We start from the raw sequence: 57,414 nt of genomic DNA on the forward strand, positions 1-57,414 counted from the left end.
GCCTGGCAGATTGCAGCGTTGCTGGCTATCGCCTCTCCCGCAAGCGGGAGAGGATGCCCGGAGGGCAGGTGAGGGCGCTCTTCGCGGTGAAGCCGAAAAGCTCCCCTCATCCGGCACTGCGCGCCACCTTCGCCTGCAGGCGGGAGAAGGGCTTGCATCGCAGCTCGCGGTGAACTGTGCCTGGCCTGGCAGATTGCAGCGTTGCTGGCTATCGCCTCTCCCGCAAGCGGGAGAGGATGCCCGGAGGGCAGGTGAGGGCGCTCTTCGCGGTGAAGCCGAAAAGCTCCCCTCATCTGGCACTGCGCGCCACCTTCGCCCGCAGGCGGGAGACGGAATGGCAACACGGCTTTCGGCCAGCTCTGCATGCGCTTCAATCAGGCCTTGTCAGTCACATCAACACCCGGCAACTGCACACCCAAGCCAGCCGTCAACGCAGCAGCGCGCACCAATGCAGTCGCAGCAACCATGTCCGGGTGGAAGTAACGGTCGTCCACCAAGGTCGGTACCTGCGCGCGCAAGGTCGAACGCACCCGCTCCAACGCCGGACTCGAACGCAGCGGCGCATGGAAATCACAGCCCTGGCCTGCGGCAAGCAGTTCGATACCAATGACGTTGGCGGCGTTCTCGGCCATGGCGATCAAACGACGCGCACCATGCGCCGCCATCGATACATGATCTTCCTGGTTGGCCGAGGTCGGGATCGAGTCGACACTGGCCGGGTAGGCGCGCTGCTTGTTCTCCGAGACCAATGCTGCCGCGGTCACCTGCGGGATCATGAAGCCCGAGTTCAGGCCCGGCTTCGGGGTCAGGAAGGCCGGCAGGCCGGACAGTGCCGGGTCCACCAGCATGGCGGTGCGACGTTCGCTGATCGAGCCGATCTCGCAGATCGCCATCGCCAGCATGTCCGCTGCGAATGCCACTGGCTCGGCGTGGAAGTTGCCGCCGCTCAGTGCTTCACCGGTGTCGGTGAACACCAGCGGGTTGTCGGAGACACCATTGGCCTCGATTTCCAGGGTGGCTGCCGCCTGGCGCATCACGTCCAACGCCGCGCCCATTACCTGCGGCTGGCAGCGCAGGCAGTAAGGGTCCTGCACGCGCACGTCGTTGTCGCGATGCGATTCACGGATCGCCGAACCTTGCATCAACTCGCGCAAAACCGCGGCAGTGGCGATCTGGCCGCGCTGGCCACGGATGCTGTGGATGCGCGGGTCAAACGGGGTATCCGAGCCCTTGGCGGCTTCCACCGACAACGCACCGGTAACCAGCGCGGCCTGGAAAACCACTTCGATCTCGAACAGGCCGGCCAGTGCGTAAGCGGTCGAGTACTGGGTGCCATTGAGCAGCGCAAGACCTTCCTTCGCGCCAAGTACCAACGGCTGCAGACCGGCCTGCTTGAAGGCTGCCTCGGCTGACATGCGAGCACCGCCGACAAACGCTTCACCGACACCAATCATCACGCTGGCCAGATGCGACAACGGTGCCAGATCGCCAGAGGCGCCAACCGAACCCTGGCAAGGCACAACCGGCACCACGTCCTTCTGCAGCATTGCTTCCAGCAGCGCCAAGGTCTGCGGGCGGATACCCGAGGCGCCTTGCGCAAGACTGGTCAGCTTCAGCGCCATCATCAACCGCACGACATCGACCGGCATCGGCTCGCCTACACCGGCGGCGTGCGACAGCACGATATTGCGCTGCAGGGTTTCCAGGTCTTCGCGTTCGATGCGAACGCTGGCCAGCTTGCCGAAGCCGGTGTTGATGCCATACACCGGCTCGCCCTTGGCGACGATGGCGTCCACCACCTGCGCGCTGCGCAGCACTGCGGCCTGGGCGGATTCGTCCAGACGCACGTTGGCGCCGCGATAGATCTGCCGCCATTGCGCCAGCGGGACGTGGCCGGGGAGGAGGGTCAAGGTAGTGCTCATGCGTGCTCCAGCAGTGCGAGGTTCAAGGTGCGAGGTTCAGACGATCTGCCCGCGCCAGACGCGGGCATGCAAAGGATTGAAGCCGATCCGGTAAACCAGGTCGGCGGGTGCATCGATGTCCCAGATGGCGAGGTCGCAGTCCATGCCGGCGGCCAGCTTGCCGACGCGGTTGGCGCGGCCCAGTGCGCGTGCGGCTTCACGGGTGAAGCCGGCGATGCACTCGTCCACGGTCATGCGGAACAAGGTGGCGCCCATGTTCATCGTCAGCAGTGGACTGGTCAGTGGTGAGGTGCCGGGATTGCAGTCAGTTGCCAACGCCATCGGTACGCCGGCGTCACGCAGGCCCTGGATCGGCGGCAGCACCGTCTCGCGGGTGAAGTAATAGGCGCCAGGCAGCAGTACGGCAACGGTGCCTGCCGCGCGCATCGCGGCGATGCCGGCTTCGTCCAGGTGTTCGATATGGTCGGCGGACAATGCGCCGTTGTGCGCTGCCAGCTCTGCACCGTGTTGGTTGGACAGCTGCTCGGCGTGGATCTTGATTGCCAGACCGTGCTGCTTGGCCGCCTCGAACACCTGTTGTGCCTGCGCCGGCGAGAACGCGATGTTCTCGCAGAAGATATCGACCGCTTCGGCCAGACTTTCGGCGGCGATGGCCGGAATCATCACTGCGCAGACTTCGTTGATATAGGCCTGTGCCTCGTGGCCCGGCGGCACTGCATGCGCACCCAGGAAGGTCGGCACGATCTCCACCTTGCGCAGTGTTCCCAGTTCGCGCGCCACCCGCAGCTGCTTGCGTTCGTCGGCCAGGGTCAGGCCATAGCCGGATTTGATCTCGATGGTGGTGATGCCTTCGGCCAGCATTGCATCCAACCGGGGCAGGCTGGCGCTGATCAACGCCGCGTCATCTGCCTGGCGGGTGGCGCTGACCGTGGAAACGATGCCACCACCGGCCTTGGCGATCTGCGCATAGCTCACGCCCTGCAGGCGGTGCTCGAACTCACCGGCGCGGTTGCCGGCATAGACCAGGTGGGTATGGCAGTCGATCAGGCCGGGGCTGATCCAGCGGCCGTTGCAGTCGACGCGGTTATCGGCCTCAAATGCGGGTGCTTCCGCGGCAGGTCCGACATGCAGGATGCGACCATCGCGGGCGGCGACCACGCCGTCGCGGATGCTGCCCAGTCCGCCCGAGGCGTCGTCCAGGGTCATCAGGTTGGCGTTGTGCCAGAGCGTGTCGCAGCGCATTGTCCCTCTCCATGCCTATTTGTATATACAATAACGGCGACCATCGGAGAGTGTCCAGTGACAACGATCAAGCCGACCCCATCTGTCCGCTTCCATGCTGCCCAGGCCTTGTTGCCGCAGGGGTGGGCGCAGAATGTGCGCATCGACTGCAACGCTGGCCGCATCACCGCGGTGGCTGCGGGTGCGCCCTGGGATGGCCAGTCGCAACGGCTGGGCGTGGTGGTGCCGGGCCTGGGTAATCTGCACAGCCACGCGTTCCAGCGCGCGATGGCCGGGCTCACCGAGGTGGGCGGACGTTCGGGCGACAGTTTCTGGAGCTGGCGTGAGCTGATGTACCGGTTCCTGGATCGCCTGGATCCGGATACCTTCCAGGCCATCGCTGCGCAGGCCTATATGGAAATGCTGGAAAGCGGTTTCACCCGGGTCGGTGAGTTCCACTACTTGCATCACACCGAGACCGGCAGCCGCTACGCCGACCATGCCGAAATGTCGGTACGCGTTGCCGCAGCAGCCGACGACACCGGGCTGGGCCTGACCCTGCTGCCGGTGTTCTACGCACACAGCGATTTTGGCGGTGCCGCGCCGACCCCGGCACAGCGACGCTTTCTGCACGACATCGACGGCTTTGCGGACTTGCTGGATGGCTGCAAGCGGGCACTGGCAGACACGCCCGATGCGGTTCTGGGGCTGGCCCCGCACAGCCTGCGCGCCAGCACTCCGCAGCAACTGCAGGCGCTGGTTGCATTGGCGCCGGGTCCAATCCATATCCATATCGCCGAGCAGACCCGCGAGGTGGATGCCTGTCTGGCCTGGAGTGGGCAACGGCCGGTCGAATGGCTGTACGCCAACGCAGCGGTGGATGCGCGGTGGTGTCTGGTGCACGCGACCCACGTCAACAGCGATGAAGTGCGGTTGATGGCGGACAGCGGTGCGGTGGTTGGGCTGTGCCCGATCACCGAAGCCAACCTGGGCGATGGCCTGTTCCCGATGCGTGACTTCATACAGCTTGGCGGACGCTTCGGCGTTGGCTCCGACTCCAACGTGCTGATCGACGTGGCAGAAGAGCTGCGCCTGCTTGAATATGGCCAGCGCCTGCAGCTGCGCGGCCGCAACGTGCTCTCCCCCGGCGATCTGTCCAGTGGCCGCTGGCTGTACCAGCAGGCGGGCGAGGGCGGGGCGCAGGCCCTGGGCGTGCCGTTCGGACTGGAGGTGGGCGCCGCTGCCGATCTGCTGGAACTGGACGACGAGCACCCGGCCTTGCTGGGCCGCAAGGGCGACGCCTTGCTTGACAGTTGGCTGTTCGCCGCACGTAATGGCGCCCTTCGCAGCGTCTGGCGCAATGGTCGGGCCTTGGTCCGCGATGGCCGCCACGTGAACCGCGATGCGATCAGCGCGCGTTACCGTGCCGCGCTCGCACGGATACTGGGCTAAGGTCGGTTATCGGCCAGGCACCGCTTCTTTCAGGAAACCCGAGTGAAGGGCAAGAAAGCTCCCACCCTCAATCACCGCATCCGCAGTGACATCGAAGGCCGCATCCTCAGCGGCGAATGGGAGCCTGGCTTCCGTATCCCGTTCGAACACGAGCTGATGGAACAGTACGGCTGCTCGCGGATGACGGTGAACAAGGTGCTGACCGCGCTGGCCGAGAGCGGCATGATCGAACGCCGCCGACGCGCCGGCTCCTTCGTGGCGCGGCAGCCGCCCCATCTGGAACAGGTGGCGCTGGAGATCCCCGACATCGAGGTGGCGGTCACTGACCGCGGCCACGAATACGGCTTCCAGCTGCTTGAACGCGCGCACCGCAAGGCCAGGGAAAACTCGGCCGAAGAGCTGCAGCTGGTAGGTGACGGCAAGTTGCTGGCGATGCGCTGCCTGCACCTGGCCGACGGCAAGCCGCTGGCGTTGGAGCGCAGGTTGATCAATCCCGAAGCCGTGCCGGAAACCCTGAAGGTGGATTTCACCATCCACGCGCCGGGCAGCTGGCTGCTGCAGAACGTGTCATGGACACGCGGCCAGCACCGTATCAGCGCGGTGGCCGCGACCGCCGACGAAGCTGCATTGCTGAAAGTACCGGTGGGCACGGCCTGCCTGGTCATCGACCGCCAGACCTGGCGCGGCGAGCTGCCGATCACCTGGGTGCGGCAGATGTTCCTTGGCGATGCCTACGACCTGATTGCCCGCTTCGCGCCGGGCGCACGCTGATTCAATCCGTTCGATGCAATCTCCAGCCAGGTCGATGGCCTGGCTGGACGCTGCTGAACTCCAGATCTAGATGGTGCTGCACTGCCGCCAGCGTACCGGCTCGTCCACGCCTGGGCGCGGATTGAGCTGCACGCGGGTGGTGCGCAAGGCCGGGTAGCGCTGCAGCTGCTGGCAGATCAGGGGCCATACCTGGGCATCGTCGCCGCTGCGCTCAACCGACAGGGTGGAACGGGTCAGCCAGATGCCACTGACCACGCCCGCCGTACTGGCCAGGGCCTTGGACACGGATTGCTGATAACGCAGCAGCGTGGCGGCATCCGGGTCCTGCACGAGATCGCTGGGGTTGGAGGTGTTTGCCGGTGCCGGTGCTGCTGGCTTGCTGGCTTCGGCTTTTTCACTGGTGGCCGGGGTCACAGGCGCGCTGACGGGGTCGGGTGCGGTGTCGCGGGCAGCAGGGCGGGGAGCGACAGCGATGGATTCGGGCGCAGGGCTGTCGCCGCGCAGGGTCATATACCCCATGCCGACCAGCAGGCCCAGGGTGATCGCCGCCAGGCCCGCGATGCCGGTGTGGCGAACCGCTTCGCGTCGCGCGATGCCGGTCACGGTCTCGCGTGCCTCGGCCGGCATATAGGGCTTGAGCAGTGGCCACAACTGCCGCGCGTCGATGACCTCGATCGATTGCTTCTCCGCTTCGACCAGACCGTCGCGTTCAACATGGCCTTCGGTGATCAGCAGGCCACCCACGGCGCCGGTAAGGCTGATGGCCGACGCCAACTCATGGATCGCACTGGCATCGAAGCGGTAAGCGCGGCCATGCTTGCATGACACCAGCCAGCGCTGGCCGTCCCGTTGCAGCAGGAAGTCGCTGCTGGTGCCACGATCGTTCTCGTCGTCATCGGTCAGTGGATGCAGGTTGCGCTGTTCGGCCATGGCCTGGTGCACGATGCGCGAAAACTCACGCCAGCGCATGCCAGCCAGTGCGGCCAGGCCATGCTGGCGCTCGGTTTGACGGCGGGCGACCAACCACAGGTATGCCGACGCCAGGCCCCACAAGAGCAATGCAAGCAACAGGGCCAGAATCCACGAGAACATCGACATACCCGAAAGCCTAGAGAAGGGGCCCAGTCTATCTTCCCTGACGACCGTAAGAGCTGGCTGACTTCGCCTTTTTTGTACGCTGTTGCCGAATCAGTCCGTGGACCGAGGGGCCGGCCAATAATGGCTGTCGGGCACCGCGCGTGCGCCAAAGATGGCCTGGCCGACTCGAACCACGGTCGCGCCTTCCTCGATGGCGATCTCGAAGTCTCCTGACATGCCCATCGACAGCTCATCCAGGCCGATGCCGGCCGGGGCGTCCTGGCGCAGGCGTTCACGCAGTTCCCGCAGGCGGACGAAGCAGGCGCGCACCTGCTGCGGCTCGGCGGAGAACATGGCCAAGGTCATCAGGCCGCGCACGCGCAATGCGCCCGAGCGCGGCAGGGCCTGCAGGAACCCGGCAACCGCCTCGGGCAGCAATCCATACTTGCTGGCCTCATTGGACGTGTTTACCTGCACGAAGACGTCCAATGAACGGCCTTCTGCCTGCAGGCGGCGGTCCAGCGTTTCGGCCAGGCGCAGGCTGTCCAAGGCCTGGAATTCGTCGGCAAAACGGGCCACCAGTTTGGCCTTGTTGGTCTGCAGGTGGCCGATGACCGACCAGTGCAGATCGGTCAGGTCCTGCATCGCCTCCCATTTGTGATGGGCTTCCTGCACCTTGTTTTCGCCAAGCATGCGGCAGCCGGCCTGATAGGCCAGGCGGATATGGGCTTCGTCGATGGTTTTGCTGACCGGCAGCAGGCGTACGCTGTCCGCGGCCCGGCCCACGCGCTGGCAGGCCACGGCCATCCGCTCGCGGACCAAGGCAAGATTATGGCGGAAGTCATCCACGCTTTCGGCACGCGGGTAGCGGCCGTGCAGGGCGTGACGGGTCTGGGTGCCGACGGTGCTGCCGGGGGCCGTGTCGGGGCGCGGGGTTTGCATGCTTGACTCCAGCGATTGCGGCCACCGCCCGATGCTGCGCGGGCGGAGCGGTAAGCCACAGATTATCGCTTGCTGGCGGTGCCTGGCCCCGGAATCTGGCTGCCGTGACGAATCGCAGGCATGAAAAACCCGCCATCCGATGCCGTGAGGGGAGGGAGACTTACGGCGCGGTACTGCTGGCGGGTGAGTTGATTCTTGCGCAAGCAATGTTGCTTTGCAACATCACTGATCTTCAGCTTGCTGCCCGTCGTGTGCGGCGCGGCTCTCAGCCCGGGTAAGACGGCGGTTGAGGGCGTCCAGGCGGTCGTTCAGGGCCTCGATATCGGAACGCGAGGGGATGTCCATGCGTCGCAGCACGCTGTGTACGCGGTCTTCAAACGACTTTTCGACCTTGTCCCAGGTATCGGCGGCGCGCTCCCGGGCCTGCCCCAGGGTGTTCTCGACGGTGTCGCGCAGGCTTTCGCCGTTGCGCGACTGTTCGCGGGAACGGGCTTCGCTGTCCTGGCCTTCCTTGACCAGGGTGTCGAACAGTTTGCTGCCCTCGGCCTGCGCCCGCGACAGTGCGCCCAGGCCGGCCAGCCACACCTGCTGTGCCGATTCGGTCACCTTCCTGGTCAAACGCTCGGCCTGGCCTTGCGTGCCGGCGCTGTCGTCTTCGTCTTCCGGGCGTTGCTCGTAGGTGGTCATGACGATGCTCCTATGCGGGGTTGAAGAGTTCAGCCACACCGTAACGGCTTGGCGGCCTGAGTTGTGTGACGGCGCCGGCTCAGCCGAGCTTGTCAGTCAGCACGCGTTGAATTTCGGATTCCACCATGCCTTTCATTGCCGAGAGCAGGAAGCCCAGTTCGGCCTTGACCCGCACAGCACCCGGCAACAGCTCGATGGCACCGTCCACGCCGGAACGGTTGAAGTGCAGCACCGGGCCGTCCCAGCGGGTAACCACGTCGAAGCGTTCCTGCAGCTTTTCGGCGACTTCGGCAATGGCGGTGCGGGCCTTGTCGTCGGACAGGGAGTGGGCGTGCTGGATATCAATGGTGGACATGGCGTGCGGCCTGTACTGCTGTATGTGGGAAAGATGCGCCATTGTGCGGACCTGAGCGGCGTAGTCCAAGTCTCACGTACACCTTCTGCATGACCGGATGACCTGCTAGTCTGCTGCCGGTGCGCACTCTGCAAGTCCATTTCAGCAATCGTCAGCAGCCGGATCAGTCATTGATGCCGGGGGTCCAGCGCATCGTGCGCCACGCGTCGGGTCAAATCCGGCTCGGTGATGGCAGCGTCGGCCCCTTGCTGTTGGCGCAGTTCTGCACCGATCAGCGCGGCGTCTGGCTCCAGGTTGCCAGCGGTGGCCGCGGCATTCACGTCAATGGCCGGCCGGTGCGGCGGATGGCATTGCTGCGCGCCGGTGATTCGGTCTACGCCGACGGTACGGAGATGCTGCTGCGCGGGGAATGCGAGCAGGTCCCGCATCCGCCCGAGGCGCCCGGCGATGGCGGCGAAGATCTGCGGGCGCTGCTGCGCGGGGTGGGGGGGCGCCACCACGGGCGCAGCTTCACCCTGGACAAGCCGCGCCTGGTTGGTAGCGATCCGGCGAGTGACATCCTGATCGACGAGCCGGCCTTCGCCGAACGGCATGCCCGTTTCGAGCGGCATGGCGACAAGGTCCTGCTGCGCGACCTGGGGTCGGCCGAAGGTAGCCTGGTCAATGGCGTAAATGCCCGGCATTGCTGGTTGCAGGCGGGTGACCAGGTGGTTTTCGAAGGCAACCATCGCTTTGTGCTGGAAATTCCGCTGGGCCCGGTTGCCGCCAATGCGGCCATCGCAGTCGAAGATGATGAAGAGCCGGTGGCGGTCAAACCCTCCACGTTGGCGCCGGCAAAACCCCGTCTGCCCCGGCGTTGGCCCTGGCTGTTGCTCAGCGCCTTGTTGCTGGGGGCGGCGATAAGCGCGTTGTTGCTGTTCGGCGCCCGCTGACTAGCGGCACCTGTCGTACTGAAATCTCACGCATGGGCCGGGGAAGCTGCACGCGCAGAATGGGTGCAGATGCAACTTTTCCCAACTGGCCCAAGGCTGTTGCGCTGCGGCATACTAGGGATTCTGCTCAACAGGTGTGACATGACGCGCGCATTCAATTTCAGTGCCGGCCCTGCGACATTGCCGGAATCGGTCCTGCGCCAGGCGCAGGCGGAGATGTTGGAATGGAATGGCGTAGGCGCGTCCATTGTCGAGATAAGCCACCGCAGCGCCGACTTCATGGCCGTGGCCGCCGAGGCCGAAGCCGACCTGCGGCGCCTGATCGGCATTCCTGACGATTACGCGGTGCTGTTCCTGGGGGGCGGTGCCACCACCCAGCAGGCGCTGCTGCCGCTGAACTTCGCCAGCCCGGGCCAACGCGTGGACTACGTGGTCAGTGGCCACTGGGGCAAGACCGCGGTCAAGCAGGCCCAGCCCTATGTCGACGTCAACATCGCCGCCAGCGGTGAGGCCAGTGGTTATCGGGATATCCCGGCGCGTTCGCAGTGGCAGCTATCTGACGATGCGGCCTATGTGCATATCACCGCCAACGAAACCATCCACGGCATCGAGTTCCGTGATGTGCCGGATGTGGGCGAGGTGCCGCTGATCGCCGATTTCAGCTCGTCCATTGCCTCCGAGCCGATTGACGTGTCGCGCTATGGCGTGATCTACGCAGGTGCGCAGAAGAACCTTGGCCCGGTGGGCATCGCCGTTGTCATCATCCGCCGCGACCTGCTGGAACGCGCCGGCCAGCCGCGCGCGGATATCTTCGATTACCGTTCGCATGTCGCGCGCGACTCGATGTTGAACACACCGCCGACCTGGAACTGGTACCTGGCCGGGCTGATGTTCAAGTGGATGCTGGCCCAGGGCGGTGTCGAAGCCTTCGCCAGGCTCAGCGTTGCCAAGTCGTCGGCGGTCTATGAGGCCATTGACGGTTCCGGCGGCTTTTACCGCAACGAAGTAGCCGCGGCCGTACGTTCGCGGATGAACATCCCGTTCTTCCTGCCCAGCGAAGAACTCAATGCGCGTTTTGTCAGCGAGTCCAAGGCAGCCGGCTTGCTGGCGCTGAAGGGCCACAAGGCAGTCGGCGGCATCCGCGCCTCGCTGTACAACGCCATGCCGCTGGAAGGCGCACAGTCGCTGGCAGCATTCATGCGTGATTTCCAGCAGCGTAACGGTTGAACCAATCCCGCCGTGCGCGCCGCGCCGGCCAGTAACAGGTAGACGATTCCATGGCGACCAAGCCAAGCAAGACCGCCAGTAAAGCCCAACCTGCCGCCAAGAAAGCACCGACCAGGCAGGCTGCGGTGAAGAAGACTGTCGCCAGCAAGAAAGCCGCCACCGACACCCTCACCGTCGCCAAGCCGGTACTGTCGGATGTGCGCGCCAAGATCGACCAGATCGACCGCAGCATCCAGGCCTTGATTGCCGAGCGGGCCAACTTCGCCCATCAGGTCGGCAAGGCCAAGGGCAAGCTGGCGGCAGCCGTTGACTACTACCGCCCGGAGCGCGAAGCACAGGTGCTGCGCATGGTGGTGGACCGCAACGAAGGCCCGCTCAGTGACGAAGTGCTGGTGCATGTCTACCGCGAGATCATGTCGGCCTGTCTGGCCCAGCAGGAGCCGCTGAAGATCGGCTACCTCGGCCCGGAAGGCTCGTTCACCCAGCAGGCCGCACACAAGCACTTTGGTCGTTCGGCGCTGGGCTTGCCTTTGGCCAATATCGAAGAGATCTTCCAGGAAGTGGAAAACGGCAACGCCGATTTCGGCGTCGTGCCGGTGGAGAACTCCGGGCAGGGCACGATCCAGATCACCCTGGACATGTTCCTGACCTCCAACCTCAAGATCTGCGGCGAAGTCGAGCTGCGCGTGCAGCAGTACCTGCTGTCACGCACCGGCCGCATTGAAGACATCGAGCGAATCTACGCGCATCCGCAGGCCTTCATGCAGACCTCGGCATGGTTGCGCGCCAATCTGCCCAAGACCGAGAAGGTGCCGGTGTCCAGCAACTCCGAAGGCGCGCGCCGTGCTCGCAATGCGGAAGACGCGGCGGCCATCGGCGGCGAGAGTGCAGGGCACGTCTATGGCCTGAAGAAGGTGGTCACCAAGCCGATCCAGAACGACGCGGACAACACCACACGCTTCCTGGTGATCGGTCGCCAGCTGTTCCCGTCGTCGGGCCACGACCGTACCTCGGTACTGGTCTTCATCCACGACAAGCCCGGCGCGCTGTTCGACGTGCTCAGCCCGTTCGCACGCCATGGCATCAGCATGAACCGCATCGAGTCGCGACCCTCGCACCAGGCCAAGTGGGAATACGGTTTCTTCATCGATCTGGCAGGTCATATCGAAGACGAATCGATGCAGGCCGCATTGGCCGAGCTGAAGTCGCACTCGGCGCAGATCAAGGTGCTCGGTTCCTACCCGGTCGCCGTGCCGTGAGTGACAAGGCCCCTCTCCCTGCGGGAGAGGGGTTGGGGTGAGGGCAGGGCAGCCATGTGCTCCCGCACCCTCATCCGCCCTTCGGGCACCTTCTCCCGGAGGGAGAAGGGTTTGCTGACGCGCCCCTGGCGCACTGAATACTAGAGAGACCGCATGAGTTCCCAGCCCTACTGGATTGCACGCAAAGGTTCCGCCCTGCAGGGCACGCTCGCCATTCCCGGCGACAAGTCGGTATCGCACCGCTCGGTGATGTTCGCCGCGCTGGCCGATGGCGTTTCGCATATCGATGGTTTTCTGGAAGGCGAGGACACCCGCGCCACCGCCCACATTTTCGAACAGATGGGCGTGCGATTCGAAACGCCGTCAGCCTCGCAACGGATCGTCCATGGCGTGGGCGTGGATGGCCTGAAGGCACCAACCGGCGAGCTGGATTGCGGTAACGCCGGCACCGGCATGCGGCTGCTGGCCGGCCTGCTGGCCGCGCAGCCCTTCGACACTACGCTGGTTGGTGATGCGTCCTTGTCCAAGCGGCCGATGCGTCGGGTGACCGGGCCCTTGGCACAGATGGGTGCGCGCATCGATACCCAGGACGATGGCACGCCGCCGCTGCACATCCACGGCGGGCAGACACTGCACGGCATCGATTACGAATTGCCAGTGGCCAGTGCGCAGGTCAAGTCGGCGGTGCTGCTGGCTGGCCTGTATGCGCAAGGCGAGACATCAGTGGTCGAGCCGCATCCAACCCGCGATTACACCGAGCGCATGCTGCGCGCATTCGGCGTGGAGATCGAGTTCGAACCGGGCAAGGCACGCCTGCGCGGCGGCCAGCGCCTGCGTGCGACCGATATTTCGGTACCGGCGGACTTCTCGTCCTCGGCGTTCTTCATCGTTGCCGCCAGCATCATTCCCGGCTCGGAAGTGCGTTTGCGTTCGGTCGGCCTGAATCCGCGCCGCACCGGCCTGCTGGCTGCACTGCGCCTGATGGGCGCGGACATCACCGAGGAGAACCATGCCGAGCACGGTGGCGAGCAGGTCGCAGATCTGGTCGTGCGCTATGCCCAGCTCAAGGGCGCGGAGATTCCGGAAGGGCTGGTGCCTGACATGATCGACGAGTTTCCGGCGCTGTTCGTCGCCGCCGCCGCCGCCGAAGGCCAGACTGTGGTGCGCGGCGCAGCCGAGCTGAGGGTGAAGGAGTCAGACCGTCTCGCGGCGATGGCCACGGGCCTGCGTGACCTGGGCCTGCGCGTGGACGAGACCGATGATGGTGCGACCATCTTCGGTGGTCCGCTGGGCAGCGGCACCATCGAGAGCCACGGCGATCACCGTATCTCGATGGCTTTTGCCATTGCCGGCCAGCTCAGCACCGGTGAAGTACGCATCAATGATGTCGCCAACGTGGCGACATCGTTCCCGGGCTTTGACAGCCTGGCCAGTGGCGCCGGCTTCGGGCTCAGCGTCCGGTCCTGAACTCCACAGGGACCTGCACGACGCTGTTGATGGCGCGGCCATCCCGCATCGCGGGCTGGAAGCGCCATTGCTGTAGCGCGGCAATGGCGGCCTGATCCAGGGCGGGGTCAATGCCGCCTTCATGTCCGATCACGGTGGCTTGGCTGACCCGGCCGTCGGCATCCACCTGCAGACGTACGATCACATCGCCTTCGATGTCGGCACTGAGCGCGGCGGCCGGATAATCCGGGGTCGGATTGTTGGCCAGCGGTTCGGCATCACGATTGCCCGCGATGCTGACCACCGAAGTGGTATCGGCAGTGGTGATGGAAACCGGGCTGGCAGCCACTGGAGTCTGCAGGTGGCGGTACCCGAGCACGGCAAAGACAGTCACCACCAGCAGCGCCAGCAGGCCCCACAGCCATGCCACAGCAATGCCGTGCGGGCGTGCCGGTGTATGAGGGTGGCTCGTGCTGTGTTGATGGGGGATGCTGGACATCGACATGTGGGCTCTGCGTAGCGACTACGCAACAAGTCTGGTCCCGCACTCCCAAACGGCGAATGACTTTGGGCGGAAACCGGCCCCCTTGGGGAGCCGGGGTTCAGCTTACGGCGCCGGTTTGAAATCGAAGGGGATTTCCAGGCTGCCCTGCATTGGCTGGCCATTGCTCTGTGCCGGCTGGAAACGCCAGTTGCGCACGGCTTCCTGGGCAGCCCGGTCAAGGTCGCGAGAGCCACTGCGCTGGATCACGCGGACATCCAGGGGCACGCCATTGGCGTCCACGTCCACGTGAACAATTACCGTACCGCTTTCGCCGCGGCGCAGGGCTGCCGGCGGATAGTCCGGCGCCGGGCTTTGGCCAGGCAGTGGCACTGGCTGGTCACTGGGTGCGGGCGCGACCGGCGCGGCGGGTGCCGGATCGACCGGCGCAGTCTCAGCGATGGGCTGCGGTGGTGGGGCGGGCGCGGCCTCGACCAGCTCCGGGGTTTCCTCCACCGTTTCCGGGCGCGCATCGGGCATGTCGCTGGCGCCGGCACCTGCGGGCAAGGGTGCCGGCAAGGGCGCCAACACGGCGTTGCTGGCCTGTGGCTGGGCCGGATCGGCGCGATAGAACTCGTTGTGGCGACGGGCATTGAGCCAGACCACCAGGAACAGCAGAACACCGACGCCAAAGGCGATGCCAGCGATCTTCAGGCTGCTGCGGGGCAGGTGAAACGTGAAGTTCTGGTCGGAGCGGGAGCTTGGAGCGGACATGGCCTTGACCGTATGGAACCCGCCGATTCTTGCACAGGAAAGGTGAATCGCGCGGCAGAAAGCTGCAGTTCGCGCGATAATCCAATATCCACACCCGTACACAGTGCCCAGCCATGCTTGATCCAGCCCTTCTTCGCCAGCAGCCCGCCGAACTTGCCGAACGCCTGCGCAGTACGCGCGGTTACGTTCTGGATGTGGCCGCCTTCGAGTCGCTGGAGGCTGACCGCAAGCGCATCCAGGTGCGCACCCAGGAACTGCAGAGCCTGCGCAACAGCCGTTCCAAGTCGATTGGCCATGCCAAGGCCAAGGGCGAGGACGTGTCGGCGATCATGGCCGAAGTGGCTGCCTTCGCCGATGAGCTGAAGAGCTCCGAGGCCCAGCTCGATGTACTGCGCGAGCAGATCGAAACCCTGTCGATGGGCATCCCGAACCTGCCTGCCGCCGATGTTCCGGCCGGCAAGGACGAGAATGACAATGTCGAGCAACTGCGCTGGGGTACCCCGCGCGAATTCGACTTCCCGGTGCTCGACCACGTGGAGCTGGGGGCCCGCAACAATGGCCTGGACGCGGAAACCGCCGCCAAGCTGTCCGGCGCACGTTTCACCGTGTTGCGCGGCTCGATCGCGCGTCTGCACCGTGCCCTGGGCCAGTTCATGCTCAATCTGCACAGCAACGAGCACGGTTACGAGGAAACCAATGTGCCGGTGCTGGTCAACGCCGACTCGCTGCGCGGCACCGGTCAGTTGCCCAAGTTCGAGGAAGACCTGTTCAAGACCGCGTTGGGCGAATCCACCCGCTATCTGATCCCGACTTCGGAAGTGCCGCTGACCAATATCGTCCGCGACGAGATCATCGACGCCGAGCGTCTGCCGCTGCGCATGACCGCGCATTCGATGTGCTTCCGCTCCGAGGCCGGCAGCGGTGGCCGCGACGTGCGCGGCATGATTCGCCAGCATCAGTTCGAGAAGGTTGAGCTGGTCAGCGTGTGTGCTGCCGAGGACAGCGCTGCCGAGCATGAGCGCATGACCGCGTGCGCCGAAGCCGTGCTGCAGAAGCTGGGCCTGCCTTACCGCAAGGTGCTGCTGTGCACCGGCGACATGGGCTTTTCGGCGATCAAGACCTATGACCTGGAGGTATGGCTGCCGTCGCAGCAGACCTACCGCGAGATCTCGTCCTGCTCGAATTGCGGTGATTTCCAGGCGCGTCGGATGCAGGCGCGCTGGCGCAATCCCGCCGGCAAGCCGGAGCTGGTGCACACCCTCAATGGTTCGGGCGTGGCGGTAGGCCGGGCGATGATCGCGGTGATGGAGAACTACCAGAACGCCGATGGCTCGATCACGATCCCGGAAGTACTGCGCCCCTACATGGGCGGTGCCGAAACCATTGCCTGACCCCAGACGGTAGTGCCGAGCCATGCTCGGCAGCGGCCTGCCCGATAACGCTTCGGCGCCCGTGCCCGCACGGTCTTTGATCGGTGTGGGAGCGGTGTAAACCGCGAAGCCGGGTTCGTTGAATTTGCAAAACGGTCGGCAATCGCAACGATTGTGAGCTTCGCGGCGGACGCCGCTCCCACAAAAACAAGCGGCCCCGAATTTGGTAGTGCCGAGCCATGCTCGGCAGATGCCTGTCCGACAACGCTTCGGCGCCGGCTCGCACAAAGTCTTTGATCCTTGTGTGAGCTGTGTAAACCGCGAAGCTCGATAGGCCGGAATTGCAGAAATGCCCGCGATCGCAAGGATTCCGGGCTTTGCCGCGCAAGCCGCTCCCACAAAGGCAGGCAGCCTGGCATTGGGTAGTGCCGAGCCATGCTCGGCAGATGCCTGCCCGATAACGCTTCAGCGGCCGTGCCGACAGGGTTTTTAGGTCCTTGTGGGAGCGGTGTAAACCGCAAAGCCGGGAACACTTGAATGGCGAGGCATATCCGGGCCGCAAGGCTTGCCAGCTTCGCGGCTGACGCCGCTCCTACAAAAGCGCGCCGTTCCTTGACGCTGCGCCCTCTAAACATGAATGGGCGTCTGCAGTGCTTCGCCCCCGGCATGCTGAAACCTCAATCAGGACTGTTTGGGGTCTGATTTGTAAATACAGGACAAAGGTGATTAAATTTAGCGGTTCGTTCCAATAGTGGGCTCAATCCATGCAGGACCTCAACGACCTCTACTACTTCGCCATGGTGGTCGACCACGGCGGTTTTGCTGCTGCCGAGCGTGCGCTGGGCATACCGAAATCACGTCTCAGCCGGCGCATCAGCCAGCTTGAGACAGACCTCGGTGTGCGCCTGCTGCAGCGCTCGACGCGCCGTTTCGCGGTCACCGACGTGGGCATGAGCGTGCATCGGCATGCGCAGACGATGTTGGCCGAGGCCCAGGCCGCGCGCGAAGTGGTGGACCGGCTCAGTGCCGAGCCGCGTGGGCTGGTGCGCGCCAGCGTGCCGGTGTCGCTGGCACAGATGCAGCTACCCAAGCTGTTGCCGAAGTTCCTCGAGCAGTACCCGAAAGTGCGGCTGCAGCTGAACATCAGCAACCGTCGCGTGGACATCATCAACGAAGGCTATGACGTGGCCTTGCGGGTACGTTCGCGCCTGGATGATGACGGCAGCCTGGTCATGCGCAGCTTTGGCCAGGTACAGGAGTTGCTGGTGGCCAGCCCCGCGTATCTGGATCGGGCAGGGCGCCCGGCCTCGCCGGAAGACCTGGGCAATCACGTCACCCTGAGCATCAGCGAGGACGAGGCCCGCCAGCGCTGGGAGCTGCATGGGCCGGGCGGGGAAGTGCGCCGGGTCGAACTGCAGCCGCGAGTGGCCGGGTTTGACTTCCCGCTGCTGCAGGCGATGGTCAAGGACGGCTTCGGTATCACGATGCTGCCGGAAACCGTCTGCGCAGAGGCCGTACGCAACGGTGAACTGGAAGTGGTGCTGCCGGACTGGTCACTGCCGCAAGGCATCTGCCACGCGGTGTTTGCCTCGCGGCGCGGATTGTTGCCGGCGGTGCGGGTATTCATCGACTTCCTTGCAGAGCACCTGCCGACCGAACTGGAGGCCTCGCGCCTGCATTGTGGGGGCGCCTGCGAGCGGGCCAAGGAGAAGATCCGCGCTTCGATGGCGGGATCGTTGGCAATCGAAGCCGGTTGAACAAAAAAGCACGCAAGCATGCGAGAATGCCCGCCCCGGAACGCTATCCGGGGTGGTTGCACGTTACGGGCAGATGGCCGAGCGGTTTAAGGCACCGGTCTTGAAAACCGGCGAAGGGTCAAACCTTCCGTGGGTTCGAATCCCACTTTGCCCGCCAGACATATGGAGAAGCCGCTGGAAACAGCGGCTTCTCTGCGTTTATGAGGGGCGGATACGGCGCGGGCATCCGCGTTGCAATGACACCGGTGGCGGACATCCAGGACAGTTCCGCTGGTAAAATGGACACTGCTTGGGGGAGCTGCGCGCCCGGGCATGCATGGGCTTGTCGCGGCACTACCTTCCAGCGTCCGCGTCTAGATCCATGGATTTACGAAAACTCATTCTGGTGCTCACCTTGATCGGAGCACTGGTGCCGTTCGCCAATACGTTCTATGCCAGCTATACGGTGCAGCGCCAGCAATTGGTGGACACCACCCTGGATGGCAACTATGCCTACGCCAACAAGCTGGCCAAGAGCACGGAAGACTTCCTGCAGGCGTCGCAGTTGCAGCTGGCCTATACCGCGCAACTGCTCGCGCTGAAAATGGACGATGTATCCAAGCTGGAGGAGGAAGCCGCGCGCCTGCGCATGATGAGCAAGAGCTTCAACTCCATCACCATCTTCGACGCAGGTGGCAAGGTATTGGCAACCTCGCCCGAAACCCTGGGGCTGCAGGGTCGGGTATTGGGCAGCGAAGCGGTGAAGACTGCATTGCGCGAGAAGCGGCCGCTGATCAGCGCGCCCTACCAATCGGCAACCGGCAACTTCATCGTTTTCATCAACCACCCGATAATTTCCGCATCGGGCCGCTATCTCGGCGCGGTGGGCGGCGCGATCTACCTGCAGAAGGAAAACATCCTCGACCGCCTGCTCGGCCAGCATTTCTATGTTGATGGCTCCTACCTGTTCGTGGTCGACCAGCAGAAGCGCATCATCTATCACCCGAATCCGGACCGGATCGGTGACTTCGTGGAGAAGAACGTCGTCGTCGACCGCGTCGCCACTGGCGTGGCGGGGAAGGGGCCCACGGTCAATTCGCAAGGCGTGAAAATGCTGGCCGGCTACGCGCCGGTTGCATCGACGGGGTGGGGCATCGTTGCCCAACGTCCCGAGGCGGCCACGCTTGCGCCGTTGACCCAGCTGATGCAGGGCACCTTGTACCGTGCGTTGCCGGCAACGATCCTGACCTTGGTCCTGATACTGTGGAGTGCGCGGTTGATCTCGCGCCCGCTGCGCTTGCTGGCCGATGGCGCCCGCAAGATGGAGGATCCGTCTTCGGCCAAGGACATCCGCTCGGTCAAATCCTGGTACTTCGAGTCGCGTGAACTCAAGAAGGCCCTGTTGATCGGCATTGACGCGATCCACAAGAGCTTCAGCAAGCTGCGCGAGGACACCACCACGGACCCCTTGACCAAGCTGGGCAACCGGCGCCGACTGGATGAGGCGTTGGCGAACTTCGAGAGCCAGGCCAGCACGTTCTCGGTCATCTCGATCGATATTGATCACTTCAAGTTGATCAACGACACCCATGGCCATGATGCAGGCGACGTCGTGTTGCAGCAGCTCGCCCAGCGCATGCGCGAAGCCTGTCGCGCCTACGACGTGCCGTTGCGCGTCGGTGGCGAGGAGTTCCTGATCCTGCTGCCATCCACCACGCTGGCAACGGCAGCGCAGGTGGCCGAACGGCTGCGTGTGGCGGTTGCGGAAATGCAGATCGCCAGGGTGGGTACGATCACGATCTCACTGGGTGTGGCCAACTGGCCACAGAGCAGTTTCGAAATCGAAGCGGTGCTCAAGGCGGCCGATGAGATGCTGTATGCATCCAAGCGTGGCGGCAGGAATCGGGTCTCGGTGCATCAGCGCGAGGCGGGTGCCCGCTTCCACGTCTGACCCGGCGGGCGCGGTCTGCGTCATCTGCGACTCGACGCAGATGGCGTCAAGGCTGCCGGTAGGTGTTTACCTACATACAAGCAAGAGAACTGCTTGCATGATTGCAGACCCGCTGCGAGAGCAGCAGCTTCGTACAGGACGTACCGCATGCAAAGGTCTTTTCTTGGTTTGATCGTAGCCGGCATTTTCTCGCTGCTGCTGGCTGGCTGTGACCAGGAGGGAAATCTGTCACTCACCGGCAAGGCGGCAGAGCTGGAGGCCAGCAGCAAGTTCCAGGTGAGTACGCGGCCGATGCTGAGCAGTACCCAGGCGCTGTCGACCCTGCTGCAGGGCACGGGCTTTGCCGCCGAAGGCCAGGCTTCGCTGCCGGGCTACAGCGACATCGAGTTCTTTCCTATTGCAAGCGCGGATGCAGTCGAGGCGATGCGCGCGTATCCAGCAGGACGCAGGGATGAAGCGCCGATTGATCTGTCCGGCATCGATTTCAGCAAGAGCTTCGCCTTCCTCGTGGCGCACCCGAGCTCCAGTTCGTATGGGGCGATAACCTCTGGCCAGCACGCGACGTTTTTCAGTTCGGTACTGCCGTCCTATGAAAAGGACAAGGTGGTGTTGCGCATCGATGCCAGCAGGCTGGGGGAGATCGACCCCATGACCGCCCTGGGCGGCAACTGGGAGGGCAGCATCTATGCGGTCGAGCGGCGCGGGCGTGACAAGCTGGAAGTACGGCTTTATGACGAAAGTTATGTCTACTCGCTTGCCGCGGATGCGGCCACCGGCATGCCCGAGGGAGCTGCGGCAACCGCGCAGTAAGGCGCGGGAGACCCCGTTCCCTATCAGGGTGCGGGCGGCTGCAGGACGTGGCGAGCGTGGCTTGACGTAAAATGACCGGGTCGGGCTTGGCCCTGGTTGTCGGAGTTGTATCCATGTTTTCTGAGGCGTGCAGCGTGTCTGCTGCGGTACAGGTGCTGGCCCAGGCTTGTCCCGGGCGCGGGTGGGTTGTCTCCGGTAGCCGGCAATGACGGAAGGTCCCGCCAACGCAGATACCGAAGCGGCAGTCGACACGCATTGGATGCGGCACGCCTTGGCCTTGGCTGACCGCGCGCAGCGCGAGTTCGATGAGATTCCGGTGGGTGCGGTTCTGGTTGGTGCCGATGGCGCGCTGCTGGGTGAGGGCTGGAACCTCAATATCGCCCACCATGATCCCAGCGCCCATGCCGAGATCGTGGCCATGCGCCAGGCCGGCAAGGCCCTGGGAAACCATCGGCTGGTCGGCAGCACCTTGTACGTGACGCTGGAGCCCTGCGCGATGTGCGCGATGGCGCTGGTGCACGCACGCATCGCGCGGGTGGTGTATGCCGCCACCGATCCCAAGACCGGTGCCTGTGGCAGTGTGTTCGATCTGCTTACCGATCCGCGCCATAACCACCGCGTGCAGGTGCAGGGTGGGGTGCTGGCACAGGAGGCCAGCCTGCGACTGAGCAATTACTTCCGGGCCAAGCGTGGACGCCCGTTGCTGACACCCGACGACCTTTGACGCAACCCCTACCTTGGGCAGGGGTATCATGTGCGCTTCGATATTCCGGCCGTTCGGCGATTGACCGTCGGCCCCAAGCATGAGGCAGCACATGGCGGACAACAGCGCAGGCAACGATCGGTTGATCTGGATTGACCTGGAAATGACCGGTCTGGATACGGACAACGATTCCATCATCGAGATCGCCACCGTCGTCACCGATGGTCAACTCAATGTGCTGGCCGAGGGCCCGGAGTTCGCCATCAACCATTCCCTGGCCACGCTGGAAGCGATGGATGAGTGGAACCGCAACCAGCACCAGCGTTCAGGCTTGTGGCAGCGGGTGCTGGACAGTAGCACCAGCATGGGCCAGGCCGAAGCCAGGACCATTGCCTTCCTGCAGGACTGGATCAAGGCCGGTGCCTCGCCGATGTGTGGCAACTCGATCTGCCAGGATCGCCGCTTCCTGCACCGGCAGATGCCGCGGTTGGAGAAGTATTTCCATTACCGCAACCTGGACGTGTCCACGATCAAGGAGCTGGCCAAGCGCTGGTCGCCGGCCGTAGCCGCAGGGGTGAGCAAGACTTCCAGCCATACCGCGCTCAGTGATGTGCAGGACTCCATCGCCGAGCTGCGCCATTACCGGCAGTTCATGGGCGTACTGGCGGGCTTGCCGGAAGCAGGCTGAATCAGATGACCGGGCTTGCTCTGCGTCTGCAAGACAACGCGCAGGATCTGGCCGATCTGGAACGTGCCGTGGGCTTGCTGGAGTCGCCCACGCTCACCGCCAGGATGGCCAACCTGATTGGTGGACCACTGGAATTTGCCGTGCGCAAGCTGCCGACAGCGGTGTCCTCGCGGATCCAGGGCGTCACCGAGGCGGCCCTGTACAAGGCTGCGCAGACGGCGTTGTGGACCATGGACAACAAGCAGCCCGGCAAGCCGGCCTCGCCGCGCCTGCACAAGCTGGCGGCGGCTGCGTCCGGTGCGCTGGGCGGGGCAGGTGGGCTGCCCGCGCTGGCGATCGAACTGCCGCTGTCGACCACCATCATCATGCGCGCGGTCGCCGATGTTGCCCGCAGTGAAGGTTTTGATCTGAGCGAGATGGCGACCCGCCAGGCCTGTCTGGAAGTGTTCGCGTTGGGTGGCAACTCCGGCCAGGACGATGCCAGCGAGACCGGCTATTACCTGGCACGCGGCTTCACCACCGAGGTGATGCGTCATCTTTCGGCGGAGTTGGCTGGTACCGCGATCAGTGGCAGTCACGGTGTACTGCTGGGCCTGGGCCCGAAGGAGGCCGGCAAGTGGCTGGCCAGGATCGTGGAGAAGATCGCCGCCCGCTTCGGTGTGGTGGTCTCGGAGAAATTTGTTGCCCAAGCAGTGCCGGTGATCGGCGCGGTGGCTGGTGCCACCTTGAACACCATGTTCACTGCTTACTACCAGGACATGGCCCGCGGACATTTCATCATCAAGCGGCTGGAGTCGAAGTATGGTTTCGATACCGTGAGGCTGGCCTACGGCGGGATTACCGGCCGCCTGCGTCTTTGATGCTGCCTTCCCTGCGCGGGTAGTCTGTCAGGGCGTTGCCTTCACCTGTTGCGAAGCCCATTCTGGCTAGCCTGTGTCCTTCCTACGGAGCGAGGTGGTCATGAGCCAGTACAAGATCGCGGTTTTCGTCGGCAGTCTGCGCAAGGAATCCATCAATCGGCGGCTGGCACTTGCGTTGGAGAAGCTGGCCGGCGACCGCGTCAAGTTCGACTACATACAGATCGGTGACATACCGCTGTACAACCAGGATCACGATAGCCAGTTCCCGGCGCAGGGTACGCGCATGAAGAATCAGGTGCGTGCCGCCGATGCGGTGCTGTTCGTCACTCCTGAATACAACCGTTCGATTCCCGGCGTGCTGAAGAACGCCATCGATACTGCCTCGCGCCCGTACGGTGACAACGCCTTTGCCGGCAAACCGGCGGCGGTGGTCGGCGCCTCCATTGGTGCCATCGGCAGTGCGCTGGCCCAGCAGCATCTGCGCAATGTGCTGGTATTCGTCGACCTGGCGGTGATGCCGCAGCCGGAGGCTTTCCTGCACTTCAAGGAAGGTTTGATCGAGGCCGATGGCAGCATCAGCAACGACGGCACCCGCCAGTTCCTGCAGGGCTTTGTCGACAAGTTCCTGGCCTGGATCGAGCGCCAACGCCAGGCCTGAGGCCCCGCGAGGCGGGTGCCACACATGCGATAATCCGCATCCGGTGCTGCAACGGCGCCGGGTGCCTGTTTCTGTATGCCAGCCGAACCCTGAGCTCCCATGGACTTGGGTTGTGGACAGGTTATCCACAGACTTGTACGTATCCCGGTGGGCAATGCCCACCTACCATGGCCACACGGCCTTATTGCAGGAATAACGCTTTTCATGTCCGCCCGTACTGGTTTCCGTTCCGACCGCGACCGCGGTGACCGCAATGACCGCTCCGATCGCAGCGAGCAGCGCATCGACGCCTTGCGCGTGCCCCCTCATTCAGTAGAAGCCGAGCAGGCCGTGCTGGGTGGCCTGATGCTGGCACCCGAGGCCTATGACCGGGTCAACGAGGCACTGACTGACAAGGATTTCTACCGGCGCGATCACCAGTTGATCTACCGCGCGATCCGCGAGTTGTCCGAGCGCGATCGCCCGTTCGATGCGGTGACCCTGGGCGAATGGTTCGAATCACAGGGCAAGCTGGACATGGTGGGCGACGGCGCCTATCTGATCGAACTGGCCAGTACCACGCCGTCGGCCGCCAATATCGGCGCCTACGCCGAGATCGTGCGCGACAAGGCGGTGTTGCGGCAGCTGATCCAGGTCGGTACCGACATCGTCAATGACGGCTTCCAGCCGGAAGGGCGTGACAGCTCGGAGCTGCTGCAGACCGCCGAGAAATCGGTCTTCGCAATCGCCGAACAAGGCGCGCGCGGGCGCACCGACTTCGTGGCGATGCCGGGCGCACTGAAGGACGCCTTCGAAGAACTGCGCAACCGCTTCGAGAACGGCGGCAACATCACCGGCCTACCGACCGGTTACAACGATTTCGATGCGATGACGGCCGGCCTGCAGCCGACCGATCTGATCATCCTGGCCGCGCGTCCGGCCATGGGCAAGACCACCTTCGCCTTGAACATCGCCGAATACGCGGCGATCAAGTCGAAGAAGGGTGTGGCGGTGTTCTCGATGGAAATGTCCGCATCGCAGCTGGCGATGCGCCTGATCTCGTCCAACGGCCGCATCAATGCGCAGCGCCTGCGTACCGGTCAGCTTGAGGACGAAGACTGGAGCCGCGTGACCGGCGCCATCCGCATGCTGAAGGAAACCAAGATATTCATCGACGATACGCCTGGCGTGTCGCCCGAAGTGCTGCGTTCCAAGTGCCGCCGGCTCAAGCGCGAGCACGATCTTGGTCTGATCGTGATCGACTACCTGCAGCTGATGAGCGTGCCGGGCAACAGTGAGAACCGCGCGACCGAAATCTCGGAAATCTCGCGTTCGCTCAAGGGGCTGGCCAAGGAACTGCACGTGCCAGTGATCGCGCTGTCGCAGCTCAACCGCTCCCTGGAAACCCGTACCGACAAGCGCCCGGTGATGGCTGACCTTCGCGAATCCGGCGCTATCGAGCAGGATGCGGACATGATCGTCTTCATCTACCGCGATGATTACTACAACAAGGAAAATTCGCCGGACAAAGGCCTGGCCGAGATCATCATCGGCAAGCACCGTGGTGGTCCCACCGGTTCATGCAAGCTGAAATTCTTCGGTGAGTACACCCGCTTTGACAACCTGAGCCACGATTCGGTGGGTTCGTTCGAATAAGCGGGAGCAGCTGCATGTCCACCGCCATTGTCTGGTTCCGCCGCGACCTGCGACTGCGTGACAACCCGGCGTTGCAGGCCGCGATTGAAGCGGGCCACGATGTCATCCCGGTCTACATCCATGCGCCGCACGAGGAGGGCGCATGGGCACCAGGCGCAGCCTCCGACACCTGGTTGCATCATTCGCTGCAGCAGCTCGATGCACAGCTGCGCGCGATTGGTTCGGGCTTGCTGCTGCGCAGCGGCGACAGCATGGCGCAGCTGCAGGCATTGATAGCTGAAAGCGGCGCCGAGGCGGTTTATTGGAACCGCAAGTACGAACCGGCCACGCAGCCGCGTGACGCGGCGATCAAGCGAGGTCTGCGTGAGCAGGGTCTGCAGGTGGAGAGCCATAACGGCTATCTGCTGTTCGAACCTTGGGAACTGGCAACGCTGCAAGGCGGCCCGTACAAGGTGTTCACCCCGTTCTGGCGCAATGCGCTGACCCGCTGGCGGCTGGCCGAACTGTCCGAAGCACCACGCACGTTGAGCACGCCGGCGTTGTCGGGCCTGCCCTTGCAGGCGCTGGGCCTGAAACCGCGTCTGGGCTGGGATGCGGGTTTCTGGGAGCATTGGCAACCGGGTGAGGCGGGCGCACAGGAAGCGCTGGAGGTTTTTGCCGAGGGTGCGCTCAATGGCTACCGCGAGCAGCGCGACCTGCCGGATCGCACCGGCACTTCGTTGCTGTCACCGCACCTGCATTTCGGCGAGATCGCACCGTGGCGCATCGCCCGTACCCTGGAAGGGATGCGTAGCGCCGGCCGCGATGCGGACATCGATGGCTACATCCGGCAACTGGGGTGGCGTGAGTTTTCCTGGCATCTGCTGCATCACTTCCCACAGACCAGTGACGTCAACCTCAATCCGCGCTTCGAGCGCTTCGCCTGGGCGCCGGCGCAGCCGGAAATGCTGGCAGCCTGGCAGCAGGGGCGTACCGGGATTCCCATCATCGATGCCGGCATGCGCGAGCTGTGGGCGACCGGTTACATGCACAACCGGGTACGGATGCTGGTGGGCAGCTACCTGTGCAAGCACATGCGCATGCATTGGAAGGAGGGCGCACGCTGGTTCTGGGAAACCTTGGTCGATGCCGACCTGGCCAACAACAGCATGGGGTGGCAGTGGATCGGCGGAACCGGGGCGGATGCAGCGCCGTATTTCCGTATCTTCAATCCGGTGACGCAGGCGCAGAAATTCGATCCGCAGGCACGCTATATCAGCCGTTGGCTGCCCGAGCTGGCCGCGCTGCCACTCAAGGCACGGTTCGCCCCGTGGCAGTTCCCGCAACTGCTGGCCGAACACGCGCCGGGCTATCCGACGCAGCCGTTGGTGGATCTGGCGCAGGGCCGCGACGCGGCGTTGGCGGCCTACCAGCGCTGTCGCTGACACGGGCTTAACGCTGAAGACAGTTAGATGAATGGATACCCTTGAGCAAGGTATGGGCTCACGCAGGTAATGCTTCGCGGTGTTTATGCTTGCCCGGCAAATCCACGCTGGCCAGTCCGGCCTATCAGGAGACTCAGATGACCACCCTTACTGTTGTTCGCAATCTTTCCATTGGCTTGGTGGCGGCAGCCGTCCTCTCGGCCTGTGCTACCGGTGGCTCGTATGTGCAGCAGGACCAGTACGGTAATCAGACCCAGCAGCAGAACAAGACCGGCAAGGGCGCGCTGATCGGTACGGCCATTGGCGTGGCGGCAGGTCTGCTCAGCGGTGGTGATGCCACCGAGCGTCGCCAGCGTGCAATGGTCGGTGCCGGCATCGGCGCGCTTGGCGGTGCAGCGATCGGCAACTACCAGGACCGTCAGGAGCGCGCACTGCGTGAGCGTACTGCCAATACCGGTATCGACGTGCAGCGCGAGGGCGACAACATCACCTTGAACCTGCCGGACGGCATTACCTTCGATTTCAACAAGACCACGCTGAAGCCGCAGTTCTATGGTGCGCTCAACGGTGTTGCCAGCACCTTGAGCGAGTACAACCAGACCATGATCGAGGTGGTCGGCCACACCGACAGCATCGGTACCGATGCGGTGAACAACCGTATTTCCAAGGAGCGCGCCGATGCAGTGGCCGCTTATCTTGCCGCACAGGGTGTGCAGCGTGAGCGTATTGAAACCCTTGGTGCAGGCAAGGCTTACCCGATTGCCGACAACAGCACCGACGCTGGCCGCGCGCAGAATCGCCGCGTCGAGATCCGGGTGATCCCGCTGCGTTCGTGATCGCAGCAATCACTTGATGATGTAAACGAAGGGCCGCGCAAGCGGCCCTTTTTACTCCCTCCCTTGCGCCGCAGGCGTAGGGGAGGGCGGGGGAAGGGTAGTTTTGGCTGTTGTTTTGGCTGTTGCTATTGCTCCGGCTGTTGCTCCAGCTGTTGCCTTAGTTTTGGCTGTCGCTTTGACTTTCATCTTGGCTGCTGCGGCTGCTGCGGCTGCTGCGGCTGTTGTTGCTTTGGCTTTGGCTTTGCCGTGGCTTTGGCTTTGGCTTTGGCTTTGCTTTGGCTTTGCTTTGGCTTTGCTGTGGCTTTGCTGTGGCTTTGCGCTTGCTCTGGCTGCTGCCTTTATTCCCTTCTCCCGCTTGCGGGAGAAGGTGGTGCGCAGCACCGGATGAGGGGGCTTTTGCTTTTGCTTTTGCTGTGGCTTTGGCTCGCGGAAAGTCCAGTGCGCGCACTGCGGAAGCAAGGGCAAAAGCAAAGCGAAAGCTACCCCTCCCCAACCCTCCCCTACGCCTGCGGCGCAAGGGAGGGGGCTGAGCCAAAGCCAAAGCTCAAGCTAAAGCCAAAGCTAAAGCCAAAGCTAAAACCAAAGCTAAAACCAAAACCAAAGCCAAAGCCAAAGCCAAAGCCAAAGCCAAAGCTACTCCGCCACTACCACGCTGTTGCGTCCCTTGCCCTTGGCCTCATACAGCGCGGCATCGGCGCGCGCGAACCAGTCCTGCCAACGCTGCTCGCCGGCATACATTGCTGCCCCTACCGAAATGGTGATGCGGCCGCCTGGTCCGCGCAGCGATTCATGGACCGCCTTGCGCAGGCGTTCGGTAAAACGGGCCAGCGCTTCGCGACTGCCGGTATCGGCAAGAACCACGAATTCCTCGCCACCAAAGCGAAATACCTGATCGTTCTCACGAAGTTCAAAGCGCAGGATTGCCGCCAGGTCGGACAGGGCGGTATCACCGGCACCGTGCCCATAGTGATCATTGACCTCTTTGAAATTGTCGATGTCGATCACCACCAGGCCCTGCCGGAAGCGCTCATTGCGTACGCCGTTGATATGCGCCTGCAATGACCTTTCCAACGCCCGCCGGTTTGGCACGCCGGTCAAAGCATCCAGCGATACCAGCATCTCCAGGCGGATGCGGTCGCCCTGCAGGCGACGGGAGAAGTGGTAGCCAAAACCGAACACCAGCACGATCACGGTCAATGCCTGCAACCGGGCCGGTTGGCCCAGCAGCACGTCCGGTATCAGCAGCAGGCCCGCGACCAGCATCAGATTGAGCGGGGTCGCAATCTGGTTGCGGACAATGAAGAAATTGGACATCAGCGTCAGGTAGGTCCAAGGCAGCGCATCGCTGCCCAGTTGCCCGGCGGACAGCAGGCTGCCGCCAACCGTGGCCAGGCACAGCAGCACACCACCGATTTCCAGCCGTGGCTTGCGCTGATGGATCCAGATGCTGGCCAGCAAGGCCAGTGCCGACAGCAGACCGCTCGCCGCCGCCGCAGGACGATGCCCGTCAAACCACAGCCAAACCCCGAAAAAGAGCAGTGCCAGGGTCGTCACCGGGGCGATGGTGCGCAGCGGCACACTGCGCAATGCCTGCGGTAAGGAGGGGGGCGGTTTCGCGGGGACATTGCGGTCCATATGGCGCGAAAGATAGCAGCGACAATGTGTTTTGCGCATTCACCTGAATAGCGGTGCTTAGCCGCTGGCGGGCTTTGTGCAGATGGAGTACAAATGTACTCCATGAGCCCACTGAGTCCCCGTCGTGCTGCCATCCTTCGCTATATCCGTGACCAGGTGAATGGGCACGGGCAGGCGCCTTCATTGGCGGAAATTGCTGCTGCCTGCGGGCTGGCGTCACGCGGCGCGGCGCGTAAACACGTGTTGGCCTTGAGCGAGGCCGGCCTGATCGAGGTGGCTGCCGGGCAGGCGCGGGGCATCCGCCCGGTGGGGCAGCTGGGGCGGGCGTCGGAAGTGTTGCAGGTGCCCATCCTTGGACGGGTCGCCGCTGGCGCGCCGATCGGTGCCGATGCCGAACTGGTCGATACCCTGGTGCTGGATGAACGCCTGTTCTCGCTCAGCCCGGATTACCTGCTGCGCGTGCAGGGCGATTCGATGATCGACGACGGTATTCTCGATGGCGATCTGGTCGGGGTCAGGCGCAGCAGCGATGCGCGCAACGGACAGACGGTGGTGGCGCGACTGGACGGTGAGCTGACCATCAAGCGGCTCTCACGCAGCGGCACCCAACTGCGGCTGCTGCCGCGTAACCCGGCCTATGCACCGATTGAAGTGCGGCACGATCAGGACTTCGCCATCGAAGGCGTGTTCTGTGGTCTGGTCCGGCGTGGCTGATGGGCGCGGTTGTTGCCCTCGACAGCCTGCTGCACGAGCGCCGGGTCTGGCGTGGTCGGCCTGCGCCGCTGCCGGCCAGCCGCCAGCCGACGGGTTATGCGCAACTGGATGATGTGCTGCCTACCGGTGGCTGGCCGGAGTCCGCGTTGAGCGAGATTCTGTTGCCGGCCGAAGGCGTGGGTGAATTGCAGCTGCTATGGCCCTCGCTGGCGCGCTTGACCCAGGCCGGCGAGCGCGTGGTGCTGGTGGCACCGCCGCATATCCCGTATGCACCGGCCTGGCAGGCAGCGGGTATCGACCTGCGTCAGTTGCAGGTGGTGCAGGCCAATGATCCGCGTGATGCGCTGTGGGCGACTGAGCAATGCCTGCGTTCGGGTAGCTGCGGTGCCGTGTTGTGCTGGCCGCAGATGGCCGAAGACAAGGCGTTGCGACGCCTGCAGGTGGCGGCCGAATCAGGGCAGACGTTGGGTTTTGCCAGCCGGCCGTTGCAGGCGGCCAGGAATCCTTCGCCAGCGGCCTTGCGTATCGCCATCGATGCGCAGCCAGCGCAGCTGCGGGTGTTGAAGTGTCGCGGCGGCATGGTGCCGCCCCGTCCGTTGCCCTTCGCCCGGGAGCGGTAAGCCATGCGTTGGGCCTGCATTCTATTGCCGCATCTGGCCATGGACGGTGTGCTGCGTGGCTGCGCCGAGCCGGAGGCTGCGCGTGTACTGATCAGCGGGCCCAGCCAGCGGCGGGTGTTGCATGCGGTCAATCCGGCGGCGGCTGCGCTGGGCCTGAAGCCAGGGCAGTCACTGGTGACGGCACAGGCACTGGCAACCGGATTTGAGATACACCCGTATGAGCCGGATGCACAGTCGGAATGGCATCGTTTCCTCGCGGCCTGGGCGTATCAATTCAGTTCGCAGGTAAGCCTGCAATATGCGCAATCGCTGATCATCGAAATCGAGCACAGCCTGGCGCTGTTCGGGCCGTGGCCGAAATTCGAGGCGCGCCTGCGGCAGGAGTTGGACGCCTTGGGCTTCCGTCACCGCATCGCATTGGCGCCCAATCCGGTAGCTGCACGCGCATTGGCCAATGCGCGCGATGGCCTGAGCGTGGATGAGGCCGGGCTGGCGGCATTGCTCGGGCAATTGCCGGTGGCGCGGGCTGGCTTTGGTGGCAGTGCCTCGGCGGCGTTCGCGCGCATGGGCATCCGCACTGTCAAGCAATTGCAGGGCTTGCCACGGGCCAGCATCAACCGGCGCTTTGCGCCGGATGTACTGCGGCAGCTGGATGCCTTGCTCGGCGAGCGGGCCTTTGTATTGCAGCCATATCAGCCGCCGGATGTGTTCGAACTGCGCATCGAGCTGGGCTATGAAGTGGAATCCTCGCAGGCCCTGCTGTTCCCGTTGCGACGCCTGACTTCGGACCTTGCCGCGTTTCTTGCCGGCCGTGACGGCAGCGTGCAGCGTTTTGCGCTGTTGCTGGAGCACGAGGACCGGCCGACCACCACACTGGAGATCGGCCTGCTCGCGGCCGAGCGTGATGCCAGCCTGTTGTTCGAGATCGCACGTAGCCGTTTGGAGCAGGCAAAGATACCGGCACCGGTGCGTCAGTTTGGCCTTCGTGCCGATCAGTTGCCGGCGTTTGTGCCAGAACACCGCGAGCTGTTCGATACCCGTCCGCAGCAGAGCATGCCGTGGGAACAATTGCGCGAACGCCTGCGCGCGCGTCTGGGCGATCAATCCGTGCACGGGCTACGCGTGCATGCCGACCATCGCCCCGAATATGCCTGGCGTGGCGAGGCGGCTCCAGCTGCAGGTTCAACAAGCAACAGCCTGCCGTCACCCGTACGTCCCGGTTGGTTGCTGCGCACGCCACAGCCTTGGCCGGGGGCAAGCCCGGAATTGCTGTCGGCGCCAGAACGGATCGAGAGTGGCTGGTGGGACGGCGATGATGTGCGTCGTGATTACTACCGGGTCAGCACCCGTTTTGGCCAGCAGGCATGGGCCTGGCGTGAGGTGGGCAGCGAGGGCGGCTTCATGCTGCAGGGCTGGTTCGCATGAATGGCGCTTATGCCGAACTGCATTGCCTGTCTGCCTTCAGCTTCCAACGCGGTGCATCGACCGCGGATGAATTGTTCGTGCGGGCCAAGGCGCATGGCTACCAGGCCTTGGCCATCACCGACGAATGCACGCTGGCCGGCATCGTGCGCGCCTGGCGCGCGTCCAGGGAAACCGGCTTGCAGCTGATTGTCGGCAGCGAAATTCAACTGGAAAACGGCGCCAAGCTGGTGTTGCTGGTGGAAGACGCCGCAGGTTACCAAGCGCTGTGCTGGCTGATAACACAGGCAAGGCGGCGGGCGGAGAAGGGCGAATACCGGCTGTTGGCCGAGGACCTGGCGTCGATTGATCGCAGCGGCCTGCTGGCCTTGTGGCTGCCTGCGGCACAACCGGAATCTGCCGAGGGCATGCAGTTGCGCGAATGGTTTCCGCAGCGCTGCTGGATTGCAGTGGAACTGCACCACGGTGCCGATGATGAGGCGCGTCTGCAGCAGTTGCAGGCATTGGGTGCGCAGCTGCAGCTGCCCTTGGTGGCCGCCGGCGATGTGCATATGCATGCGCGTGGACGCCGGGCTTTGCAGGATGTGATGACGGCCATCCGCCACCGCGTCACCGTTGCCGAGGCCGGGCAGCGGCTGTTCGCCAATGGCGAGCGGCATCTGCGTCCGCTGCAGGCGTTGCAGGCGATCTATCCCGCCGAGTTGTTGCAGCAGACGCTGTGCATCGCCGAACGCTGCGCCGGGTTTGATCTGAAAGAAGCCGTCGACTATCTGTATCCCAGCGAGGTGGTACCCGCCGGTTACACCGCGCAGCGCTGGCTGGCGGAGCTGGTGACGCGTGGTGCGGGCAAGCGTTGGCCGGACGGTACTCCGCCGCAGGCACAGGCCCTGATCGAGAAAGAACTGGGCCTGATCGCCAAGAAGAAGTACGCCTCGTATTTCCTCACCGTGCATGATCTGGTGGCCTATGCACGCAGCATCGGCATCCTCTGCCAGGGCCGCGGCTCGGCGGCCAATTCGGTGGTGTGCTTCGTGTTGGGCATCACCGAACTTGATCCTTCGCACAGCCATCTGCTGTTCGAACGCTTCATCTCCGATGACCGCGATGAGCCACCGGATATCGACGTCGACTTCGAGCATGAGCGGCGCGAGGAAGTCATCCAGTACGTGTTCTCACGCTATGGCCGTGAACGCGCTGCCTTGGCTGCCGTGGCGACACAGTACGGTGGGCGCGGCGCCCTGCGTGATGTGGCGCGCGTACTCGGCATGCCCGGCGACGTGATCACCCAGCTGACCTCCTGTGTCGGCCATTGGTCGGACAGCATTCCCGATGCCGAACGCCTGCGCGAACACGGCTTCGACCCGGACAGCCCGTTGTTGCGACGAATCCTGATACTGGCCAACGAGCTGATCGATTTCCCGCATTACCTTTCACAGCATCCAGGCGGTTTCGTCATTTCCGAGCGTGCCCTGCACAGCATGGTGCCGGTGGAAAACGCCGCGATGGAGGCGCGTACCGTCATCCAGTGGGACAAGGATGACCTGGAAGCGCTGGGGCTGATGAAGGTCGATGTATTGGCCTTGGGCATGCTCACCGCGGTGCGCCGTTGCTTCGATCTGATTCAACGCTATCGTGGTCTGCATTTCACCCTGGCGACGATTCCGCAGGAGTGCGGTGACACCTACGAGATGATTAGTCGCGCCGATACCATCGGTGTGTTCCAGATCGAATCCCGAGCGCAGATGGCGATGCTGCCCAGGTTGCAACCTCGCACCTTCTACGATCTGGTGATCGAGGTCGCCATCGTACGTCCCGGGCCGATCCAGGGCGACATGGTGCATCCATACCTGCGTCGGCGTAGGAAGGAGGAGCTGATCAGCTATCCCTCCAAAGCATTGGAAGCGGTGCTTGAACGCACCTTGGGCGTGCCGCTTTTCCAGGAACAGGTAATGCAGATCGCGATGGTGGCGGCGGGCTACAACGCCAGCGAAGCCGATGGTCTGCGTCGTTCGATGGCAGCTTGGAAACGCCACGGTGGGCTGGAGCCGCATCGGCTTAAACTCACCGAAGGGATGCTGGAGCGCGGCTATCCGCTGGCGTTCGCCGAGCGCATCTTCGAGCAGATCAAGGGCTTCGGCAGCTATGGTTTTCCGGAAAGCCATGCGGCCAGCTTCGCATTGATCGCCTATGCCAGCAGTTGGTTGAAATGCCACCATCCAGCCGAGTTCACCTGCGCACTGCTCAACAGCCAGCCGATGGGTTTCTATAGCCCGGATCAGCTGCTGCAAGACGTGCGCCGCCATGGCGTGGCAACGCGGCCGCTGGATGTGCGTTACAGCGGCTGGGAGTGCTCGCTGGAATGGGAACGCGACAGTGAGCGCTTGGCGATCCGCCTGGGCTTTTGCCTGGTGCGCGGTTTCAATGCCGAGGACGCATTGCGGATCGAACAGGCGAGGGCGCAGGCGGTGTTTAGCGATATCGCCGACCTGTGCCGGCGGGCCGACCTGGACGCGCGTGCACGGGCCTTGCTGGCCGATGCCGGCGCCTTGCGTGGCATGGTCGGTAACCGCCATCGGGCGCGCTGGGCGATCGCCGGCGTCGAGGACCAGCGACCGCTGTTTGATGATCAGCCGGCGACCGCCGAGGCTGACGTCGCCTTGCCGATGCCCAGTGTCGGCGAGGATCTGAACGCGGATTACGCTCTGCTGGGAACCACGCTGGAGCTGCATCCGCTGGCCCGTCTGCGACGACAGCTGAGCGCGCGCCGTTGCCGCAGTTCCAGGGAGCTGGAAAGCATGCGCAGTACCGGCAATGTGCTGGTGGCCGGGTTGGTGCGCGGCCGGCAGCGGCCAGCAACTGCCAGCGGCGTCACCTTCATCACGTTGGAAGATGAGTTCGGCCAGATCAATGTAGTGGTCTGGCGGCAGCTGGCCGAGCGCCAGCGGCAGGTGTTCCTGGAATCACGGCTGCTGCAGGTCAGTGGACGGCTGGAAGCCGAAAACGGCGTGCGTCATCTGATCGCACGCCGCCTGGATGATCTGTCGCCGCTGTTGGGCAGCCTGGATGTACGCAGCCGCGACTTCCATTGAGCCTACGCAGCACAGCGCAGGCGATGTGTCCGGCGTTCAGTGCCGGATCACACCGCGTTGAAGCTGGCTGCCAAGGTGCCAACCACCAGTACCCAGCCGTCCACCAGAACGAACAGCAAGATCTTGAATGGGGCAGAGACCAGCATCGGTGACAGCATCATCATGCCCATCGACATCAGTACGCTGGATACCACCAGATCGATGATGACGAACGGGATGAAGATCAGGAAGCCGATTTCGAAGGCGGTCTTCAGCTCGCTGGTGACGAAGGAAGCGACGAGTACCGGGAACGGAATCGCATCCGGGCTGGCGTAGGGGCCGTGTCCGGCGAGGCCGGCGAAGGTCATCAGATCGGTCTCGCGGACCTGCGCCAGCATGAAGGCGCGCAGTGGTGCGGTGGTCAGCTGCCAGGCGGTCTGGAAGTCGATCTGACCATCAAGATACGGTGCCATGCCGGTCGACCACGACTTGTCCCAGACCGGCATCATGATCATCGCGGTCAGGAACAAAGCCAGGCCCAACAGGATCTGGTTGGACGGCGTCTGCCCGGTGCCCAGCGCCTGCCGCAGCAGGCCGAGCACGATGATGATGCGGGTGAAGGCGGTAAGCACCAGCAGCATCGACGGCAGCAAGGTGATTGCCGTCATCAGCAGCAAGGTCTGCAGCGGCAGGCTGACCGGTGCGCCACCGATCTTGCCGACGTTGACGTCCGGCAGCGCCGGCACCTGCGGGCCAGGTGCAGCCCAGGCGAACAGCGGCAATGCCAGCATCGCCAGCACCATCAGCAGCTGCCAGAAGTGGCGGGAATTGAAACCACGTGAACTGAAACCTTGGCCCGACATGTTCAGGAGTCCTTGCGCAGCTTCTGTGCCAGCAGCTGGGCGAAATTCGGTAGTTGTTTGAGATTGGGCAGGCTGGGAGCAGGCGCCTGCGGCAGCGGTTCGGGAAGCTGGTGCAAGGTGCTGATGCCGCCGGCGGTGATGCCGAGCAGCAGCTGCTGGCCGTTGACATCCACCACCACCACGCGCTCCTTGGCACCGACATTGATGCTGGCGACCACTTTCAGGCCCTCGGCAGGGCGAAACCCGCCGCCAGGCATGCGCTTGAGCAGCCAGCCCAGGCCGATGATCAGGCCCAGCACCAGCAGCAAGGTAAAGAACGCGCCGAACAGACCGGGCGCGCTGGCCGCGTGCTGACCGACCGGCGTCGCCGCCTTGGCGGCCGGTGCGGCATAGGCGAGCAATGCGATCAACGCAGTCTCCGGATGCGCTCGCTGGGGCTGACCACGTCGGTCAGGCGCACGCCGAAGCGATCATTGATGACGACGACTTCGCCGTGCGCGATCAGCGTGCCATTGACGAATACGTCCAGCGATTCGCCGGCACCGCGCTCCAGTTCCACCACCGAGCCCTGGTTGAGCTGCAGCAGGTTGCGGATCGGCAGGCGCGCGCGACCGACTTCCAGCGACAAGGTCACCGGTACGTCGAGGATGACGTCCAGGTCCAGATCGGTATTGATGCTGTTGTCGGCCTGCAGGTTGCTGAACTGGGCCGGCGTTGCGCCGTTTTCAGTTTCGGGGGAGTGGTTGTCATTCATCGGTGTTTTCCTGAATCACGGGGACGCTGGGGCGCTTTCCCGGAGGATGGGTAGCAGTGATCTTGATGGCGTTGCGTTCGTTGGACACACCAAACTCGCCGGTGAAAACCGGGATGCCTTCAACGCACAGCGGCACCTGCTTGGGCATTTCGATCGGCAGCACGTCGCCGATCTTCAGCTTGGTCAGTTCGCGCAGGCTCATGCGGCGCTTGGCCAGCACGCTGGACAGCTCCACCTCGGCGGTATCCAGCTGCTCGCGCAGCATGATGGCCCAGCTTTCGTCGCGGTCGTTGCGGTCGCTCTGGATGCCGGCATCCAGCAGTTCGCGGATCGGTTCCAGCATCGAGTACGGCAAGGTGATGTGGATGTCGCCACCGCCACTGTCCAGTTCAACGTGGAAGCGGCTGACCACCACGTACTCGCGTGGGCTGACGATGTTGGCGAAGTGCGGGTTGATCTCGGAGTTGATGTAATCGAAATCGACGTTCATCACCGGGCCCCAGGCCTCGCGCAGATCAGTGAAGGTCTGCTTGAGCATCAGCTGGATCACGCGCATTTCGGTCGCGGTGAATTCGCGGCCCTCGATGCGGGTCGGATAGCGTCCGTCACCGCCGAAGAAGTTGTCGACAATGGCGAACACCAGGGTCGGCTCGAACACGATCAGGCCGGTGCCACGCAAGGGCTTGAAGCGGATCAGGTTGAGGTTGGTCGGCACATACAGTGAATGCAGGTAGTCGCCGAACTTGACCAGTTCGATCCCGCGCACCGACAGCTCGGCCGAGCGCCGGATCAGGTTGAACAGGCCGATGCGCCACAAACGTGCAAAGCGCTCGTTGACCATTTCCAGGGTCGGCATGCGCCCACGGATGATGCGGTCCTGACTGGCGAAGTCGTACGAACGCGCTTCGCCCGGCGCCGCCTCCGGCTCTGCGGTATTGACCGAGCCGGAATCGACGCCATGCAGCAGGGCGTCGATCTCGTCTTGGGACAGCAGGTCGTTGATGCTCATCGTGGCGCCTTACTGGGTCACAAAGCTGGTGAACAACAATTCGTCGGCGCTGTTCTGGCCGGTCTCGGCCTTCATCAGCTTCTGTACTTCGGCCAGCGCCGAGGCCTGCAGCTTTTCCTTGCCGGCGCGGTCGGCGATCTGGGTGGGCTCGACCTGCGAGAACAGCATCAGCAATTTGGCGCGGATCGCCGGTGCATGCGTCTGCAGGGCAGCCAGTGCCAGCGGGTCGCGGGTCATCAACTGCACTTCAACCTGCAGGTAGCGCGGGCCGTCGATCGGGCCGCTGAGGTTGACCACGAAGGCCGGGTCCAGGGCGAAGTACTGGGCCGGTGCCGGGGTCTTGGGCTTGGCCTCCTTGCTGGCTTCGGCCTGGGCCTTGCCCTGGGTGAAGTACCAGACGCCGCCGCCGGCTGCGGCAGCAGCAAACACGGCGATCAGGGCGGGCACCAACAACGAGCGCTTCGGTTTGCTTGCCGCTTCCTTGGTGGGTTCAGCTTTGCGGTTTTTATCTGCGGCAACGGCCACGTGGAGCTCCTCAGGATTGCTGTCCAGTCAGATGCAAGGGCTGTGCCGGAGGAGGGGGTGACGGTCTATTGACGCGTGGTTGGGTTCTTGTGGGAGCGGTGTAAACCGCGAAGCTGAACATCCGACAGATCGCCAGCTTCGCGGTTTACACCGCTCCCACAAAAGCTGGGCTTAGAGCCATATTGCATTCCAGTACGGGTAGAAGCGCGGAGAGCTCACAAGCCCGGCCCTGACCGGATTCATGATGATCTAGCGGGCTGTCGCCTTCAGGTCCAGATCCTTGCGAATGGCCCGGTCATGAAAACCCGGTGACCAAACGGGGCGGCTGATTGATTCTGGCAAGCCGCGTGCCGTATTGGATTTTATGCGCCGCAGCAATGAGCTGAGAGTGGTACAGGCACCCAGCTGTACCAGGCCATGCCAATGGTCTGGCATCAGTATCCAGGTCAATAATCGTGCGTCACGCCAGAGCAGAGGGTGGTACAAGGCTTGAGCTATGCGCGAGGCCAGTTGGAAGTCCAGAAAAAGCGGCTGGCGAGCTAGCGTTGTGAAGGTGACCAGATATGCGTGGCCGGGTAGGGATATCCGGCCTGTGCGGAGGGTTTTGGATCCTGGCTTTGGGTTGATTGCTGGAAGCGCCATCAACGCAGGATGGCGCTGCGGCCTCCCAAGTGCTGTCAGCACAGTGATCGTTTGTAGATGGTCCGATGGATTGCCAGCCTCGCGGTTTACACCGCTCCCACAAAAGTAGTCAGCCTTGTGGGAGCGGCGTCAGCCGCGAAGCAGCCAGCGTTTCAGATCATCAGCTCCGTCGTTTACACCACTCCCACAACGGAGTGACCTCAGGCATACGCATCCAGCAGGCCGCGCATCCGCAGGTTGTGGCTGGAGGTTACCGGGAGATCGGTGCCTTCCAGCTGGCTGCCTGATGCCAAGCCGCTGCCAGCCTCGCCCTTGTCGCTGTCCTGCTGCGGCGTGGATTGCTGGCCCACGTCGGCGTGACTCAGCTGCAGGCCTTGCTCGCCAAGCATTTCGCGCAGGCGCGGCAGGCTGCTTTCCAGGGCGTGACGAACATCGGCATGGGCACTACTGAAGCTGGCATGGACACGGTCACCGTCCAGTTGCAGCTTCACGTCGATCTGGCCCATGTTCTCCGGATTGATGCGGATATGGGCGTGGCCGATCTTCTGCTCCGCCAGCCAACCGACGCGGGCACCGATGGCTTCGTCAAAGTCACCAGAATTCAGGTCGGGGGTAGGTGTGGGCGCGCTGATGCTGCTGGCCGGGGCACTTGCGCGGACTTCCTGCAGTGCCTGGTTATGCAGCAAGGACGCAAATGTGGTGGGTGCCGGGGTATCGGCGTCGAGGTTGAGGGTGCTGGCATCGTCGTTGGTGGGCAAACTGGCCAAGGGCAAGCTCAACTCTGCGGCAGCATCGTCGGCGTTGAGGGTTGCCGGATTAGCGCCGTCAGCGGCGGGAGCAGCTGCCAGGGCAGGAGACAGCGACAAGGGTGGATTGGCCGAAGGCTGTGCTGACCCCTGCTGATTGGCCGCCGCGGCCAAGGCTGCCGATGCCTGCACTGGGGGCTCCGCAGCTTGGGTAACGATTGCCGACAGCCCAAATGGTGGCCACGGTGCATCCTCTGCCGCTGGCTGCTGATCCGCCTTGTCGCCGGTGCTGGCAGCGCTGTCGGTAGCGGGGCGCTGTGGCGCGGTCGCCTCGCTGGCACCGTCCTCACCTTTCGGTTCATTGGCAGGCTTGGGGGCAGTGCTGGCTGGCTTGCTGGCGGCGGATTTCTGCGTCGCTGGCTTGCTGTTGAGCATTGCGTCAAAGCCGCTCTCCGCGGTCTTGTCGGTAGAACTGCCACGTGCATTGCTGCCGACATCGATGCTGCTGGCAGGGGGAGGTGCCGAAGAGAGGACGTTCACTGGCTTTCTCCTTCGCGTTCGGTCCGCTTCAGGCGCGCACGGCGGGCACCGATGTCGTCCATCTCGCGCTGGTCGCGGCGGTCGGCGACCTGCTTCTCCTGGGCGCGGTAGCTGGCGGCCAGCTGTTCCAACACGGCCTTGTCGCGACTGGCCAACAACAAGCGCGCGCGTTCGGCATCGACACGTTCCTGGTTGCTGTCCACGGTCTTGCTCTGCGCTTCGACCGCGTTGTCGAGGCGGTCGAGGAAGGCACGGCGGTTGAGCAGTTGTGCGGCGCTGGTGGTGGCCAGCTGCGCGTTGGCGTATTCCTCGGCGTACTGGCGCAGCTCGGAGAGGCGCGATTGATGCATGTCCAAGGCCTGCTGGCGTTCGGCCAAGGCTTTGGCGACTTCATCTTCGCGGTCCTGCGCGCGGCGCAGCAGTGGATCCAGGCGGCGGCTAGGGCTCATGCGGGCGTCTCACTATCTACCAGTTGGTGCAATGCGTTCAGGCTGTGGCCCAGGTCGGCGGCGTTGTGCACGTCCTGGCCAAGGAATTCCATGATCTCCGGCCACCGATCCAGTGCTTCGTCGGTGAGCGGATCGTTGCCGCGTTGATAGGCGCCGATGGCGATCAGGTCGCGGTTGGCCGTATAGGCCGATACCAGTTGCTTGAGCTTGCGGATGCGCGCGCGCCAGACGTCGTCGGCGATGTCCTGGACCACGCGGCTGACCGAGGATTCGACATCGATGGCCGGGTACAGGCCGCTGTCGGCGACACGGCGTGACAGCAGGATGTGGCCGTCCAGAATCGCCCGGGCGGCGTCGGCAATCGGGTCCTGCGGATCGTCGCCTTCGGTCAGTACGGTATAGAACGCGGTGATCGAACCGCGGCCTTTGGCGCCGTTGCCGGCACGTTCGACCAGGGCAGGCAGCTTGGCGAATACCGACGGTGGGTAGCCGCGGGTCGTGGGCGGTTCGCCGACCGACAGGCCGATCTCGCGCTGGGCCTGGGCGAAGCGGGTCAGCGAATCCATCAGCAGCAGAACGTTCAGCCCCTGGTCGCGGAACCATTCGGCGATGGCGGTGGCGCGATAGGCACCATGCAGGCGTGCCAGCGGCGGTCGGTCGGCCGGGCTGGCGACGACCACGGCGCGGCGCAGGCCTTCCTCGCCCAGGGTGGATTCGACGAAATCGCGTACTTCGCGGCCACGTTCACCGATCAGGCCGACCACGATCACATCGGCGGCGGTGAAGCGGGTCATCATGCCGAGCAGTGTCGACTTGCCGACACCGGAGCCGGCGAACAGGCCCACACGCTGGCCGCGGCCAATCGGCAGCAGCGCGTTGATCGCGCGCACGCCGACGTCCAGTGGCTGGGTGATCGGCTCACGTGCCAGCGGGTTGATCGCGACACCGGCCATGCTGACATTGCCCTCGGCGCGGATTGGGCCCTTGCCGTCGAGCGGGATGCCATCGGAGTCGATGACCCGGCCCAGCAGGCCTTCGCCGACCTCAACGCCACCACGGCGGTAGGAGGGCACGACGCGCGCATTGGGCAGCAGGCCATGCAATTCGGCGCTGGGCATCAGATAGGTACGGTCGCCCGAGAAGCCGACCACCTCGGCATCCACCCAGCCGCCATCGATGATCTCGACCTTGCAGCTGGCGCCCATTGGTGCCTCGCACCCGACGGCTTCCAGGGTGAGGCCAACGGCACGACGCAGGATCCCTTCACGGACCAGACCGTGGCCGCCGCTTGCGTCCAGTGCGATGCCGTCCAGACGTGCCGCCAAGCGCAGGTTGCGTGCGGCTGCCCAGTCGGCGGGGGCGGGCGAAGGCGAGGTATTCATTGTGCAGCACCTGCGCGACGCAACACGGTGGCCAATGCCGCGCGCAGGCGGGCATCCAGGGTGCCATCGACGCGTACCGCTTCGGCGTGCACGCGCAGGTCGCCACGGCTGAGGCTGTGGTCGGGCACCAGGCGCTGGCCGGGAGGCAGGCTCAGCAGGTTGCTGATCGCCGCGATGTCGTCCGGATGCAGCCGAACCTCGACATCACGGTTGGTGCCGCTGACCGTATCCAATGCTTCGTCGATCAGATCCTTCAGCAGGGAAGGATCGGCCTCGTAGGCGCGGCTGATCAGGGCACCGGCAATGCGTACCGACAGTTCCCCGAGCGCGCCGACCACTTCATTCTCCAAACGCACCAGCGGCCGGCTGAAGTTGTCGAGGATGCCTTCGATCTGTGCGGTCAGGCGCCGGACTTCGGCCTGGCCCTGTGCGTATCCGTCGGCATGGCCCTGCTGGAAGCCTTCTTCCTGCGCGGCGTCGCGGATCGCCTGGAGCTCCTCGAGGGTAGGCAGCTGCAACGGCGGCGGCGCCGGCTCGGCAACGATGGTTTCCAGGGCATCCAGATCGATGTCATCCGCCGACGGTGGAACCATCGGGGCGTTGAGATCCGGGGCGTGCCAACGCACGGCGTTGTTCACAGCATGGCCTCCGCGGCGCCGCCCAGGGTGATGGTGCCTTCATCGCCCATGCGCTTGACGATGGCAAGGATTTCGCGCTGTGCACCTTCCACATCGGACAGGCGCACCGGTCCACGGGCCTCCATGTCCTCGAGCAGGATTTCGGCGGCACGCTGGGACATGTTGCGGGTGATCTTGTCGCGCACCTTGATATCGGCGCCGCGCAGGGCAAGACCGAGGCGCTCGCCGCTGACTTCGCGCAGCACCAGCTGCATCTCGCGGTCGTCCAGGTCCACCAGGTCATCGAACACGAACATCAGGTCCTGGATGCGGCTGCCCAGCGGCGAGTCGATGCGGGCGATCTCGGTGAGGATGGCCTGGTCCTGGCCGCCGTCCATGAAGTTGAGGATATTGGCAGCGCACTGCACGCCGCCAATGTTCGACGACTTCAGGTTCTGGTTGCCGGCGAACTGGCGCTCCATGATCTCGTTGAGTTCGTTCAAGGCATTCGGCGGAATGCCATCGAGGGTCGCGATACGCAGCAGCACGTCGACGCGGGTACGCTCGGGCAGCAGCTTCAGTGCTTCGGCGGCCTGGTCGGTTTCCAGGTGGGCCATGACGATGGCAATGATCTGCGGATGCTCGTTGCGTACCAGATCGGCGACCGCGCGCGGGTCCATCCACTTCAATGCATCCAGGCCGGTGGTGTTGCGGCCGAGCAGGATGCGGTCGATCAGGTTGCTGGCTTTCTCATTGCCCAGCGCCTGCACCAGCATGTTGCGGATGTAGTCGTCCGAGCCAACGCTCAGCGAGGTCTTGTTGCCCAGCTCGGCGCCGAAATCATCCATCACCTGCTGCACCTGCTCGCGGGTGACGTCGCTGAGCGTGGCCATGGCGATGCCGATCTTCTGCACTTCCTTCGGTTCCATGTGACGCAGTACTTCGGCCGCATCGGTCTCGCCGAGCGACAGCAGCAGTACGGCGGCACGTTGCACGCCGGTCATCGGCATTGCATCAGTCATTTGACACCCATCCCTTCACTACCTGGGCAACCCGCTTGGAGTCGGTCTTCACTGCTTCACGGGCCATGCGCAGGCGTTCTTCATACGCATCCACCGGCAGCGCCAGGGCGGGCGTGCCGTCCAGGTGCAGGCGGTCGGCGGCGAGCGCCGGCATCTCGGTGCCATCGTCCAGTACCTGCACGTCGGCACTCAGCGGATCTTCCGCACCGGGCAGGGCCTTGGGCGTGCCGGTGATCTGGCGCAGGGCCGGGCGCAGTACGCCGAACAGCAAGGCCAGCACCACGATGGCGCCAAGGACCAGACGCAGTGCATCACGCACCTGTGGGTTCTCCCACCATTTCGGGGCTTCGACCGGGATGGATTCACGCACGAACGGTGCATTCATCACCGACACGGTGTCGCCGCGCTCGGCGTTGAAGCCCACGGCCTGCTTGACCAGTGCTTCGACGCGGGTCAATTCGGCGGCGCTCAGTGGCTGATCGCTGAGCTTGCCGTTGCTGCCGGCACGCGGCACGTGGTCAACCAGCACCGCGACCGAGACGCGATTGACCCGGCCCGGCGGCTGACGGGTGTGCTGCAGGGTGCGGTCCAGTTCGTAGTTGCGGGTTGCGTTCTTGGAGGTTTCGGTTGGCGTCGCTGCGGTGGCCGGTGGAGCGGCGGCCGGCCCGGGCGGGGTGTTGCTGGTGGCACCGGGGATGCCCTGCGGGCCCGCGGTGGTGGTGGTGTTCTCGCTGATCTGCTCGCTGCGGACCTTCTGCGGCTCGGCGTTGTACAGCTCGCGCGCCTCCTCGGTGACCGAGAAATCCATGTCGACGCTGACTTCCGGGTTGACGCGGCCAGCGCCGGTCATCGGCTCCAGCAGTTCCCGGATGCGCTGGTTGTACGAACCCTCCAGACGCCGCACCTGGTCGAACTGGGCAGCGTTGAGTGCGGCTTCGCTGTTCGGATCGGCAATGGTGAGCATGCGACCGCTCTGGTCGACCACGGTCACGCGCTCCGGCGCCAGATCCGGGATGCTGGAGGCCACCATATGCACGATGGCGTCTACCTGGTTGCGTTCCAGCTGCTGGCCGCCACGCAATTCCAGCACCACCGAGGCACTGGCGACGTCACGTTGGCGGGTGAATGCGCTGGGTTTGGGGATGGCCAGGTGCACGCGCGCATCGCGGACCGGACGCAGGCTGCTGATGGTGCGTACCAGCTCGGTTTCCAATGCGTGCTGGTAGCGTGCGTTCTCGACGAACTGGCTGACGCCGAAACCGGGATCGCGTTCCATCATCTCAAAGCCGAGGCGGCCGCTTTCGGTCAGTCCGGAGCCGGCCAGCTTCAGGCGTGCATCGTGCACGTTCTTCTCCGGCACGCTGATCGCGCCAGTGGCGGCGTCCAGTTCGAACGGAATCTGCGCCGAGCGCAACAGATCGGTGGCCTCGGCTGTCGCCTTCTGGTCAAGCCCGGTATACAGCGGCATCATCTGTGGCTTCTGCGCCCAGAAGAACACGAACAAACCGGCTGCGACGGCAACCGTGATCATCGCCATCAGGCCCAGGCGGCGGGTGATCTGCAGGCTCTGCAGACGATCGAACCAGGCCCCAGCCCGTTCCGGATTCAGTGATTCTCTGGACAGCGCGAGTGCCATGCGTGCGGATCCTTACAGCGGCATGTTCATCACGTCCTGGTAAGCCTGGACGAGACGGTTACGGACTTCCACGGTGGCGCGGAACGCCAGCGAGGACTGTTGGGAGGCGACCATGACCTTGGCCAGATCGGCATTGGCATCGCCGCGCTCGAAGGCAGCGGCGAGCTGCCCGGACTTCTGCTGGGCCTCGTTGACGCCCTGGATGGCGCCCTGCAAGGTCTGGCTGAACGAAGGGGCTGCAACGGCATTGCCTTCGGCCAACCCCTGGATCGCGTTGCTGCGCGGCAGGTCACCCTGGGGAGCGGCTTGCCCCACCTGGTTCTGCAGCGTGCGGATCTGGGAGAGAACAGAGGTGATGGAGTGGGACATCGTGCGGGTTTCCGGGCAACGTGTGGGAGAGCTGATGGGACAGCTGCAAGTTGCGTGCCGGAACCGTGAAGGCTTTGATGTTCGTGAATACGTCGTGCTGCACGCGTTGGGTGTCGGAAATCCGACGCTGCCGACGGGTTTTCAGGACGGGCGGGGGTTCTGAGACCCAAATGGAAACGGCCCCCGGAGAACCGGCGGCCGTCGAAAAGGTTGGAGATGCGTTCGGGATCAAGGCAGCCAGGCTGCACGCCAATCATCCAGACCAGCGCCTTCCAGCATCCAGTTGCGGTGGACGATGGTCTTCAATGCATCACCGGCGTTGCGGCGGGCCGCGGCGTCGGCGAGGTGGTCGCGGATGGCGCCGACCCATTCGCGATGGCGGTTACGTACGCGGCTGACGGGCAGGGCAGGGTCCCGGTAGGGACCAACATCGCTGCAGACCACCGGCACCGCGCAGGCGCCGTATTCCAACAGGCGCAGATTGCTCTTGCAGGCGTTGAAAGGATTGTCTTCCAGCGGTGCGATTGCCAGATCAAGCTGCAGTGACGCCAGGGCGCGTGGATATAGCGCGATATCCACCCCTGGATGGAACTCGGCGACATAGGGACGCAGGCGATCCGGGCACATGCCGAAGAACACCCAATCCACCTCCTGCGCCAATTCACTGACGACATCAGCAATCATCTCCAGATCGCCGGTATGGCCCAATCCGCCAGCCCAGCCCACACGTGGTCGTGCACCGTTTTCGCGACGAACGATGGGCAGCTGCTTCCACCAACCCACCGGCAGCCGGTTGGGGGTGATGCGGATATCCGGATGCATGCCGGCAAACGCCTCGGCCATCGCCGGCGTAGACACCACGAAACGGTCCACCAGCCCAAGCGCCTTGCGCAGGCTGCGCAGCACATCGCGCGGCATGTGCTCGCGATGTGCACTTTTGGCAGGCAGGTTGGGCAGGTAGTCGTCCAGCTCGTAGATCTTCAATGCGGACGAATAGCGGCCCATGCGTTGGATACCGTGCAGGTCCTCATCGCTGACGCGCCGCTGCAGGATCACCACATCCGGATCGATGCGTGCCTGTTCGACTGGATCGAGCAGGGTTGAGTACAGGGCACCTTCAATGCGCCCTTCGGACTTGAGGGCCTCGAATGGCTGGATGACGCGGTAGTGGCCGCTGCCCCAGGGATCTGCCGGTTGCGCCAGGACGCGGGGGATTGGCCGCCAGGGCAAGGGTTTCCACGAGAAGTCGGATTCGCCAAGCCGGAAACCACCAACCACGTCCAATCGCAGGCTGGGGTTGTACGCGGGATCGTTTGCGATCTGCGGCAACCAGCGTTCCAGCAAAGCGTCGTTCGCGGTCTCGGTCAACGGAACCGGTTCGTTCGAATGCAGCAACAGTGCATACGGTGTCCATACGGTGAGATAGCCCTGCATGCGCGCTCGCAGGCACAGATCGACGTCTGCGCCTTCGTCGATGAATGCTGCGTGGTCGAAACCGCCCAGTTCGTTGAACAGCGCCTTGCTGATCAACAGGCAGCTGTCGGCAACCGCGGTGTACTGCTGGGCCACCTGCAGCCGGCCCATATAGCCGGGTGCGTCCATTGCTTCGCCGGCGAAGGCACGCCCGCCGCTGGCGCGAAGACCGGGCACCAGTCCCGCATGCGTGACCTTGCCTTCGCCGGAGACGGTCTTTGCCCCGACCACGCCAACCTCCGTGCGCAGTCCGTGATTCAGTAGTTCCTCCAGCCACTGCGGTTGTAGCGCCGCGACCTCGGGGCGCAGGAACAGGAGGAACTCTGCACTGGCCTGCGCTGCGGCAAGGTTGCAGGCAGCGGTGTGTGGCAATGGCGGATCGAAGGTGAAGGCTTGCACGCGGTCGGCGGCCAATGACTCCACCTGTTGCATCCACCGCCGCAGTTCATCGTTGGCGCCGTTGTCTGCCATCAGCAGTTGATAGTTGGCGTAGTGGGTCTTCTCAAGCACTGAAACAACGCAGCGCTCCAGTGCACTGAGCGTCGTGTCCCTTGACACGATCACTACCAGCGAAACAGAAGGCTGCCGGCCATGACCGTAGTCGATCCTGTGCAAGCCGCCTTCGATGGCTTGCACGCTGGCATTGGCGTAGCCGCGTGCCTGCAGATGGGCCAGGATGGTCCGCTGCTGGGCGCGGCTGTCAAAGCGGCCCGCTGTGCTGGTCAACAAAGGTTCCGGTAGATGTTCGATTCCACCGAAGCCGCCTGCATGGACAAGGCGCAGGATCAGGCCCAGCTCTGCAGCATCGCCTGCAGCGGGGTCGAAGCCGCCGACGTCGCGTGCTGCCTGGCACTTGAACACCCAATGCGAGGCCAGGACCGACGGGTTTGCCAGCAACAGGTCCAGATTGAGATCAGGTCGCAACATCGGCACCAAGCTGCCGTCATTGGTGCGTTGCCAACCATCGGCAAAGACCGCGCGTGATTGCGGCTGCGCGGCGAGATGCAGGCGCAGTTGCAGTAGCCCCCCTGGCGTGAACTCATCACCGGCGTTGGCGATCAGCAGCCAGTCCAGGGTATGGTCATTGAGCAGGCTGTTGCGGAAGGCATCCCAAGTCACTGCCGTTGAATCAATCACCTGAACCTGGTCACAGGCCACGCTGGGGCATATCGACGCCACTGTACTTTCGTTGACAACGATCACCCGCAAGGCTTCAGGCATGCCCTCGTTGCCGTGCAGGCTGGCAATACTGCGCTGAATGCTTGCAGTATTTCCGTCCACACTCCGCAATAGCACGCATAGCCTTGGGCGCGCCACGGACTGCTCGATACGCTGCACGCACAGCTGGCGCTGGGCAGGCGAGGGCACCCGCGCGGCGCGCCAGTTGTCAATCACGCTCTCAGGGGTCTGCGCAATCAAGACACCAAGCTGCTTCAGTCGTTCGGCTCGGCCGGTGCGCACGGTTTCCGCGTCAAGATCCGAATGGCGGGCATAGATCTTCCGGTACAAGGCCGGGTAGTGCCCGAAGGCCTGTACCGAACGACGTTCATCGGTATCCGCACGCATCCGTACCTGCGCGGTCTGCTGGCGCACGTGGTTGAAGGGTACCCGTGCTGCCAGACGCAGCAGGAAATCCCAGTCTTCCAGTCCTTGCAGGTGCTCGTCAAAGCCGCCGATGCCTGCAGCAAGCGCGCGCGGCCATGCGAAGGTATTGACCGGGATATAGTTCTCTATCGAAAGCCGCTCGTGCGAGTAGCTTCCGTGCGGGTAGCGGTGCTCTTCGGCCAGGACGAGACGATGCGCTCCCTCGATCCGCTCGGTAATGAAGCATGCATCGCTGTAAACCACTTCACCGGGGTGCCGCTGGATCGCATCGGCGAGTGTCTGCAGGTGCTGGGGCTGATACAGATCGTCATCGTCGAGATAGACCAGATATTGCCCGCGTGCCAGTCGATGTGCCGCGTTTCGCGCTGCAGCTGGCCCGCCGTTGCGGCCAAGTTGCAGATAGGTGAGTGGGAAGTCACGCTCGCCAAGCAGGTGCTCGACGGGCTCGCCACAGTCGTTCACCAGGATCACCTCGAAGTCGCGAAGGCTTTGCGCGCTGATGCTGTTCAAGGCATCAACAAGCAGGGTGGGGCGGTTCCAGGTAGTGAGGACGATGCTGAAGAGTGGCGCCGCGTTGGCTTCAGCCAGCTGCTCCAACTGGCCGATCAGTGCCCGTGCACGGGCCCCGAGTTCGGTGGCACGTTGATCAGGATACAGGGTAAGCCGGCGCTCAATATGCTCGGCCACCGCCCGTTCGTGCCCACGCAACACCTGCTGGGCTTGGCGCTTGAAGACGCCTTCGACAATGGTCAAGTGGTCTTCGAGCGGATTGGTGGATGCATAGAACCGGCTCGAATGCTGCGAGGTATGCAAGCGATAGCTGACGCCAGGAACATCGATGTAGGCGAAGTCGGGGAATCTCTCCGCGATCTGGATCGACATTTCCCAGTCGCCGGCGCCATGGGTGCTGGAAGGACGCCAGGTGTCACGGAGCTGACGGGTACGGTAGACCACTGCTGAAGGTGCGATGTAGCAGTCATGGATCAGCAGGTCAGCGACCTCGTTGCGGCCGCCGACATAGTCCGCAGCCCGGTAGCCGGGATGGCGGGGCTGGTTTACGGTAGCGCCGCTTTCATCGACCCAGCGGATCCCTGTATAGCCGGCAACTACCTGCTTGTTCGCGCACAGCACCGGCATCAGTCGTTGCAGGTGGCCGGGATTGAAGAAGTCGTCGGCCGAGAGGAACGTGCAGTAGGTTCCCCGGGCAAGATTCAAGCCATTGAGCCAGTTGAATCCGGCGCCATAATTGTGTGGATTGCGCATGTAGCGAACGCGCGGATCTGCCGAAAAATCCAGCATGACTGTCGCGGTGTCATCACTGGATGCGTTGTCGAGCACCAGGACTTCCATGTCTTCCAGTCCCTGGTCCAGGACAGACTGCACGCATTGGCGAAGGAACCGGCCGTAGTTGTAGGCAGGGATGATGATGCTCAGCAACGGGCCTTCGCCGCGCCGTTCTGTTGCATCTGCGGCGATCGCCGTGGTGACCCAATTGATCCACGATGGCGCCGAGTGATAGTAGGCATGTACCCCGACGTTGACCTTGGGTATCGCTGCCAGGGCCATGTTCTGGCTATCGCTGTCACCATGAAGACGGAAATCGATGTGGTGCGTGGTGGTGACGACGTTTCCCGCGCGGCCAGGATGGTCGCCAGGCACGAAAATGATCGCAAACAGCTGCTCCTCCGTAAGCTGTACGCGCTCATGTGCCGTCGCCAGAACAAGGTACTTGCTGCTTGAGGCCTGAAGCTGGAACGAAGCCCGACCCGGGCGGGACTGGGCGAACAACAGCGCGGTTCTGATTTCCTGGGCCGGCGTTTCGGTCGTTGGCCGACTGAAGTACAAGCCGTTCGCCACCCCGTATTCGCACAGGGCATCGAGCGGTATTGCCTGATTCAGTGCGCGCAGGTCCTCGTCTGACAGTGCATGACACGTTCCGCTCTGGATGCAGTAGCCCAGCAGGGTGACCTGCAATGGGGCGCCACTGACGCGTCCTCCGGGTAGGGTTGTCCAATCAATCAAGAGTCATCTCCAACACTGCAGCGACGCTGCCTTGCACGTACTGTTCCACCAGTTGCTTCCATGACACGATCAGCGTCTCGGCATCGTGGCGACGCAACATGTGGATGAGTTCATCCTCGTGGTCGCGTTCGGAGCTCAGCACGATTGCCGCGAGCGGCACGTCGTTCTCGGCCAGCCAGCTGGGTGGGACGATGGTGGTGCCCAGCCAATTGCAGCCCTGTCGTGTAACACTGGAGTCGAGGCAGCAGACGACGTGGACACCGGCCTGGCGTGCCTCCTGTACCAGCAAGGCTGACAACAGGACGCTGCCAAGAATGACGATGCGCGAGCCCGGCGCGAAGTTTCGGAACAGGTTTCCACCTTGATGGCGTATACCCGCCCAGCGGTAGAGCCGGTGGATGGATGTCTGCAACGCAGGCTCGGCAGCGGGCATGACCCGAAGCAGCTGCTCAAGCTCACTCTCCGTTCCAGCCGCGGCATGCTGGTGCAGCAGAAGGGCAAGCGGCAGCAACTGGAAACCGGCGCGTGGATTGGCGGCCAGGTCTGCGCTGCCTTGCCGGAACATCCGCTGCAACTGGCGAAGGGCTGGCATGGGCAGCGTGCTGCCAGCGATCTCGGTTACCCGCCTCTGTGCCTTGTAGCGGGCGATCAATGCGTCATACACGGGCACATACTGTTGCTTGTAGTCGGTACGTACGACAAAGCGGCGCAGTGAGACGTAGCCATGCAACACGGCGCCGGTCAGATCGGCATGATTGGTTTCCTGACCCCCGTGCTGGCGATAACGCAGCAGCGGTGCGTTGAGGAACGCTACCGGCGCCTTGAGGTTCATCTGCGCCGGAATGATGTAATCGCCACTGCCTTCGGTAGGCGCACGCTTGCCTGTGCCGAGGGGCAGCCCACGATATACCTTGTGCAGTGATGCCAGCGGTAGCAGCCCGGGGGTGAATATCAGACTGCTGGGCGGGTGCCAATGGCGCTCTTCGGCGGCTTTGGCGATGTATTCGCCACGCGCATAGATCCGGTCCGGACCGGGTGGGGCGAGGTGATCCAGTAGACGCTGGCCGTTCTCGTCCATCGTGCTCTGGTTGGTCCAGATGGCGGCAAGTTCAGGATTGCGATCGAACATGGCCATTTGCCGTTGCAGCATGTCCGCTTCCATGATGTCGTCGTCATGCGTGATCAGCAAGCGCTTGCCACGGGCAATGAGCACGGCACTGGTGCCATTGAAGCTCGCAGGGTGTCCGGGCGCATTGCGCACATAACGCAATCGATCATCCTTGAACCCGAGTACGACCTCGGGCGTGTTGTCCGTGCTGCCATTGTCCATGACCAGCAGTTCGAAGTCCGTGTAGGTCTGTTCGATGATCGCGCGCAGCGCCAACTGCAGGTAGTGCGGACGGTTATAGGTAAGCAGGGCGACGGTAAGGGGAATTGTCATCGATATGCGATCGAGGGCATTTGCGGACCGGAACTGAAGCGATGGTCCTCCGCCCTGGCCCAGGCCGCCATCGCGTCGATCGAGTCTTGCAGGCGGGTCCATGGCGCCAGCCCAAGCGCACGTGCCGCATCGATGGCGGGGACATAGTAGGAACGGGGGCCATCGTTGCGGCCGAGAATATGCAGTGGCGTGCCGGGAGCCAGCCGACGGCGTACCAGCTCGGCGAGCTCGGCAATACTCAGGGAAAGGTCGGATCCAACATTGTAGACCTGCCCGGCATGACCTTCGCCGAGCAGTACCAGCAACCAGACGGCAAGATCAGCACCGTGCAGATAGCTGCGCACCGCGTGTCCGGATGAATTGAGGGTAATGCCGTTACCGCGCAGGGCGTCGCGGACGAAGTTCCCGATCGCGAAATGGCCGTCGAGCGCAATGCCGGGCCCGGAAAAGGCGAAACAGCGCGTCATGACAACGTCAATCGCACTCTGTTGCATGTAGACAGCCGCCAGCGCTTCCTGCATGCGCTTTGATTCGCCGTAGATGTTCCGTGCAAGATGGCTTTCGCATGCCAGCGGCGAGGTTTCCGCGGCCGGTTGCCCCTCCGGGATTGCGCCGTACTGTGCACCGGAGCCGGTAAGCAGGAGTCGCCGGGCGCCGTTCCTTTCCGCATACTCCAGGACCCGCCGCGTGCCATCGACGATGCTGGTGAATATCTCCAGAGGCTTTTCGTGGGCCTGGCTGGAGGTGTCCGTCGCGGCATGCAGAACCATGTCCACGTGGCGGTCGTGTTGGCCGTCCAGCTCGCGGATGTCGCTGGCAATCCAGTGCAGCCAGGGCTGATCAAGATGCTCAGGGTGTGCGGCCAGGAATCGTCCCGGGTCGCGCGATACCACGCTGACGTGTACCTGGGTGCCGGAAGCATTGAGACGGCGCAGCAGAGCGAGCAGCCATTTCCCGAAGAAACCGGTTCCGCCGGTAAGCAGAAGATGCTGGCCGTCCAGCACTGCATGCAGGCGTGGCCACAGCGCGACCGGGAGGCGGTCGAAACTGTCGGTTGCACAAGCAGCCATTGGCGAAGCAGCTGTCATCTGAACGTCTGGATGGTTGGTGATTGCGCCGATGCGGGGAGGGGTGAGCGTGGCTCGGCACCCGGATGCGCTTACAGCCCGCGGTCGAGAATCAGGCTGTGTTGCTCGCGGCTGAACGCGCTTGTCGCTACGGTTGCCAGGGTCAATGCCGCATCGCCATCCAGTGGTTTTGCCAGGGTCAGGCCGGACAGTATTTCTCTGCACGAAAGCTGGCCTTTCAATAGCGGCACCGCCATGTAGAAGTCATTGTCGAACGTCGAAGGTTCCACCACGTAGCCTGCAGGAAGCTCGCGCTTGGCATAGACGCCGCGGACCAGATTGTCGAGATAGCTGATCTCGCGGTTTGGCAGCTTGCGTCGCTGTGCGGTGGAGCCACCGCACATCTCACGCGCCTTGTGGTAAGCCGCGAACCACTCGGCGGCTTGATGGGGCAGCGTGCAGTAGGAGGAAACTGGAATGCCATCGGCTTCGATGTCGATATGACGTTCCCAGGTGCGTGCGCCCTTGGCATAGGACATGAGCATCGAGCTGCTCCAGTCATGGTACTCATGGGTGGACAGGCCAATCACATGGGCCGGGTAGCGGTTGCGGAGGTAGTCGATCTGGTTAAGCTCCAGTTCGCCATCCTCGGACGGATACAGCGATACGCAATGATTGATGGCCAGCGGAATTCCGCGCTCGCTGAACTGGCGCACCACCCGATCAATCGTCTGCTCGTTGGCGCCCCCGGTGGAGATGATGGTCGGGCGGCCGGTCTTGACGATGCGTTCGATCAGCGAATGGTCGCCAAGATCTGAACTGGCGACCTTGATGATCGGAAAATCGAGTGCTTCACACAATTCAACCGAACGCTCGTCAAACGGGGTGGCCATTGCGATGCAACCGCTGGCCTTGATGACTTCCACCAGGATCTCGAACTCCGGTATGGAGAGCTTGGTGTCCATGGTCTTTTTCACGTAGCGGATGTCGCTGCGTGTTTTGTAGTCCTTGTGCACAAAGGCATCGACGTCGCGGAACTGCAGTTTGATTGCCGCGCGCACATTGCCTGCACGGACTACCTCGGAAAACTGCCTGACAATCTCAAGTCCACGCGCAAGATTGCCCCAATGGTTGTTTGCCAGTTCCAGGACAAACAGATCTTCGAAGAATTTATTGGTGGTTTGCATGATGCAGGTTCTGATAGGGGAGAGGTGGTTGCCGGGCTCAGGCGTTGTAGGCGTAGAAAACCGCATCGAAGCTGTTGGCGCAATGCAGTCTGAGCTTGATCGTATAGTCGGGATTGATTGCGTGAATCAGCGTTGGGATGCGCCACAGATCGTCCCAGCGGTGGTAGCCGGCGATTGCGAGAAAGGGTTTGCAGGTGGCGACAAGCTCGCGGGCACCGTGCAAGGCTTCTATCTCGCATCCTTCGATATCCAGCTTGATGAAATCCACCTGCTGCCTGGAAAGGATGCTGTCGATAGCCACTACCTGTATCTGGCTGTCACCGCTGCCATCCACTGCGCAGCCCGCGCCGTTGTCGGAACGGAAACGCAGGAAGCGAACCGCATCGGAGATTCCCAGAGGAAACAGTGTTGCGGCGACGTCGATGGCAGCAACACGCGCGGCGAGCTTCTGGAAGTTTTCAGGGTCCGGCTCGAACGCAAGAACCTGCCGCGGCGAAAGATGCTGCACCGCCAGGCTGACGGTATCGCCATCAAACGCGCCGCCGTCGAGATAGATGCCGGTATTCTGCGGCAGCACGAGCTGCAGGTCGGCAGGGAAATATTGCGGGCCGGCGGAACGTGGAAGCGCCTGATCCAGCTCATTGGCGCGCCTGAAATCCAGGATGGCATCGAATACCATGGTGCTTTCGGTATCGGCCAACAGTTTGCGTCCGTGCGCAATGGCGTCTTGCTGCGCCGCATAGGCGTGCAACGGCGCAAGCCAGTAGCGCCAACCCATCTGCGCTTCTACCAGGGCGTAGTACTGCTGCGGAACCAGGACGCGACTGAAGCCGGCGGACATGCATTGACGACGCAACTTGACGAGATCCGAATCGTCGCCGTGGTTGAAAATGCCAATCCAGACCTCGTGAGCCAGCAACGCTTGCGGGAGTTGCGCAAGTACATGCACGGGCAGTCCGCGGTGCTGGCTCGCTGCAACGTTGCTGCTGATGAACGCATGTACGCTTACACCCAGTTGCTGGCACGCCTCATGGAGCTGGCTGGCCATGCCGCCGGTGCCCATGATGACGATGCCGTCGCGCTGCGCGTGTGCGAGCGCGGCCTGGTCCGCGGGCGGGAGCGTTGAAGCCTGCGGGTTCATGGTTGCGCTGCCTGGCGGATTGCGGCGGCTTGTGCACGGATCTCCTGCAGTTGCTCCACGTCCAGGAACGGGAACATGTCGTCAAGCTCCGGTGTGTGGAAAGCGCCGCTGGCGTCGCGACGCGATTTGATCCGCGGTTCGAACTCCTGCCTTGGGTCAACATGCACGTGCAGGAGCATGGGGCCGTCGTCGACGAGCGCGGAATCCAGTACCGGCAGTTGCTCGGGTTCATGTACTGCCATCGTACGGATGCCGTAGGCGGCAGCGAGGCGTGTGTAGTCGGGAAACTCGACGCCGCTCTGCGCGGTGGCGCCCACCACGGTGCCGAAGAAGTTCTCGTGGGTCTGACGGATCGACAGATAGCCCTGGTTGTCGAGCACGACGATCACCACATTCAGGCCCAGCGTGCGCAGGGTCTGCAGTTCCTGCACGTTCATCTGCAGGCTGCCGTCGCCAGCGAAGCAGATCACCCGGCGCTCGGGTGCCGCCAGTGCGGCGCCGATTGCGGCCGGTAGGTCATAGCCCATCGAAGCCGAGCCGGAATTGCTGAACATGCGTTGCTGCGCCTGCAGCTTGCCTACCTGGAAGGGCAGGATGCAGGCCGAGGCGTTGCCACAGACCACGATGTCGTCGGCACGTAGCTGCTGGAAGATGCGCTCGACCAAGGCGTAGGGATTGATCGAAGGCGACTGCTGCTGGGCAGGGGTGATTGCAGGGAAGCGCGAGCGCAGGCCGCGCAGCCAGCTGGCCCACGGTGCATAGTCCGGCAATACGGTGCCTTCAAGTTCGGCCTGCAGGGTGGACAGGAAGGTGCCTGCGTCGGTGTTGACGCGCAGGTCCGTGCGCAGGCTGGGCTTGTCCAGTTCGGTCTGGTCGATGTCGACATGCACGGTATAGGCGCGAGCAGCGAACGCCTCCCAGTTGTAGCTGGTCTGGCGGATGTTCAAACGTGAGCCGATGGTGATCACCAGGTCTGCGTTCTGCACCGCGAAGTTGCCGGGACGGGTGCCGATGGTGCCGGGCCGTCCGGCGAACAAGGGGTGGTCGCTGGCAATCAGGTCGTGGGTCCATGCGGTGGCCACGGGGATGCCATGGCGTTCGGCGAAGGCAAGCAACGCGGCTTCGGCGGCACCGAGCCTTACGCCGGTGCCCGCCAAAATGAGCGGGCGGTGCGCGGCGAGCAGGCGTTCGGCAATGTGCCTGCAGTCGTCGCGTAGCTGGGCGGACGGCAGTGCTGCACCGTCATTGGCGATTGCCGGGAAGGTCAGGTCAGCGACCGTACCTTGCAGGTCCAGCGGGATGTCCAGCCAGACCGGGCCAGGCCGACCCTGGCTGGCGAGCGCGAATGCATGCGGCAGTTCCGTCTCGAGCTCGGCGAGGTCGCCGATGGCCACGGCGCGTTTGCAGACAGGCGAGGCCATCGCCACGATCGGCGCCTCCTGGTCGCCCAGCTGGCGCAGGCCTGCGATCGGCCGGTGATCCAAGGCCGTTTCGCGCTTTACCTGGCCAGACAGGACCAGCATGGGAATGGAATCGGTGAACGCGCCAAACACGCCATTCAGTGCATTGATGCCGCCAGGCCCGGTGGTCACGTTGACCACGGCGGGCTTGCCCGCAACGCGTGCATAGCCCTCGGCTGCCATCGCACAGGCCTGTTCATGGTGCATGTATGCGCAGCGCAGCCGCGGATTTGTTCCCAGTGCCTGGTTCAGGAACATAGCACCACCGCCGGTGACAGCGAACACCTGCTCCACGCCCTGATCTGCCAACCAGTCGGCAACCTGCATGGACACCGTGGGCTTCTGCGCACCGTTCATGGTTGCACGTCCAGCTGGGCGTGCGCGTTGACCAGCGTGTTGCTGATGTCGACGTGAAGTGAGGTGGGGGCTGCTCCAACGATGTCCATGGATATTCCTGCGGATGACTGGTTCTCGGGTGTCGGGCCTGGCCTGCAGTCCGACAGGTGGTGCAGGGCCGGAGAGCAGGTCAACTCGTCTTTGCGCCAGGTGACGTTGTCACGGATCACCCTTGCGGGATTGCCAGCAAGAACCGTGCCCCGGCTGAACTTGCCCGCGCTCACCGCGCGTGCGCCAACGATGCAGTCGTCGCCGATCTGGCAGCCGCCGAGCAGGAAGGCCTGGTAGCCAATCCAGACGTGATTGCCGATCCGGATGTGCTTGCCTCGATTGATGCGTTCGCCGTTGCGGGCGTCAAAGATCGGGTGCGAGTCAGTCTGCTGGAGGTGCAC

Annotated in this window: 52 protein-coding genes and 1 tRNA gene (1 of these 53 only partly in view); 24 read left to right on the plus strand and 29 right to left on the minus strand. The window is 63.6% G+C overall.

From position 1 onward, the window contains the following. Positions 1-374 precede the first annotated feature (374 nt). Positions 375-1,922: a histidine ammonia-lyase gene (gene hutH / locus AC1VXC_RS07235; RefSeq protein ID WP_313172214.1), complete on the minus strand. Its 1,548-nt coding sequence runs from the start codon at positions 1,920-1,922 to the stop codon at positions 375-377. A 36-nt stretch (positions 1,923-1,958) separates the two neighbouring features. Next, positions 1,959-3,164 carry an imidazolonepropionase gene (hutI, locus tag AC1VXC_RS07240; RefSeq protein ID WP_481538555.1) on the minus strand — a complete coding sequence of 402 codons (1,206 nt, stop codon included), beginning with the start codon at positions 3,162-3,164 and terminating at the stop codon, positions 1,959-1,961. Positions 3,165-3,230: 66 nt separating this feature from the next. Between hutI and AC1VXC_RS07245 the strand changes: the two genes are divergently transcribed. After that, entirely contained in the window at positions 3,231-4,595 is a 1,365-nt protein-coding gene (locus AC1VXC_RS07245) for a formimidoylglutamate deiminase (RefSeq protein WP_481538567.1), read from the plus strand. A gap of 42 nt (positions 4,596-4,637) precedes the next feature. Beyond that, positions 4,638-5,366, plus strand: coding sequence for a histidine utilization repressor (gene hutC, locus AC1VXC_RS07250; protein WP_481538556.1), 729 nt, complete (start codon positions 4,638-4,640; stop codon positions 5,364-5,366). Positions 5,367-5,432: 66 nt separating this feature from the next. Here hutC and AC1VXC_RS07255 read toward each other — a convergent pair whose 3' ends face one another. From AC1VXC_RS07255 to AC1VXC_RS07270, 4 genes are all read right to left on the minus strand, one after another. Continuing rightward, positions 5,433-6,458, minus strand: a complete 1,026-nt coding sequence (locus tag AC1VXC_RS07255) for a restriction endonuclease (RefSeq protein ID WP_481538568.1) — start codon at positions 6,456-6,458, stop codon at positions 5,433-5,435. Positions 6,459-6,554: 96 nt separating this feature from the next. Beyond that, complete coding sequence (locus AC1VXC_RS07260; protein WP_313172205.1) at positions 6,555-7,385, minus strand: YggS family pyridoxal phosphate-dependent enzyme; 831 nt, start codon at positions 7,383-7,385, stop codon at positions 6,555-6,557. A 222-nt stretch (positions 7,386-7,607) separates the two neighbouring features. Further along, positions 7,608-8,072: a phasin family protein gene (locus tag AC1VXC_RS07265; protein WP_313172203.1), complete on the minus strand. Its 465-nt coding sequence runs from the start codon at positions 8,070-8,072 to the stop codon at positions 7,608-7,610. Between the two features lie 79 nt (positions 8,073-8,151). Beyond that, positions 8,152-8,427: a polyhydroxyalkanoic acid system family protein gene (locus AC1VXC_RS07270; protein ID WP_303749885.1), complete on the minus strand. Its 276-nt coding sequence runs from the start codon at positions 8,425-8,427 to the stop codon at positions 8,152-8,154. Positions 8,428-8,546: 119 nt separating this feature from the next. On the opposite strand from AC1VXC_RS07270, the gene AC1VXC_RS07275 reads away from it, so the two are divergent. The 4 genes from AC1VXC_RS07275 (at position 8,547) to aroA (ending at position 13,312) form a co-directional block, all read left to right on the plus strand. Further along, complete coding sequence (locus tag AC1VXC_RS07275; RefSeq protein ID WP_313172200.1) at positions 8,547-9,359, plus strand: FHA domain-containing protein; 813 nt, start codon at positions 8,547-8,549, stop codon at positions 9,357-9,359. A gap of 141 nt (positions 9,360-9,500) precedes the next feature. Further along, positions 9,501-10,586 (plus strand): 3-phosphoserine/phosphohydroxythreonine transaminase, encoded by a 1,086-nt coding sequence (gene serC, locus AC1VXC_RS07280; RefSeq protein WP_481538557.1) that lies wholly within the window; start codon positions 9,501-9,503, stop codon positions 10,584-10,586. 50 nt (positions 10,587-10,636) lie between these two features. Further along, positions 10,637-11,845, plus strand: coding sequence for a prephenate dehydratase (gene pheA, locus AC1VXC_RS07285; RefSeq protein WP_313492791.1), 1,209 nt, complete (start codon positions 10,637-10,639; stop codon positions 11,843-11,845). A 153-nt stretch (positions 11,846-11,998) separates the two neighbouring features. Next, a complete protein-coding gene (gene aroA / locus AC1VXC_RS07290; protein WP_481538558.1) occupies positions 11,999-13,312 on the plus strand; it encodes a 3-phosphoshikimate 1-carboxyvinyltransferase in 1,314 nt (437 codons plus the stop codon). Here aroA and AC1VXC_RS07295 read toward each other — a convergent pair. Further along, positions 13,296-13,796: an energy transducer TonB gene (locus AC1VXC_RS07295; RefSeq protein WP_481538559.1), complete on the minus strand. Its 501-nt coding sequence runs from the start codon at positions 13,794-13,796 to the stop codon at positions 13,296-13,298. The genes aroA and AC1VXC_RS07295 overlap by 17 nt on opposite strands. Positions 13,797-13,898: 102 nt before the next feature. Further along, the gene (locus AC1VXC_RS07300) at positions 13,899-14,546 is read right to left on the minus strand and encodes an energy transducer TonB (protein ID WP_313172188.1); all 648 of its coding nucleotides are present in this window, start codon (positions 14,544-14,546) and stop codon (positions 13,899-13,901) included. Between the two features lie 113 nt (positions 14,547-14,659). Here AC1VXC_RS07300 and serS point away from each other — a divergent pair, with 113 nt between their 5' ends. The 13 genes from serS (at position 14,660) to AC1VXC_RS07365 (ending at position 27,605) form a co-directional block, all read left to right on the plus strand. Then, positions 14,660-15,937, plus strand: coding sequence for a serine--tRNA ligase (gene serS, locus AC1VXC_RS07305; protein WP_313172186.1), 1,278 nt, complete (start codon positions 14,660-14,662; stop codon positions 15,935-15,937). Positions 15,938-16,680: 743 nt separating this feature from the next. Continuing rightward, complete coding sequence (locus AC1VXC_RS07310) at positions 16,681-17,673, plus strand: LysR family transcriptional regulator (protein ID WP_282267030.1); 993 nt, start codon at positions 16,681-16,683, stop codon at positions 17,671-17,673. A 67-nt stretch (positions 17,674-17,740) separates the two neighbouring features. Further along, positions 17,741-17,830, plus strand: a tRNA-Ser gene (locus AC1VXC_RS07315). A 237-nt stretch (positions 17,831-18,067) separates the two neighbouring features. After that, the gene (locus tag AC1VXC_RS07320; RefSeq protein ID WP_481538560.1) at positions 18,068-19,603 is read left to right on the plus strand and encodes a sensor domain-containing diguanylate cyclase; all 1,536 of its coding nucleotides are present in this window, start codon (positions 18,068-18,070) and stop codon (positions 19,601-19,603) included. A 147-nt stretch (positions 19,604-19,750) separates the two neighbouring features. Further along, positions 19,751-20,413 (plus strand): hypothetical protein, encoded by a 663-nt coding sequence (locus tag AC1VXC_RS07325; RefSeq protein ID WP_481526780.1) that lies wholly within the window; start codon positions 19,751-19,753, stop codon positions 20,411-20,413. Positions 20,414-20,618: 205 nt separating this feature from the next. Then, a complete protein-coding gene (tadA, locus tag AC1VXC_RS07330; protein ID WP_481538561.1) occupies positions 20,619-21,137 on the plus strand; it encodes a tRNA adenosine(34) deaminase TadA in 519 nt (172 codons plus the stop codon). A gap of 91 nt (positions 21,138-21,228) precedes the next feature. Beyond that, the gene (orn, locus tag AC1VXC_RS07335) at positions 21,229-21,804 is read left to right on the plus strand and encodes an oligoribonuclease (protein WP_481538562.1); all 576 of its coding nucleotides are present in this window, start codon (positions 21,229-21,231) and stop codon (positions 21,802-21,804) included. Between the two features lie 5 nt (positions 21,805-21,809). Then, positions 21,810-22,664, plus strand: a complete 855-nt coding sequence (locus AC1VXC_RS07340) for an EcsC family protein (protein WP_313172173.1) — start codon at positions 21,810-21,812, stop codon at positions 22,662-22,664. 100 nt (positions 22,665-22,764) lie between these two features. After that, on the plus strand, positions 22,765-23,322 hold the full coding sequence (locus AC1VXC_RS07345; RefSeq protein WP_313172170.1) for an NADPH-dependent FMN reductase: 558 nt from the start codon (positions 22,765-22,767) through the stop codon (positions 23,320-23,322). A 204-nt stretch (positions 23,323-23,526) separates the two neighbouring features. Then, positions 23,527-24,957 (plus strand): replicative DNA helicase, encoded by a 1,431-nt coding sequence (locus AC1VXC_RS07350; RefSeq protein ID WP_303749900.1) that lies wholly within the window; start codon positions 23,527-23,529, stop codon positions 24,955-24,957. A gap of 14 nt (positions 24,958-24,971) precedes the next feature. Continuing rightward, a complete protein-coding gene (locus tag AC1VXC_RS07355) occupies positions 24,972-26,381 on the plus strand; it encodes a cryptochrome/photolyase family protein (protein WP_481538563.1) in 1,410 nt (469 codons plus the stop codon). Positions 26,382-26,518: 137 nt separating this feature from the next. Beyond that, entirely contained in the window at positions 26,519-27,217 is a 699-nt protein-coding gene (locus AC1VXC_RS07360; protein ID WP_313172166.1) for a YiaD family glycine zipper/OmpA-like lipoprotein, read from the plus strand. A gap of 103 nt (positions 27,218-27,320) precedes the next feature. Continuing rightward, the gene (locus tag AC1VXC_RS07365) at positions 27,321-27,605 is read left to right on the plus strand and encodes a hypothetical protein (protein WP_481538564.1); all 285 of its coding nucleotides are present in this window, start codon (positions 27,321-27,323) and stop codon (positions 27,603-27,605) included. A gap of 245 nt (positions 27,606-27,850) precedes the next feature. On the opposite strand, the gene AC1VXC_RS07370 is transcribed toward AC1VXC_RS07365, so the two are convergent. After that, positions 27,851-28,795, minus strand: coding sequence for a GGDEF domain-containing protein (locus AC1VXC_RS07370; RefSeq protein ID WP_481538565.1), 945 nt, complete (start codon positions 28,793-28,795; stop codon positions 27,851-27,853). Positions 28,796-28,954: 159 nt separating this feature from the next. Between AC1VXC_RS07370 and lexA the strand changes: the two genes are divergently transcribed. Genes lexA through AC1VXC_RS07390 form a run of 4 tightly spaced genes read left to right on the plus strand, consistent with a single transcriptional unit; the run spans position 28,955 to position 34,697 of the window. After that, the gene (lexA, locus tag AC1VXC_RS07375; protein ID WP_313172160.1) at positions 28,955-29,566 is read left to right on the plus strand and encodes a transcriptional repressor LexA; all 612 of its coding nucleotides are present in this window, start codon (positions 28,955-28,957) and stop codon (positions 29,564-29,566) included. Further along, complete coding sequence (imuA, locus tag AC1VXC_RS07380; protein WP_313172158.1) at positions 29,566-30,186, plus strand: translesion DNA synthesis-associated protein ImuA; 621 nt, start codon at positions 29,566-29,568, stop codon at positions 30,184-30,186. Before lexA ends, imuA begins: the two co-directional genes overlap by 1 nt. Positions 30,187-30,189: 3 nt before the next feature. Continuing rightward, positions 30,190-31,611, plus strand: coding sequence for a Y-family DNA polymerase (locus AC1VXC_RS07385; protein ID WP_313172156.1), 1,422 nt, complete (start codon positions 30,190-30,192; stop codon positions 31,609-31,611). Then, positions 31,608-34,697, plus strand: a complete 3,090-nt coding sequence (locus tag AC1VXC_RS07390) for an error-prone DNA polymerase (RefSeq protein WP_481539641.1) — start codon at positions 31,608-31,610, stop codon at positions 34,695-34,697. Before AC1VXC_RS07385 ends, AC1VXC_RS07390 begins: the two co-directional genes overlap by 4 nt. A 47-nt stretch (positions 34,698-34,744) precedes the next feature. Here AC1VXC_RS07390 and fliP read toward each other — a convergent pair whose 3' ends face one another. From fliP to fliE, 13 genes are all read right to left on the minus strand, one after another. Continuing rightward, complete coding sequence (gene fliP / locus AC1VXC_RS07395) at positions 34,745-35,479, minus strand: flagellar type III secretion system pore protein FliP (protein ID WP_481526838.1); 735 nt, start codon at positions 35,477-35,479, stop codon at positions 34,745-34,747. A 62-nt stretch (positions 35,480-35,541) separates the two neighbouring features. Beyond that, on the minus strand, positions 35,542-35,949 hold the full coding sequence (gene fliO / locus AC1VXC_RS07400) for a flagellar biosynthetic protein FliO (RefSeq protein WP_313172150.1): 408 nt from the start codon (positions 35,947-35,949) through the stop codon (positions 35,542-35,544). Continuing rightward, entirely contained in the window at positions 35,946-36,293 is a 348-nt protein-coding gene (fliN, locus tag AC1VXC_RS07405) for a flagellar motor switch protein FliN (RefSeq protein WP_313172148.1), read from the minus strand. Before fliN ends, fliO begins: the two co-directional genes overlap by 4 nt. Beyond that, positions 36,286-37,302, minus strand: a complete 1,017-nt coding sequence (gene fliM, locus AC1VXC_RS07410) for a flagellar motor switch protein FliM (protein WP_313172146.1) — start codon at positions 37,300-37,302, stop codon at positions 36,286-36,288. The genes fliN and fliM overlap by 8 nt, the downstream gene beginning before the upstream one ends. Positions 37,303-37,311: 9 nt before the next feature. Further along, complete coding sequence (locus AC1VXC_RS07415) at positions 37,312-37,827, minus strand: flagellar basal body-associated FliL family protein (RefSeq protein WP_313172144.1); 516 nt, start codon at positions 37,825-37,827, stop codon at positions 37,312-37,314. A gap of 249 nt (positions 37,828-38,076) precedes the next feature. Further along, complete coding sequence (locus tag AC1VXC_RS07420) at positions 38,077-38,469, minus strand: REP-associated tyrosine transposase (protein WP_481539642.1); 393 nt, start codon at positions 38,467-38,469, stop codon at positions 38,077-38,079. A 200-nt stretch (positions 38,470-38,669) separates the two neighbouring features. Next, a complete protein-coding gene (locus AC1VXC_RS07425) occupies positions 38,670-39,755 on the minus strand; it encodes a flagellar hook-length control protein FliK (RefSeq protein ID WP_481539643.1) in 1,086 nt (361 codons plus the stop codon). Further along, positions 39,752-40,204 (minus strand): flagellar export protein FliJ, encoded by a 453-nt coding sequence (fliJ, locus tag AC1VXC_RS07430; protein WP_481539644.1) that lies wholly within the window; start codon positions 40,202-40,204, stop codon positions 39,752-39,754. The genes AC1VXC_RS07425 and fliJ overlap by 4 nt, the downstream gene beginning before the upstream one ends. Then, positions 40,201-41,586, minus strand: coding sequence for a flagellar protein export ATPase FliI (fliI, locus tag AC1VXC_RS07435; RefSeq protein WP_313172138.1), 1,386 nt, complete (start codon positions 41,584-41,586; stop codon positions 40,201-40,203). The genes fliJ and fliI overlap by 4 nt, the downstream gene beginning before the upstream one ends. Then, entirely contained in the window at positions 41,583-42,224 is a 642-nt protein-coding gene (locus tag AC1VXC_RS07440) for a FliH/SctL family protein (RefSeq protein WP_313172137.1), read from the minus strand. The genes fliI and AC1VXC_RS07440 overlap by 4 nt, the downstream gene beginning before the upstream one ends. After that, positions 42,221-43,207, minus strand: coding sequence for a flagellar motor switch protein FliG (gene fliG, locus AC1VXC_RS07445; RefSeq protein WP_062171551.1), 987 nt, complete (start codon positions 43,205-43,207; stop codon positions 42,221-42,223). Before fliG ends, AC1VXC_RS07440 begins: the two co-directional genes overlap by 4 nt. 10 nt (positions 43,208-43,217) lie before the next feature. Next, positions 43,218-44,861 carry a flagellar basal-body MS-ring/collar protein FliF gene (gene fliF, locus AC1VXC_RS07450; RefSeq protein ID WP_313172135.1) on the minus strand — a complete coding sequence of 548 codons (1,644 nt, stop codon included), beginning with the start codon at positions 44,859-44,861 and terminating at the stop codon, positions 43,218-43,220. 12 nt (positions 44,862-44,873) lie between these two features. Next, positions 44,874-45,230: a flagellar hook-basal body complex protein FliE gene (gene fliE / locus AC1VXC_RS07455; protein WP_313172133.1), complete on the minus strand. Its 357-nt coding sequence runs from the start codon at positions 45,228-45,230 to the stop codon at positions 44,874-44,876. On the opposite strand from fliE, the gene AC1VXC_RS07460 reads away from it, so the two are divergent. Continuing rightward, positions 45,217-45,393, plus strand: coding sequence for a hypothetical protein (locus AC1VXC_RS07460; RefSeq protein WP_481539645.1), 177 nt, complete (start codon positions 45,217-45,219; stop codon positions 45,391-45,393). The two genes, fliE and AC1VXC_RS07460, sit on opposite strands and share 14 nt — an antisense overlap. Positions 45,394-45,458: 65 nt before the next feature. On the opposite strand, the gene AC1VXC_RS07465 is transcribed toward AC1VXC_RS07460, so the two are convergent. The 7 genes from AC1VXC_RS07465 to AC1VXC_RS07495 all read right to left on the minus strand — a co-directional run. Continuing rightward, positions 45,459-50,330 carry a glycosyltransferase gene (locus AC1VXC_RS07465; protein ID WP_481538947.1) on the minus strand — a complete coding sequence of 1,624 codons (4,872 nt, stop codon included), beginning with the start codon at positions 50,328-50,330 and terminating at the stop codon, positions 45,459-45,461. Beyond that, the gene (locus AC1VXC_RS07470) at positions 50,323-51,771 is read right to left on the minus strand and encodes a glycosyltransferase family A protein (RefSeq protein ID WP_481538948.1); all 1,449 of its coding nucleotides are present in this window, start codon (positions 51,769-51,771) and stop codon (positions 50,323-50,325) included. The genes AC1VXC_RS07465 and AC1VXC_RS07470 overlap by 8 nt, the downstream gene beginning before the upstream one ends. After that, positions 51,768-52,859 carry an NAD-dependent epimerase/dehydratase family protein gene (locus AC1VXC_RS07475; RefSeq protein WP_481538949.1) on the minus strand — a complete coding sequence of 364 codons (1,092 nt, stop codon included), beginning with the start codon at positions 52,857-52,859 and terminating at the stop codon, positions 51,768-51,770. Before AC1VXC_RS07475 ends, AC1VXC_RS07470 begins: the two co-directional genes overlap by 4 nt. Before the next feature lie 71 nt (positions 52,860-52,930). Continuing rightward, a complete protein-coding gene (locus AC1VXC_RS07480) occupies positions 52,931-54,025 on the minus strand; it encodes an N-acetylneuraminate synthase family protein (RefSeq protein ID WP_481538950.1) in 1,095 nt (364 codons plus the stop codon). A 37-nt stretch (positions 54,026-54,062) separates the two neighbouring features. Next, the gene (locus tag AC1VXC_RS07485) at positions 54,063-55,166 is read right to left on the minus strand and encodes an FkbM family methyltransferase (protein ID WP_313172122.1); all 1,104 of its coding nucleotides are present in this window, start codon (positions 55,164-55,166) and stop codon (positions 54,063-54,065) included. Then, positions 55,163-56,983, minus strand: a complete 1,821-nt coding sequence (locus tag AC1VXC_RS07490) for a thiamine pyrophosphate-binding protein (protein WP_481538951.1) — start codon at positions 56,981-56,983, stop codon at positions 55,163-55,165. The genes AC1VXC_RS07485 and AC1VXC_RS07490 overlap by 4 nt, the downstream gene beginning before the upstream one ends. After that, a protein-coding gene (locus AC1VXC_RS07495) for an acyltransferase (protein WP_481526764.1) crosses the window boundary here: on the minus strand, positions 56,980-57,414 show its end. Its footprint extends 729 nt past the window's final position; only the last 435 of its 1,164 coding nucleotides appear in the window; its start codon lies off the right edge, out of view; it ends in the stop codon at positions 56,980-56,982. The genes AC1VXC_RS07490 and AC1VXC_RS07495 overlap by 4 nt, the downstream gene beginning before the upstream one ends.

It is taken from the genome of Stenotrophomonas sp. STEN033, assembly GCF_056856655.1.

Coding starts and splice junctions, on each gene's coding strand:
- orn (WP_481538562.1), top strand. CDS start 21,229: ATGGCGGACAACAGCGCAGGCAACGATCGGTTGATCTGGATTGACCTG.
- fliJ (WP_481539644.1), bottom strand. CDS start 40,204: ATGAGCCCTAGCCGCCGCCTGGATCCACTGCTGCGCCGCGCGCAGGAC.
- aroA (WP_481538558.1), top strand. CDS start 11,999: ATGAGTTCCCAGCCCTACTGGATTGCACGCAAAGGTTCCGCCCTGCAG.
- AC1VXC_RS07470 (WP_481538948.1), bottom strand. CDS start 51,771: ATGACAATTCCCCTTACCGTCGCCCTGCTTACCTATAACCGTCCGCAC.
- AC1VXC_RS07255 (WP_481538568.1), bottom strand. CDS start 6,458: ATGTTCTCGTGGATTCTGGCCCTGTTGCTTGCATTGCTCTTGTGGGGC.
- AC1VXC_RS07385 (WP_313172156.1), top strand. CDS start 30,190: ATGCGTTGGGCCTGCATTCTATTGCCGCATCTGGCCATGGACGGTGTG.
- fliG (WP_062171551.1), bottom strand. CDS start 43,207: ATGACCGGCGTGCAACGTGCCGCCGTACTGCTGCTGTCGCTCGGCGAG.
- fliI (WP_313172138.1), bottom strand. CDS start 41,586: ATGAATACCTCGCCTTCGCCCGCCCCCGCCGACTGGGCAGCCGCACGC.
- fliM (WP_313172146.1), bottom strand. CDS start 37,302: ATGAGCATCAACGACCTGCTGTCCCAAGACGAGATCGACGCCCTGCTG.
- AC1VXC_RS07340 (WP_313172173.1), top strand. CDS start 21,810: ATGACCGGGCTTGCTCTGCGTCTGCAAGACAACGCGCAGGATCTGGCC.
- AC1VXC_RS07345 (WP_313172170.1), top strand. CDS start 22,765: ATGAGCCAGTACAAGATCGCGGTTTTCGTCGGCAGTCTGCGCAAGGAA.
- AC1VXC_RS07420 (WP_481539642.1), bottom strand. CDS start 38,469: ATGGCGCTTCCAGCAATCAACCCAAAGCCAGGATCCAAAACCCTCCGC.
- AC1VXC_RS07360 (WP_313172166.1), top strand. CDS start 26,519: ATGACCACCCTTACTGTTGTTCGCAATCTTTCCATTGGCTTGGTGGCG.
- AC1VXC_RS07475 (WP_481538949.1), bottom strand. CDS start 52,859: ATGACAGCTGCTTCGCCAATGGCTGCTTGTGCAACCGACAGTTTCGAC.
- AC1VXC_RS07490 (WP_481538951.1), bottom strand. CDS start 56,983: ATGAACGGTGCGCAGAAGCCCACGGTGTCCATGCAGGTTGCCGACTGG.
- lexA (WP_313172160.1), top strand. CDS start 28,955: ATGAGCCCACTGAGTCCCCGTCGTGCTGCCATCCTTCGCTATATCCGT.
- hutI (WP_481538555.1), bottom strand. CDS start 3,164: ATGCGCTGCGACACGCTCTGGCACAACGCCAACCTGATGACCCTGGAC.
- fliN (WP_313172148.1), bottom strand. CDS start 36,293: ATGAATGACAACCACTCCCCCGAAACTGAAAACGGCGCAACGCCGGCC.
- fliP (WP_481526838.1), bottom strand. CDS start 35,479: ATGGTGCTGGCGATGCTGGCATTGCCGCTGTTCGCCTGGGCTGCACCT.
- tadA (WP_481538561.1), top strand. CDS start 20,619: ATGACGGAAGGTCCCGCCAACGCAGATACCGAAGCGGCAGTCGACACG.
- AC1VXC_RS07295 (WP_481538559.1), bottom strand. CDS start 13,796: ATGTCGATGTCCAGCATCCCCCATCAACACAGCACGAGCCACCCTCAT.
- serS (WP_313172186.1), top strand. CDS start 14,660: ATGCTTGATCCAGCCCTTCTTCGCCAGCAGCCCGCCGAACTTGCCGAA.
- AC1VXC_RS07355 (WP_481538563.1), top strand. CDS start 24,972: ATGTCCACCGCCATTGTCTGGTTCCGCCGCGACCTGCGACTGCGTGAC.
- AC1VXC_RS07270 (WP_303749885.1), bottom strand. CDS start 8,427: ATGTCCACCATTGATATCCAGCACGCCCACTCCCTGTCCGACGACAAG.
- fliF (WP_313172135.1), bottom strand. CDS start 44,861: ATGGCACTCGCGCTGTCCAGAGAATCACTGAATCCGGAACGGGCTGGG.
- AC1VXC_RS07300 (WP_313172188.1), bottom strand. CDS start 14,546: ATGTCCGCTCCAAGCTCCCGCTCCGACCAGAACTTCACGTTTCACCTG.
- AC1VXC_RS07310 (WP_282267030.1), top strand. CDS start 16,681: ATGCAGGACCTCAACGACCTCTACTACTTCGCCATGGTGGTCGACCAC.
- serC (WP_481538557.1), top strand. CDS start 9,501: ATGACGCGCGCATTCAATTTCAGTGCCGGCCCTGCGACATTGCCGGAA.
- AC1VXC_RS07480 (WP_481538950.1), bottom strand. CDS start 54,025: ATGCAAACCACCAATAAATTCTTCGAAGATCTGTTTGTCCTGGAACTG.
- fliE (WP_313172133.1), bottom strand. CDS start 45,230: ATGTCCCACTCCATCACCTCTGTTCTCTCCCAGATCCGCACGCTGCAG.
- imuA (WP_313172158.1), top strand. CDS start 29,566: ATGGGCGCGGTTGTTGCCCTCGACAGCCTGCTGCACGAGCGCCGGGTC.
- AC1VXC_RS07390 (WP_481539641.1), top strand. CDS start 31,608: ATGAATGGCGCTTATGCCGAACTGCATTGCCTGTCTGCCTTCAGCTTC.
- pheA (WP_313492791.1), top strand. CDS start 10,637: ATGGCGACCAAGCCAAGCAAGACCGCCAGTAAAGCCCAACCTGCCGCC.
- AC1VXC_RS07265 (WP_313172203.1), bottom strand. CDS start 8,072: ATGACCACCTACGAGCAACGCCCGGAAGACGAAGACGACAGCGCCGGC.
- AC1VXC_RS07485 (WP_313172122.1), bottom strand. CDS start 55,166: ATGAACCCGCAGGCTTCAACGCTCCCGCCCGCGGACCAGGCCGCGCTC.
- hutH (WP_313172214.1), bottom strand. CDS start 1,922: ATGAGCACTACCTTGACCCTCCTCCCCGGCCACGTCCCGCTGGCGCAA.
- AC1VXC_RS07460 (WP_481539645.1), top strand. CDS start 45,217: ATGGAGTGGGACATCGTGCGGGTTTCCGGGCAACGTGTGGGAGAGCTG.
- AC1VXC_RS07350 (WP_303749900.1), top strand. CDS start 23,527: ATGTCCGCCCGTACTGGTTTCCGTTCCGACCGCGACCGCGGTGACCGC.
- AC1VXC_RS07260 (WP_313172205.1), bottom strand. CDS start 7,385: ATGCAAACCCCGCGCCCCGACACGGCCCCCGGCAGCACCGTCGGCACC.
- AC1VXC_RS07325 (WP_481526780.1), top strand. CDS start 19,751: ATGCAAAGGTCTTTTCTTGGTTTGATCGTAGCCGGCATTTTCTCGCTG.